50 protein-coding genes (1 of these 50 running past the window's edge) are annotated in these 57,671 nt (G+C 70.5%); 33 read left to right on the top strand and 17 right to left on the bottom strand.

Annotation, left to right across the window (positions count from 1 at the left end):
- From ACGFW6_RS39705 to ACGFW6_RS39680, 6 genes are all read left to right on the top strand, one after another.
- A protein-coding gene (locus tag ACGFW6_RS39705; RefSeq protein WP_393521277.1) for a DUF4190 domain-containing protein crosses the window boundary here: on the top strand, nt 1-330 show its 3' portion. It extends 894 nt beyond the left edge of the window; only the last 330 of its 1,224 coding nucleotides appear in the window; its start codon lies beyond the left edge, outside the window; it ends in the stop codon at nt 328-330.
- Between the two features lie 159 nt (nt 331-489).
- Nucleotides 490-1,242 (top strand): GntR family transcriptional regulator, encoded by a 753-nt coding sequence (locus tag ACGFW6_RS39700; protein ID WP_393521275.1) that lies wholly within the window; start codon nt 490-492, stop codon nt 1,240-1,242.
- Nucleotides 1,243-1,617: 375 nt separating this feature from the next.
- Nucleotides 1,618-1,809, top strand: a complete 192-nt coding sequence (locus tag ACGFW6_RS39695; protein WP_030967771.1) for an SPOR domain-containing protein — start codon at nt 1,618-1,620, stop codon at nt 1,807-1,809.
- 30 nt (nt 1,810-1,839) lie between these two features.
- Nucleotides 1,840-2,238 (top strand): (deoxy)nucleoside triphosphate pyrophosphohydrolase, encoded by a 399-nt coding sequence (locus tag ACGFW6_RS39690; RefSeq protein ID WP_393521273.1) that lies wholly within the window; start codon nt 1,840-1,842, stop codon nt 2,236-2,238.
- Nucleotides 2,239-2,337: 99 nt separating this feature from the next.
- Nucleotides 2,338-2,769, top strand: a complete 432-nt coding sequence (locus ACGFW6_RS39685; protein WP_393521271.1) for an ATP-binding protein — start codon at nt 2,338-2,340, stop codon at nt 2,767-2,769.
- A gap of 307 nt (nt 2,770-3,076) precedes the next feature.
- Nucleotides 3,077-5,857: a SpoIIE family protein phosphatase gene (locus tag ACGFW6_RS39680; RefSeq protein ID WP_393521269.1), complete on the top strand. Its 2,781-nt coding sequence runs from the start codon at nt 3,077-3,079 to the stop codon at nt 5,855-5,857.
- A 251-nt stretch (nt 5,858-6,108) separates the two neighbouring features.
- Here ACGFW6_RS39680 and ACGFW6_RS39675 read toward each other — a convergent pair whose 3' ends face one another.
- Nucleotides 6,109-7,782 carry a hypothetical protein gene (locus ACGFW6_RS39675; protein ID WP_393521267.1) on the bottom strand — a complete coding sequence of 558 codons (1,674 nt, stop codon included), beginning with the start codon at nt 7,780-7,782 and terminating at the stop codon, nt 6,109-6,111.
- A gap of 95 nt (nt 7,783-7,877) precedes the next feature.
- Between ACGFW6_RS39675 and ACGFW6_RS39670 the strand changes: the two genes are divergently transcribed.
- Nucleotides 7,878-9,104 (top strand): hypothetical protein, encoded by a 1,227-nt coding sequence (locus ACGFW6_RS39670; RefSeq protein WP_393521265.1) that lies wholly within the window; start codon nt 7,878-7,880, stop codon nt 9,102-9,104.
- Nucleotides 9,105-9,116: 12 nt separating this feature from the next.
- Here ACGFW6_RS39670 and ACGFW6_RS39665 read toward each other — a convergent pair whose 3' ends face one another.
- Genes ACGFW6_RS39665 through ACGFW6_RS39650 form a run of 4 tightly spaced genes read right to left on the bottom strand, consistent with a single transcriptional unit; the run spans nt 9,117 to nt 12,998 of the window.
- Entirely contained in the window at nt 9,117-9,893 is a 777-nt protein-coding gene (locus tag ACGFW6_RS39665) for a succinate dehydrogenase/fumarate reductase iron-sulfur subunit (protein WP_393521263.1), read from the bottom strand.
- Nucleotides 9,890-11,833: a fumarate reductase/succinate dehydrogenase flavoprotein subunit gene (locus ACGFW6_RS39660; protein WP_393521261.1), complete on the bottom strand. Its 1,944-nt coding sequence runs from the start codon at nt 11,831-11,833 to the stop codon at nt 9,890-9,892. The genes ACGFW6_RS39665 and ACGFW6_RS39660 overlap by 4 nt, the downstream gene beginning before the upstream one ends.
- Before the next feature lie 21 nt (nt 11,834-11,854).
- On the bottom strand, nt 11,855-12,676 hold the full coding sequence (locus tag ACGFW6_RS39655; RefSeq protein WP_393521259.1) for a hypothetical protein: 822 nt from the start codon (nt 12,674-12,676) through the stop codon (nt 11,855-11,857).
- Between the two features lie 31 nt (nt 12,677-12,707).
- Nucleotides 12,708-12,998: a hypothetical protein gene (locus ACGFW6_RS39650; RefSeq protein WP_393521257.1), complete on the bottom strand. Its 291-nt coding sequence runs from the start codon at nt 12,996-12,998 to the stop codon at nt 12,708-12,710.
- 355 nt (nt 12,999-13,353) lie between these two features.
- On the opposite strand from ACGFW6_RS39650, the gene ACGFW6_RS39645 reads away from it, so the two are divergent.
- From ACGFW6_RS39645 to ACGFW6_RS39615, 7 genes are all read left to right on the top strand, one after another.
- A complete protein-coding gene (locus tag ACGFW6_RS39645; RefSeq protein WP_393521255.1) occupies nt 13,354-15,576 on the top strand; it encodes an ABC transporter substrate-binding protein in 2,223 nt (740 codons plus the stop codon).
- A 225-nt stretch (nt 15,577-15,801) separates the two neighbouring features.
- On the top strand, nt 15,802-17,709 hold the full coding sequence (gene typA / locus ACGFW6_RS39640; RefSeq protein WP_030967468.1) for a translational GTPase TypA: 1,908 nt from the start codon (nt 15,802-15,804) through the stop codon (nt 17,707-17,709).
- A 436-nt stretch (nt 17,710-18,145) separates the two neighbouring features.
- Nucleotides 18,146-19,180 carry an ABC transporter permease gene (locus ACGFW6_RS39635; protein WP_393521253.1) on the top strand — a complete coding sequence of 345 codons (1,035 nt, stop codon included), beginning with the start codon at nt 18,146-18,148 and terminating at the stop codon, nt 19,178-19,180.
- A gap of 64 nt (nt 19,181-19,244) precedes the next feature.
- On the top strand, nt 19,245-21,053 hold the full coding sequence (locus ACGFW6_RS39630) for an ABC transporter substrate-binding protein (RefSeq protein WP_393521251.1): 1,809 nt from the start codon (nt 19,245-19,247) through the stop codon (nt 21,051-21,053).
- Nucleotides 21,054-21,152: 99 nt separating this feature from the next.
- A complete protein-coding gene (locus tag ACGFW6_RS39625; RefSeq protein WP_393521249.1) occupies nt 21,153-22,133 on the top strand; it encodes an ABC transporter permease in 981 nt (326 codons plus the stop codon).
- Nucleotides 22,134-22,166: 33 nt separating this feature from the next.
- A complete protein-coding gene (locus tag ACGFW6_RS39620) occupies nt 22,167-23,228 on the top strand; it encodes an ABC transporter ATP-binding protein (protein ID WP_393521247.1) in 1,062 nt (353 codons plus the stop codon).
- A gap of 37 nt (nt 23,229-23,265) precedes the next feature.
- Nucleotides 23,266-24,390 carry an ABC transporter ATP-binding protein gene (locus ACGFW6_RS39615; RefSeq protein WP_393521245.1) on the top strand — a complete coding sequence of 375 codons (1,125 nt, stop codon included), beginning with the start codon at nt 23,266-23,268 and terminating at the stop codon, nt 24,388-24,390.
- On the opposite strand, the gene ACGFW6_RS39610 is transcribed toward ACGFW6_RS39615, so the two are convergent.
- On the bottom strand, nt 24,387-25,127 hold the full coding sequence (locus tag ACGFW6_RS39610; RefSeq protein WP_393521243.1) for a class I SAM-dependent methyltransferase: 741 nt from the start codon (nt 25,125-25,127) through the stop codon (nt 24,387-24,389). The genes ACGFW6_RS39615 and ACGFW6_RS39610 overlap by 4 nt on opposite strands.
- Nucleotides 25,128-25,150: 23 nt before the next feature.
- Between ACGFW6_RS39610 and ACGFW6_RS39605 the strand changes: the two genes are divergently transcribed.
- On the top strand, nt 25,151-25,567 hold the full coding sequence (locus ACGFW6_RS39605; RefSeq protein WP_393521241.1) for a VOC family protein: 417 nt from the start codon (nt 25,151-25,153) through the stop codon (nt 25,565-25,567).
- Nucleotides 25,568-25,591: 24 nt separating this feature from the next.
- On the top strand, nt 25,592-26,149 hold the full coding sequence (locus ACGFW6_RS39600) for a GNAT family protein (RefSeq protein WP_359092079.1): 558 nt from the start codon (nt 25,592-25,594) through the stop codon (nt 26,147-26,149).
- Nucleotides 26,150-26,168: 19 nt separating this feature from the next.
- Here the strand turns inward: ACGFW6_RS39600 and ACGFW6_RS39595 are convergent, their stop codons facing one another.
- The 6 genes from ACGFW6_RS39595 to ACGFW6_RS39570 all read right to left on the bottom strand — a co-directional run bounded on the left by ACGFW6_RS39595 (nt 26,169) and on the right by ACGFW6_RS39570 (nt 33,531).
- Nucleotides 26,169-27,212, bottom strand: a complete 1,044-nt coding sequence (locus tag ACGFW6_RS39595; RefSeq protein ID WP_393521239.1) for an amidohydrolase family protein — start codon at nt 27,210-27,212, stop codon at nt 26,169-26,171.
- 168 nt (nt 27,213-27,380) lie between these two features.
- The gene (locus ACGFW6_RS39590; RefSeq protein ID WP_393521237.1) at nt 27,381-28,424 is read right to left on the bottom strand and encodes an ABC transporter ATP-binding protein; all 1,044 of its coding nucleotides are present in this window, start codon (nt 28,422-28,424) and stop codon (nt 27,381-27,383) included.
- A gap of 30 nt (nt 28,425-28,454) precedes the next feature.
- The gene (locus ACGFW6_RS39585) at nt 28,455-29,489 is read right to left on the bottom strand and encodes an ABC transporter ATP-binding protein (protein ID WP_330356065.1); all 1,035 of its coding nucleotides are present in this window, start codon (nt 29,487-29,489) and stop codon (nt 28,455-28,457) included.
- Nucleotides 29,490-29,582: 93 nt separating this feature from the next.
- A complete protein-coding gene (locus tag ACGFW6_RS39580) occupies nt 29,583-30,563 on the bottom strand; it encodes an ABC transporter permease (RefSeq protein WP_393521235.1) in 981 nt (326 codons plus the stop codon).
- Nucleotides 30,564-30,668: 105 nt separating this feature from the next.
- Nucleotides 30,669-32,426 carry an ABC transporter substrate-binding protein gene (locus tag ACGFW6_RS39575; RefSeq protein ID WP_393521233.1) on the bottom strand — a complete coding sequence of 586 codons (1,758 nt, stop codon included), beginning with the start codon at nt 32,424-32,426 and terminating at the stop codon, nt 30,669-30,671.
- Between the two features lie 76 nt (nt 32,427-32,502).
- Nucleotides 32,503-33,531 (bottom strand): ABC transporter permease, encoded by a 1,029-nt coding sequence (locus tag ACGFW6_RS39570; protein WP_126903316.1) that lies wholly within the window; start codon nt 33,529-33,531, stop codon nt 32,503-32,505.
- 495 nt (nt 33,532-34,026) lie between these two features.
- Here ACGFW6_RS39570 and ACGFW6_RS39565 point away from each other — a divergent pair, with 495 nt between their 5' ends.
- From ACGFW6_RS39565 to ACGFW6_RS39545, 5 genes are read left to right on the top strand one after another with little or no spacing between them, the layout of a single operon-like run.
- Complete coding sequence (locus ACGFW6_RS39565) at nt 34,027-35,652, top strand: ABC transporter substrate-binding protein (RefSeq protein WP_393521231.1); 1,626 nt, start codon at nt 34,027-34,029, stop codon at nt 35,650-35,652.
- A 7-nt stretch (nt 35,653-35,659) separates the two neighbouring features.
- Complete coding sequence (locus ACGFW6_RS39560; protein ID WP_393521229.1) at nt 35,660-36,583, top strand: ABC transporter permease; 924 nt, start codon at nt 35,660-35,662, stop codon at nt 36,581-36,583.
- Entirely contained in the window at nt 36,576-37,577 is a 1,002-nt protein-coding gene (locus ACGFW6_RS39555) for an ABC transporter permease (RefSeq protein ID WP_393521227.1), read from the top strand. The genes ACGFW6_RS39560 and ACGFW6_RS39555 overlap by 8 nt, the downstream gene beginning before the upstream one ends.
- A gap of 8 nt (nt 37,578-37,585) precedes the next feature.
- Nucleotides 37,586-38,560, top strand: coding sequence for an ABC transporter ATP-binding protein (locus tag ACGFW6_RS39550; RefSeq protein WP_393521225.1), 975 nt, complete (start codon nt 37,586-37,588; stop codon nt 38,558-38,560).
- The gene (locus ACGFW6_RS39545) at nt 38,553-39,587 is read left to right on the top strand and encodes an ABC transporter ATP-binding protein (RefSeq protein ID WP_393521223.1); all 1,035 of its coding nucleotides are present in this window, start codon (nt 38,553-38,555) and stop codon (nt 39,585-39,587) included. Before ACGFW6_RS39550 ends, ACGFW6_RS39545 begins: the two co-directional genes overlap by 8 nt.
- Nucleotides 39,588-39,750: 163 nt before the next feature.
- Here the strand turns inward: ACGFW6_RS39545 and ACGFW6_RS39540 are convergent, their stop codons facing one another.
- Nucleotides 39,751-41,910 carry a prolyl oligopeptidase family serine peptidase gene (locus ACGFW6_RS39540; RefSeq protein ID WP_393521221.1) on the bottom strand — a complete coding sequence of 720 codons (2,160 nt, stop codon included), beginning with the start codon at nt 41,908-41,910 and terminating at the stop codon, nt 39,751-39,753.
- A gap of 175 nt (nt 41,911-42,085) precedes the next feature.
- Here ACGFW6_RS39540 and ACGFW6_RS39535 point away from each other — a divergent pair, with 175 nt between their 5' ends.
- The 8 genes from ACGFW6_RS39535 to ACGFW6_RS39500 all read left to right on the top strand — a co-directional run bounded on the left by ACGFW6_RS39535 (nt 42,086) and on the right by ACGFW6_RS39500 (nt 49,839).
- Nucleotides 42,086-42,280 (top strand): hypothetical protein, encoded by a 195-nt coding sequence (locus ACGFW6_RS39535; RefSeq protein ID WP_019755516.1) that lies wholly within the window; start codon nt 42,086-42,088, stop codon nt 42,278-42,280.
- A 66-nt stretch (nt 42,281-42,346) separates the two neighbouring features.
- The gene (gene mshB, locus ACGFW6_RS39530; RefSeq protein WP_393521219.1) at nt 42,347-43,210 is read left to right on the top strand and encodes an N-acetyl-1-D-myo-inositol-2-amino-2-deoxy-alpha-D-glucopyranoside deacetylase; all 864 of its coding nucleotides are present in this window, start codon (nt 42,347-42,349) and stop codon (nt 43,208-43,210) included.
- Entirely contained in the window at nt 43,207-43,614 is a 408-nt protein-coding gene (locus tag ACGFW6_RS39525) for a DUF6113 family protein (protein ID WP_393521217.1), read from the top strand. Before mshB ends, ACGFW6_RS39525 begins: the two co-directional genes overlap by 4 nt.
- Nucleotides 43,615-43,774: 160 nt before the next feature.
- Nucleotides 43,775-46,243 carry a hypothetical protein gene (locus tag ACGFW6_RS39520; RefSeq protein ID WP_393521215.1) on the top strand — a complete coding sequence of 823 codons (2,469 nt, stop codon included), beginning with the start codon at nt 43,775-43,777 and terminating at the stop codon, nt 46,241-46,243.
- A 131-nt stretch (nt 46,244-46,374) separates the two neighbouring features.
- Nucleotides 46,375-47,328: an ABC transporter ATP-binding protein gene (locus ACGFW6_RS39515; protein ID WP_393521213.1), complete on the top strand. Its 954-nt coding sequence runs from the start codon at nt 46,375-46,377 to the stop codon at nt 47,326-47,328.
- The gene (locus ACGFW6_RS39510; RefSeq protein WP_393521211.1) at nt 47,325-48,065 is read left to right on the top strand and encodes an ABC transporter permease; all 741 of its coding nucleotides are present in this window, start codon (nt 47,325-47,327) and stop codon (nt 48,063-48,065) included. The genes ACGFW6_RS39515 and ACGFW6_RS39510 overlap by 4 nt, the downstream gene beginning before the upstream one ends.
- On the top strand, nt 48,062-49,228 hold the full coding sequence (locus tag ACGFW6_RS39505; protein WP_393521209.1) for a sensor histidine kinase: 1,167 nt from the start codon (nt 48,062-48,064) through the stop codon (nt 49,226-49,228). The genes ACGFW6_RS39510 and ACGFW6_RS39505 overlap by 4 nt, the downstream gene beginning before the upstream one ends.
- Nucleotides 49,225-49,839, top strand: a complete 615-nt coding sequence (locus ACGFW6_RS39500; RefSeq protein WP_393521207.1) for a response regulator transcription factor — start codon at nt 49,225-49,227, stop codon at nt 49,837-49,839. The genes ACGFW6_RS39505 and ACGFW6_RS39500 overlap by 4 nt, the downstream gene beginning before the upstream one ends.
- A 109-nt stretch (nt 49,840-49,948) precedes the next feature.
- Here ACGFW6_RS39500 and ACGFW6_RS39495 read toward each other — a convergent pair whose 3' ends face one another.
- Both ACGFW6_RS39495 and ACGFW6_RS39490 read right to left on the bottom strand, forming a co-directional pair.
- Nucleotides 49,949-50,800, bottom strand: a complete 852-nt coding sequence (locus ACGFW6_RS39495; RefSeq protein WP_393521205.1) for a tetratricopeptide repeat protein — start codon at nt 50,798-50,800, stop codon at nt 49,949-49,951.
- 39 nt (nt 50,801-50,839) lie between these two features.
- Nucleotides 50,840-51,868 carry a GNAT family N-acetyltransferase gene (locus ACGFW6_RS39490; protein WP_393521203.1) on the bottom strand — a complete coding sequence of 343 codons (1,029 nt, stop codon included), beginning with the start codon at nt 51,866-51,868 and terminating at the stop codon, nt 50,840-50,842.
- Nucleotides 51,869-52,008: 140 nt separating this feature from the next.
- Here ACGFW6_RS39490 and fdxA point away from each other — a divergent pair, with 140 nt between their 5' ends.
- On the top strand, nt 52,009-52,329 hold the full coding sequence (gene fdxA, locus ACGFW6_RS39485; protein WP_030961637.1) for a ferredoxin: 321 nt from the start codon (nt 52,009-52,011) through the stop codon (nt 52,327-52,329).
- A 145-nt stretch (nt 52,330-52,474) separates the two neighbouring features.
- On the top strand, nt 52,475-53,569 hold the full coding sequence (locus tag ACGFW6_RS39480; RefSeq protein ID WP_393521201.1) for a bifunctional succinyldiaminopimelate transaminase/glutamate-prephenate aminotransferase: 1,095 nt from the start codon (nt 52,475-52,477) through the stop codon (nt 53,567-53,569).
- A 78-nt stretch (nt 53,570-53,647) separates the two neighbouring features.
- Here ACGFW6_RS39480 and ACGFW6_RS39475 read toward each other — a convergent pair whose 3' ends face one another.
- Nucleotides 53,648-54,145 (bottom strand): ATP-binding protein, encoded by a 498-nt coding sequence (locus ACGFW6_RS39475; RefSeq protein WP_393521199.1) that lies wholly within the window; start codon nt 54,143-54,145, stop codon nt 53,648-53,650.
- A 375-nt stretch (nt 54,146-54,520) separates the two neighbouring features.
- A complete protein-coding gene (locus tag ACGFW6_RS39470) occupies nt 54,521-55,429 on the bottom strand; it encodes a heavy metal transporter (protein WP_393521197.1) in 909 nt (302 codons plus the stop codon).
- Nucleotides 55,430-55,588: 159 nt separating this feature from the next.
- On the opposite strand from ACGFW6_RS39470, the gene dapE reads away from it, so the two are divergent.
- Together dapE and ACGFW6_RS39460 are read left to right on the top strand one after the other, a co-directional pair.
- Complete coding sequence (gene dapE / locus ACGFW6_RS39465; protein ID WP_393521195.1) at nt 55,589-56,668, top strand: succinyl-diaminopimelate desuccinylase; 1,080 nt, start codon at nt 55,589-55,591, stop codon at nt 56,666-56,668.
- Between the two features lie 149 nt (nt 56,669-56,817).
- Complete coding sequence (locus ACGFW6_RS39460; RefSeq protein WP_107903151.1) at nt 56,818-57,576, top strand: TIGR00730 family Rossman fold protein; 759 nt, start codon at nt 56,818-56,820, stop codon at nt 57,574-57,576.
- Nucleotides 57,577-57,671 lie beyond the last annotated feature (95 nt).

Raw genomic sequence — 57,671 nt, 5'->3', positions numbered from 1 at the left:
GCCAACCGGGCCTGGGCGAAGGACGTCCACGCCGTCCTCGGCGAACAGATCGAGGGGCTGCGCGGGCACAGCTGGGGGCCGGACACCGAGCGGCCGCTCGCCGACCTGATCGACGAGATGGAGGACGCCCGCAAGGAGTGGGCGAAGGCGGCCGCGGCGAAGGACGTGGACACGTACTACGCGCACTACGACAACGGGTACGAATACGTCGACGGCCCCACGACGGTCACCGCGCGCGAGGCTCTGGGCCTGGACACCACCGTACCGACGTACGAGGACGACTCCTCCGGCGGTGGCGAGAGCACCGGTGCCGGCGGTCTCGATGTGTGAACCGAGGTGTGGGCGTGGCTATAGCGGGGAGAAAGTGCCTGCGTAAAGCCCTCGCAGGGCACAAGTCATCACATCGAGTGATTCTCTGGCCTTTGCTTGCGTGAGACAACTCATGGTTGCCAGGCTGTTGCTGTCTGTACAACCTGATGGGAGCGGCCAGTGACTTTCGGTGAGCAGCCGGCGTACCTGCGCGTCGCGGGTGATCTCCGCAAGAAGATCGTCGACGGTTCACTGCCACCGCACACCCGCCTCCCGTCACAGGCCAGGATCCGCGAGGAGTACGGCGTCTCGGACACCGTCGCGCTGGAGGCCCGCAAGGTGCTGATGGCCGAGGGCCTGGTCGAGGGCCGCTCCGGTTCCGGGACGTATGTCCGGGAGCGGCCCGTGCCCCGTAGGGTCGCCCGCTCCGGCTTCCGCCCGCCGAACGGCGCGACGCCCTTCCGCCAGGAGCAGGCCGACGGCGAGACGCGCGGCACCTGGGAGTCCAGGAGCGAGCAGGCCGAGGCCAGCGTCGCCGTCGCCGAGCGGCTCGGCATCCGGCCCGGCGACCGCGTGATGTGCACGCGCTATCTCTTCCGGGACGCCGGCGAGGCGATGATGCTGTCGACCTCCTGGGAGCCCCTGGCCGTCACCGGCCGCACTCCCGTGATGCTGCCGGAGGAGGGCCCGCTCGGCGGCATGGGTGTCGTCGAGCGCATGGCCGCCATCGACGTCGTCGTGGACAACGTGACCGAGGAGGTGGGCGCGCGCCCCGGCCTCGCGGAGGAGTTGCTCGCGCTGGGCGGCGTCCCGGGCCACGTGGTCCTCGTCATCCAGCGCACGTACTACGCGTCGGGCCGTCCGGTGGAGACGGCGGACGTGGTCATCCCCGCCGATCGTTACCGGGTTTCGTACCACCTTCCGGTGAAGTAGCGCGCGTGTTCGTGAGGTAGCGCACACCTTCACCGCAGTTGCCGCCGCCAGAGCCTCAACTCCCGCCCCATCCGAGGCCGTTGGAATCTGGCCGTTCTCGCAGGTCGTCACGGGCGTGCGCGGCATGCCCGCGATCGGAAGCACCGAGGTCCCCGCACGGCGCGTTCGATGCCGTGCGCCCCCTACGACTTGGCTGGTTGCGTACCTCTTTGTGAAAAGGCGTATTCGCTGCGTAAAGGTTAGGCGTAGGCTCGGGCATATGCGGATTGCGGTTTCCTTAGCGGGCGGGGCACGGCACACGCCGCGAGCAGCACTCGGGCGGCGGGGGGCGGGAGCGAGCGGCCGGTCGAGGGCGGGAAGGAGCGGTGGGGCGCGATGAACGACAGCACGATCACTCTTCCCTGGCTGGTCGTCCGGCAGGACGACAACGGCAACCGCTATCGCGTGGGCCGATACGCGACCCGGGCCGAGGCCCAGAAGATCGCGGACAGCCTCGACAGCCGGGGCCACAAGCAGCTGTACTGGGTCGAGCGGATCGCGCAGAACGGCGACAGCGCGGACAACTGACTCCCCCTGAGCTCCCGTAGGCTCCGGCGCATGACGGAACGGATCGTGGTCGGTGCCGCCCTGCTGGACGGAGAGCGTCTGCTCGCCGCGCGGCGCAGCGCGCCCGAGGAACTCGCCGGGCGCTGGGAGTTGCCCGGCGGCAAGGTCGAACCCGGCGAGACGCCCGAGGCGGCGCTCGTGCGCGAGTTGCGGGAAGAACTCGGCGTGGACGCCGAGGTGATCGAGCGAGTACCGGGGGCGTGGCCCCTGAAACCCCCCTATGTGCTGCATGTGTGGACGGCCCGGCTGCTCCCCGGAACGGGTGAACCCAAGGCTCTGGAGGACCACGACGAACTGCGCTGGCTGGGTCCGGGGGAACTCTGGGACGTGGACTGGCTGGACCAGGACGTCCCCGCCGTCCGCGAGGTGTCGGCACGGCTCCGGTTCTGAGGAGCTTTACCGGAATCCTGACGTGTCCTCCACGTTTCGCGCGGTACCGCCCCATGAATATCGGGTATGTGGTCATTAACCCTGCGAAACCGGACATGGGTGAATCCGTTGGCCTGGGAAGTGATCGGCGTGATCGACACCGAAGGCGACTGCGCCGAGTGGAGCTTTCCCGCGGAGGCGGGTGCCGTGCGGGCCGCGCGTGTCGCCGTTCGGGACAGGCTGCGCGAGTGGGAGCTGGACAGTCTCGCCGATGTCGCCGCGCTGCTGGTCAGCGAACTCGTGACCAACTCCCTGCGGCATGCCACGGGCCCCATCGGCGTACGCCTGGTACGCCCCGCCCGCCTCGGCGACACCCTGCTGGTCGAGGTCTCCGACCCCCTCCCGGACCCGCCACGCGAACGCGTCGCCCATCTCGAGGACGAGAGCGGCCGCGGACTTCAGCTCGTGGCGCACTCCTCGCGCCGCTGGGGCACCAGACCCGCGCGGGACGCGGGCAAGACGGTCTGGTTCGAGCTCGCGGTGCCGGAGTGACGCGGCGCGTTCCGCGAGGTGTTCCCGGGCTCTGTACAACCCGTCAGTAGACGTCCATGACGGTGTACGCCGCCCCTCACCCTGTCGAACGAATGGTTCAGGCCAGTGGCAGTTGGAGAACCGGGTGGTTCGACTGCGTGTCCGCTGGTTAGAAGTCTGGAAGTGTTTCTGCGGCCGGGACCGAAAACCATCGGGACCGTGCTGTGATCGTGAACACCGTGTTGTGCGGGGCCGTAGTGCTGGATACTGCGGGCAGCCGCCGCCGGTGACCGGTGCCGGACGCGGTGAGCTGGAGGGGACGGTTCGCGTGAGCGAGATACCAGCGAAGGCCACGAGGTCCGAGGACCCGTCGGAGGGCGCGAGGACGAGGGCCGCGGGGCAGCGGTCCGACGGCACACGAGCCTCGCAAGCCCCTCAGGACACACGGGCCCCTCAGGACTCACGAGTCGCGGGTGACGGACAGGACTCCGGCGACGGGGCGAACTCCCGTGACGCGCAAGCCTCCAGCGACGAGCAGGCTTCCGGCGACGCCGGCGACTCCGACCCGGTGTTCCCGTTCGACGAGCCCCGGCCCGGCGACCCGGTCTGGCAGAGCAGCCCGCCCGGCTCGATCTACGACTACATCAAGGTCGCGTCCTTCTCCATCGGCCCCGACGGCCTGGTCGACCAGTGGAGTCTGCGGGCCGAGCAGATCTTCGGCATCCCCGCCGAGCGCGCCGTCGGCATGGACCCCATCGAGGCGTTCGTCGACGCCGACCTGCGCGAGCAGGGCCAGCGCAAGATGGCGGAGATCCTGGACGGGCGGGAGTGGACCGGCGTGGTCCCCTTCCGGATGCCCGACGAGGCCGACGGCCGGCCCGGCCCGGACGGCCTCGCCGAGGTGTACGTCATGCCGACGCGGACCGAGGACGGCGAGAAGGCCGCCGTGTGCATCGTCGTGGACGTGCGCACCCTGCGCCGGATGGAGACCGACCTCGCCGCCTCGCAGGCGATTTTCGGTCAATCTCCTTTCGGCTTCCTGCTGATCGACCCCGATCTACGGGTGCGCCGCGCCAACCAGAGGTTCGCCTCGCTGTTCGGCGGCACCCCCGACGAACACCGGGGCCGGGGCGTCCACGACTACCTGTCGCGGCCCGAGGCCGAGCGCGTCTCGGCCACCCTGCGCCGCGTCCTGGAGAGCGGCGACTCCATCACCGACATGCACGTCACCGGGTTCGTGCCGGGCTCCGACGAGCGTCGCCACTGGTCCATCAACCTGTACCGGGTGCACAGCGGCAGCGGCCGCCCCATCGGCATCGCCTGGCTCGGAATCGACATCACCGCCCGCCGTGCCGCCGCCCGCGAGGCCGCCGCCGCCCGGCGCAATCTCGCCCTGCTGAACGAGGCCGGCGCCCGCATAGGCAACTCCCTCGACCTGGAGACCACGGCCCGCGAACTCCTCGACGTCGTCGTCCCCGGCTTCTGCGACCTGGCCACCGTCGACCTCTACCAAGGGCTGCTGGCGGGCGACGAGGCGCCGCCCGGCCTCGCCGACGGCAGCGCGGAGCTGCGCCGGGTCGCCTTCGCCAGCGCCGTCTCCGACGCGCCCTTCGTCGGCGGCGGCGTGCCCGTAGCGGTCGGCGCCGTCCACCACTACCCCTTCAACTCGCCCTGCGCGGACGCCCTGCGCACCGCCCGGCCGCAGTACGTGCCCGGCGAGGAAGGGGGGCTCGTCCAGTCCACGCTCGCCGTGCCGATGGTCGCCCACGACACGGTCGTAGGACTGGCGCAGTTCGCGCGCACCAAGGGCAGCGAGCCGTTCGGCGACCGCGACCGGGACCTGGCGGTCGAACTCGCCGCGCGTGCCGCGGTCTGCATCGACAACGCGCGGCTGTACCGGCGCGAGCACGAGCGGGCGCTGATACTGCAGCGGTCGCTGCTGCCGCCGGGGGACCCGGTCGCCTCGGGCCTGGACATCGCGTGCCGCTATCTGCCCGGCGACTCCTCGTCGGACCGGCCCAGCGAGGTGGGCGGCGACTGGTTCGACGTCATCGAACTGCCGGGCCACCGCACGGCGTTGGTCGTCGGTGACGTGATGGGACGCGGGCTGCGCGCGGCCGTCGCGATGGGCGAACTGCGCTCCGCCGTCCGCACGCTGGCCCTGCTGGACCTCGAACCCGCCGAGGTCCTCTCCGCCCTGGACGAGATCGCCCGCGGCCTCGGCGCACCCGGCGGTGTCCAGCAGGCCACCCGCGCCGCCCGCCGGCCCCGCGAGGCGGACCTGTCCGAGGTGTACCTCGCGACCTGTGTGTACGCCGTCTACGACTCCGTCACGCGTCGCTGCACCTTCGCCAACGCCGGCCATCTGCCGCCGGTCCTCGTCGAGCCCGGCGAGGCGGCGCTGATGCTCGACGTGCCGCCGGGGATGCCGCTCGGCGTCGGCGGGGAGCCGTTCGAGGAGGTCGAGGTCGAACTGCCGGAGGGCGCGCTGCTGGCGCTCTACACGGATGGACTCGTGGAGTCCCGCGACCATCCCCTGGACGAGGGCCTCCAGGCGTTCGTCGGCGCGCTGACCGACCCCTCCCGCCCGTTGGAGGACGTCTGCGACCACGTCCTCAACACCCTGGACACCCACCACGGCGAGGACGACATCGCGTTGCTGATGGCACGTGTCCAGGGCCTGCCCGCCGGGTCGGTCGGCGACTGGACCCTGCCGCGCGAGCCGCGCAGCGTGGGGCGGGCCCGCGAGTACGCCCGCGGCCAGCTGCTGTCCTGGGACCTCGAACCCCTCGTCGACACCACGGAACTCCTCGTCAGCGAACTGGTCACCAACGCGCTGCGCTACGGCGAGGGCGAGATCAGACTGCGGCTCCTGCTGGACCGCACCCTGGTCTGCGAGGTCTGGGACTCCGGCCTGGTCCAGCCCCGCCGCCGCCGCGCCCGCGACACGGACGAGGGCGGCCGGGGCCTGCAGCTGGTCGGCCTCCTCAGCGCGGCCTGGGGCTCCCGCCGCACCCCGCGCGGCAAGACGGTCTGGTTCGAACTCCCCCTGCCGGACGGCGAGAACGGCCTCACGGACCCGGCGGAGGCACTGCTGAGCCTGTTCTGAGGCGGCGCCCGCGCGGGGTGCGTGCGGCGGTCGTGGACGCCGGGAGGGCCCCGGGCGGGGCGTGGCCTGTTCGGCCGCCAGGAGGGCCGGCCGGGCGCTGCGGCCGAGGGGGCCGGCAGGGCCGGCCGGGCTGTCGGGTGATCCTGTCCGGTCGCCGCCCGACCCGGGCGTCGACGGCGTCTTCCGTGGCAGGCGGTGGCGCAGCCAGCCGGCGTCGTCGGCGGCGACGTCCACGGTGGCCGCGTGGTGGCTCAGGCGGCCGGGGGCGGGCGGCGGGTCCGGGTGTGGGGGCCGCCGAAGCTGGGGGGCGGGCCGCCGGGGGATTCGGTCGACAGCAGGAGGCCGCCCAGGACCGCTCCGGTGAGGCCGCTGATGTCATGGCCGGTGCCGCCGACGGGATGGCCGAAGAGACGGATGTCCTGTTCGGCCACTTCGCGTGCCTGCCGGGCCAGGGTGTCGGCCGAGACGAGGTCGGCGAGTTCCTCACGCGGCCCCCGCCCGGCCGGCGCCGGCACCGGGGGAACGAGCAGTCGCCGTGCCTCGGCCAGCAGGGTGCGGGCCTCGCCGCCCACCGCGGCCCGATGCGTCGCGACGACGTCGTCCGCGCCGCTCACCGCACTGCGCGCGCAGACCACCGCGGCCGCCGGTATCACCCCGGCCCGCCCCGCGGCGAGGGGCGCGACGCCCCGCACGATCCGCCGCAACAGGTCGAGCGGGTCGTACGGGCGCCCGGAGGCCAGCTGCTCACGCACGCCCGCCAGGGTGGCGTCCGCGTGGGCGACCCGGGAGCGCAGCTCGCCGGGCGGGACATCGGCGTACGGGTCGCCCACCCCCGCCGGCACCGGCTCGCGCGCCCCCGCGATCTCCACCTCGCCGCCGGTCAGCGCGGCCGGAACCATCGCCGCGGCCGTCGAGAGCTCCCCGGCGAGCCGTTCGACACCGTCGACGAAGACGCCCGCCTGCGCGATGGCGCCCTCGGCGGCACGCAGCCGGCCCCCGGCACGCTCGTTGTCGCCCGAGTCGGCCGACTGACGGGCGTGGTTGAGCTGGGTCGTGGCGAACACCAGCCGGTCCTTGGCCTGTTCGACATGGCCCGCGACGGCGGCGGACACGGAGGGGGCGTACCGCGCGCCGAGCTCGCCCAGCACCGTGCCGGCGCCCCCGGTCCGCCAGGTCAGCTCACGGAACCGGCCCTCGGCGACGACCAGGGCCTGCCCCAGCCCCCCGCCCAGGCCCTCCTCCAGCCCCCGCGACTGATCGAACGCGGCGGCCTGCCCGTCCAGCAGCCGCCCCACCTCCTCGCACCGCCCGACGATCCCCGCCAGCGCGTGCCGACGGGCCGCGGCCTCCTCCGGCACCCCGCTCTCGTACTGCCACCGCATCCGGAACGCCACCGCCAACTCGCCCCGCGCGTCCCGCAGAACCCGCACGAAGGGCTCCACATGCTCGGCGTCCCGCGCCCCGAACCGCCCCTCGACGAACCCCAGCTCCTCCTCGCTGACCCGCACCGAGTCGTCGGCCTCGACCAGCGCGGCCCGCGCCCGCTCGTCGAGCTCGCCGGCGGGCGGCTCAGCGGCCCGGACCGGTGCCCCGCCGGGAGTCGTACGGTCCCGCGCCCGCCGCCGACGCCGCAGGAACCCGTATCCCGCGAGGATCCCGGCCGCGACCACGGCGACCACGGGCAGTACGAAGTCGGCGGCGGAGGTGTCCTCGGCCTGCGCGTCGCCCGCGCTCTCCCGCTGCTCCGGCGCACCGGCGACGGGCCGGTGCGACCCGCCCGCAACCGCACCCCCACCACTGATCGTCATGCCGGGCAACACCAGCCACACCACCCCGACCAGACCGCCCACCACGGCGTGCGCCACCCGCACCGATATGTGCGAGCGCCCGCGTCGCGGCCGGCCCCGGATCAAGGATGACGTCACATTTCGGAGCGTATGAGCAGCAATGCCCCCGCGCGACCGGGATGCGGCCAGGGTGGTGTGGAGGGACACAGGGCGACGGATGAGGGGACCCGGCGATGGACCGACAGGGCAGTGAGCACCCACCCACCCACACCGACACCGACACCGACACCGACACCGACACCGACACCGACTCCGACTCCGCCCCCGACGCCGAGACCGAGGAGCAGGAGCGCTCGGCCGAGGACGAGGGCGGGGGACAGGGCGAGGGCGTGGGCCGGGGCGAGAGGGACGGCGGAGGTGAAGCCGGAGCCCGGGAGGACACCGGACGCCGTATCCGCCGCCGTCGCCTCCTGCGCCGCACCGCCCTCGCCCTCGTGCTGCTCCTCGTCCTGCCCGTCCTCGGCGCGGCCCTCGCCCTGCGCCTCAACTACACCGGCGACCCGGCGGACGGCACCCGCACCAGGAACCGGGACGCCATCTGGCTCGGCCACGCCTGGGTCGACGGCCGCAAGAAGGACGCCGACGTCGAAGCCCTGGCCCGCCGCCTGCACGGCACCGGCATCCGTGACCTCTACGTCCACGCCGGCCCCCTCGAACACGACGGGACCCTTCCCGCCTCGGCGTACCCCAGGGCCCGGTGGCTCATAGCGGCGGTGCACCGTGAGATCCCCGCCGTCCGGGTCCAGGCATGGCTCGGCGACAAACTCGCGACCGAGGACGACGACGGCCTGCGCCTGAGCCGCCCGGCGACCCGCGCGGCGGTCGTCGAGTCCACCCGCCGGATCCTCACCACGGGCTTCGACGGAGCCCACTTCGACCTCGAACCCCTCCACTCCGGGGACCGGGACTACCTCACCCTCCTCGACGCCCTGCACGAGCTCACCCGCGCCCACGACGCCCCGCTCTCCGTCGCCGCCCACCAGATCGACCCGCTGCCGGCCCTGCACTCCGTCGCCGGCGCGCTGACCGGGCACCCCAAGTGGTGGTCGCAGGAGTTCTTCGGCGAGGTGGCCCGACGCGTCGACCAGATCGCCGTGATGTCGTACGACACCGCCATGCCGCTGGAGAGCCTGTACGGCGGTTATGTCGCCCAGCAGACCTCACTCGCCCTGGAGGTCACGCCGCCCGGCACCGACCTGCTCATGGGCCTGCCGTTCTTCCACGACAACACGGTCGGTCACCGGGCGGCGGCCGAGACCGTCCCCGCCGCCGTCCGCGGCGTCCGCCTGGGCCTCTCCCGCACGGACGCGGGCCGGACGCGCTTCGGCGTCGCCCTCTACGTCGACTTCGCGGCGACAGAGAGCGACTGGACGGCGTACGAGGAGGGCTGGGTCCGCTGAGGGAGCAGGCGCTCACTCCGCCGAGGAGCGCCTCCTGATCTTCGAGCCCAGCCACACGAGCGGGTCGTACTTGCGGTCCACGGCCCGTTCCTTCAGCGGGATCAGCGCGTTGTCGGTGATCTTGATGCCCTCGGGGCAGACCTCCGTGCAGCACTTGGTGATGTTGCAGTAGCCGAGGCCGTGCTCGTCCTGGGCGGTCTTCTTGCGGTCCAGGCCGCTCTCGCCCGCCGCGTCCAGCGGATGCATGTCCAGTTCGGCGACCCGCATCAGGAAGCGCGGGCCCGCGAACGCCGGTTTGTTCTCCTCGTGGTCACGCACCACATGGCAGGTGTCCTGGCACAGGAAGCACTCGATGCACTTGCGGAACTCCTGCGAGCGGTCGACGTCCTCCTGCATCATCCGGTACTCGCCGGGGCCGAGGTCCTCCGGCGGCACGAAGGCCGGGACCTGACGTGCCTTCTCGTAGTTGAAGCCGACGTTCGTGACCAGGTCCCGGACGACGGGGAAGGCACGCAGCGGGGTGACGGTGATCGTCTCCTCGCGGGTGAACACCGACATCCGGGTCATGCACAGCAGCCGCGGCCGCCCGTTGATCTCGGCGGAACACGAACCGCACTTGCCCGCCTTGCAGTTCCAGCGGACGGCGAGATCGGGCGCCTGGGTGGCCTGGAGGCGGTGGATGATGTCGAGGACCACCTCGCCGTCGTTCACCTCGACCTCGAAGTCCTCCAGGCCGCCGCCCTGCACATCGCCCCGCCACACCTTGAAGCGGGCCTCGTAGCTGCTCACTGGTAGAGCTCCTCCTCGGCGAGGTACTTGACCAGCTCCTCCTTGTCGAAGAGAGCCAGCAGGTCCTGGCGGACGGGTTCGGTGGTCTCACGGACGAGATCGATCTGGCCGCGCTCGGGGTCGGTGGCCGCGAGGCCGCCCGTCGGGTCGGCCAGGTGGCACAGCAGGTTGATGTTGCGCCACTTGCGGTCCATCGTCGGATGGTCCTCGCGGGTGTGGCCGCCGCGCGACTCCGTGCGCTCCAGCGCGGCCCGCGCCACGCACTCGCTGACCAGCAGCATGTTGCGCAGGTCGAGCGCGAGGTGCCAGCCCGGGTTGAACTGCCGGTGCCCCTCGACGCCGGCCCTGCGGGCCCGTACGCGCAGCTCGGCGAGCTTCTCCAGCGCCCGCTCCATCTCGCCCTCGCGGCGGATGATGCCGACGAGGTCGTTCATCGTCTGCTGGAGTTCCTGGTGCAGGGTGTACGGGTTCTCCGGCGGGCGGCCGTCGTCCTCGGACCCGGGCGGACCCTCCGCCGAGAACGGGCGCAGCGCCTCCGCGGCCGAGGTGTCGATCTCCAGGTCGCTGATCGCGGGGCGCTCGAAGGCCCGTGCCGCCGCGTGCTCGGCGGCGTGCCAGCCCGCCCGGCGGCCGAACACCAGCAGATCGGACAGGGAGTTCCCGCCGAGCCGGTTCGAGCCGTGCATGCCGCCGGCCACCTCGCCGGCCGCGAACAGCCCCGGCACCCCACGTGCCGCCGCCGTGTCCGAGTCGACGGCGATGCCGCCCATGACGTAGTGGCAGGTCGGCCCGACCTCCATCGCCTCGGCCGTGATGTCCACGTCCGCCAGCTCCTTGAACTGGTGGTACATGGACGGCAGCCGGCGCCGGATGACGTCCGCCGGCATACGGGTCGACACGTCCAGGAAGACCCCGCCGTGCGGGGAGCCGCGGCCCGCCTTCACCTCGGCGTTGATGGCCCGTGCCACCTCGTCACGGGGGAGCAGTTCGGGGGGCCGGCGGTTGTTGTCCGGGTCCTCGTACCAGCGGTCGCCCTCCTCCTCCGACTCGGCGTACTTCTCCTTGAAGACGTCGGGGATGTAGTCGAACATGAACCGCTTGCCCTCGGAGTTGCGCAGCACCCCTCCGTCGCCACGCACCGACTCCGTGACCAGGATCCCCTTCACCGACGGCGGCCAGACCATGCCCGTCGGGTGGAACTGCACGAACTCCATGTTCAGCAGCGGAGCCCCGGCGAGCAGCGCCAGCGCGTGGCCGTCGCCCGTGTACTCCCAGGAGTTCGACGTCACCTTGAAGGACTTGCCGATCCCGCCGGTCGCGATGACCACGGACGGGGCCTCCAGGACGAAGAAGCGGCCCGTCTCGCGCTCGTAGGCGAAGACCCCGGAGACCCGGCTGCCGTCCTTCAGGATCCTCGTGACCGTGCACTCCTGGTAGACCTTCAGCCGGGACTCGTAGTCCCCGGTCTCCTGCTTGTCCTCCTGCTGCAACGCCACGATCTTCTGCTGCAGCGTGCGGATCAGCTCCAGGCCGGTGCGGTCACCGACGTGCGCCAGACGCGGGTACTCGTGCCCGCCGAAGTTGCGCTGCGAGATCCGGCCGTCCTTCGTCCGGTCGAAGAGCGCGCCCCAGGTCTCCAGCTCCCAGACCCGGTCCGGCGCCTCCTGCGCGTGCAGCTCGGCCATCCGCCACTGGTTGAGGAACTTGCCGCCGCGCATGGTGTCGCGGAAGTGGACCTGCCAGTTGTCGTGCTCGTTGGCGTTGGCCATGGCCGCCGCGATGCCGCCCTCGGCCATCACGGTGTGCGCCTTGCCGAACAGCGACTTGCAGATCACGGCCGTACGGGCGCCTCGCTCCCGTGCCTCGATCGCCGCCCGGAGGCCCGCGCCCCCCGCGCCGATCACGACGACGTCCCACTCCTGCCGTTCGACCACGGACATCTGTTCAGTCCCCACTCACGATTAGAAGAAGCGCGGATCGTCGAAGACCCCGGACGCGACGAGATAGACGTAGAAGTCGGCGAGCGCCACGCTCAGCAGCGACGCCCACGCCAGCTGCATGTGGCGGGCGTTGAGCTTCCCGATCCACTGCCACATGCGGTAGCGCACGGGGTGCTTGGAGAAGTGCTTGAGCTTGCCGCCGACGATGTGCCGGCAGGAGTGACAGGACAGGGTGTAGGCCCAGATCAGCGCGATGTTGGCGAGGAAGACGAGGGTGCCGAGGCCCATGTGGCCCCACTCGTAGTTCTCGTCGCGGAAGGCGAGCACCGTGTCGTACGACAGGATCCCGGCGACCAGGAGCGCGGCGTAGAAGAAGTACCGGTGGATGTTCTGCAGGATCAGCGGGAAGCGGGTCTCACCGGAGTACTTCTTGTGCGGCTCCGCCACCGCGCAGGCCGGGGGCGACATCCAGAAGCCGCGGTAGTAGGCCTTGCGGTAGTAGTAGCAGGTCAGGCGGAAGCCGAGCGGGAAGATCAGGATGATGATCGCGGGGGAGATGCCCCACCAGCTCCCGAAGAGGTCCCAGTTCGGCCCGGCGTGCATGGGCTCGCAGTTCTCCGCCAGACAGGGCGAGTAGAACGGGGAGACGTACGGCGCCGCGTAGTAGTCCGCGTTGGCGAAGGCCCGCCAGGTCGAGTACACGATGAACGCCAGCAGACCGGCCGCGGTGGCGGCCGGGGCCAGCCACCAGCGGTCGGTCCGCAGGTGCGGGGCGGTGATCGCGGCGCGCGTTCCGGTTCGAACGCCGCCGCTGTTCAGATGGGGTTCCGTACCAGTGGCCAATGCATGACTCCGGTCGGGTCAGGGGGTGGGATCAGGGGGCGCGGCGGTCCCGGGCGCCGAGACCCTCGTCATCCGTGTCGATCCACAGAGAGTCGTCGTACGGCGTGTCGGGGATGGAGACCAGCTCCGGCCTGCGCTGCGCGGCCGGGGACGCGGCGGATTCCCGCAGCAGCGCCACGCTCTCGCGCAGGTGGTCGGCGTCGGCGCGCACACGGCGCATCTCCAGCCCGCCGGTGCCCAGCTGCTGCTCGAGGCGGCCCACGGACCGGGCCAGGTCGTCGAGGCAGCGCTGGACAGTTGTCAGGTCGTCTTGCACGGACATGACGTGACCTCACTTCCGTGGGCCCTTCGGCCCTGGGTGGCAACGTTCATGCGCCTGCGAGTGTTGCGCGTCACACCTGTCGCTGTGAAGGCATGTGCAGCGATTGGCGGATTGCACGCCTCCGACGCGCGCTCGCACGCGCTCTGTGTACGCCGGTGAGCCGAAGGGGCGAGAAGGGGGTGCCTTACTCCGGACGGGTGGGCTTACCCGCCCCCGTCGCCGTGTCGTCTCCGCCTGGCGAACCCTTTCCTCTTCAGTGGGGGGCCGTAGATCTGATCAACTCCAAAATACCGCCAAACGTGATCAGAACGCACTAATTGTCACCGGCGGGAGCTGCTCCACGGAGGTACCAGAGATGTCCCACGACGGCATCGCCACCCGCTCGGTCATGCGCTCGGTCGCCTTCCTCGGCGTGAGCGCGCTCGCGGTCTCCGTACTCGCCGGGTGCAGCGACCCCGACCCGGCCGGCAAGCCGCTCGCCGGTCAGGACATCGCCCCGGCCGCCCGGGCCGAGGTCGCCGACGGCGGCACGCTGCGCTGGGCCGTGGACGCCGTACCGGAGACGCTGAACACCTTCCAGTCGGACGCCGACGCCACCACGACCCGGATCGCGCAGGCCACGCTGCCGTCGATGTTCCGGTTCGACGCCGCCGGGCGCCCGGAGCGCAATCCGGCCTATCTGGAGTCGGCCAAGGTCGTCGAGACCGAGCCCAAGCAGGTCGTCCTGTACAAGCTCAACCAGCAGGCCGTCTGGAGCGACGGACGGGAGATCGGCGCCGCCGACTTCGCCGCCCAGTGGCGGGCCCTGTCCGGCAAGGACAGCGCCTACTGGACCGCCCGCAACGCGGGCTACGACCGCATCGAGAAGATCCAGCGCGGCGACAACGACCTGGAGGTCCGGGTCACCTTCGGGCAGCCCTACGCGGACTGGCGGTCGCTGTTCTCGCCGCTGTACCCGAAGGAGGTCATGGGCACGCCGGACGCCTTCAACGACGGGGCGCGGCGCAAGCTCAAGGTCAGCGCCGGACCGTTCACCGTGAAGAAGATCGACCGCAAGGGCGACCAGGTCCGGCTCACCCGCAATCCGCGCTGGTGGGGCGAGCCCGCCAAGCTGAACGAGATCGTGCTGCGGGCCGTGCCGCGCGACCAGCGGGCGGCCGAGCTCGCCGCCGGGGAGCTGGACCTGGCCGAGGTCGACCCGGCCGCGGCCAAGCGCATCGCCCTCGCCGCCCCGCCGCGCCCGCAGTCACCGTCGGCCGGCGCCTCCGGCACCCCGCTGATGGGCCCGGAACGGGGCCCGCTGACCCCCACGCAGAAGCGCGACAAGGCGCGGTTCCGGGGCTTCGAGGTACGCAAGTCGCTGGAGCCGGCGTACACCCAGCTCGCCCTCAACGGCGGCGAGGGTCCGCTCACGGACGAGCGGGTGCGGCGCGGAGTGGCCCGCGCGCTGGACCGCGAGGAGCTCGCGAAGCTCGTCCTCTCCCCGCTCGGGCTGCCCGCCGAGCCGGTCGGCAGCCATCTCGCGCTGTCCGGCCAGGCCGCCTACGCCGACAACAGCGGGGCGATCGGCGGCCAGGACACGGCCGAGGCCCAGGCGCTGCTCGCGGACGCGGGCTGGGTGCAGGGCGGTCCGGTCAAGGAGGAGAAGAAGGGGGAGAAGGCCGCGGGGAGCGAGGCGGACAAGCCCGCGAAGGGCTCCGAGGCCGGGAAGACCGAGAAGGGCTCCGAGGCCGAGAAGACCGAGAAGGCCGAGAAGTCGGAGAAGGACTCCAGGAAGGACTCCGAGAAGGAGTCCGGCAAGAAGGACTCCGGCAAGGACTCCGACGGCGAGGACGACGGGACGTACATCGTCGGGGAGGACAACAAGGGGGACGGCGACGAGGGCCGCAAGGGCGAGCACCTCGCCCAGGACGGCAAGCAGTACGGCAGCAAGCAGCTCCAGCAGGGCGGGGTGCCCGGCGCCTACGCCCCGCAGGGCACCGCGGCCCCGGCGGGCGCGGCGGTGCGGCCGCTGGCGAAGGACGGCAAGGCGCTGACGCTGCGGTTCGTGGTCCCGGCCGGTGAGGGCTCGCAGTCGCTGCGCACGGTCGCCGACCGGATCTCGGTCATGCTGGAGCGCGTCGGCATCCGTACCGTGATCAGCAAGGTCTCGGACGAGAGCTACTTCAAGGACCACATCGCCTCCGGCCAGTACGACCTCGCCCTCTACTCCTGGCCGACCTCCGCCTACCCGGCGACCGACGCCCGCCCGATCTACGCCAAGCCGGTCCCGGCCGCCGACGGCTCCCTGAACGTCGAGCAGAACTACACCCGCGTCGGCACCGACCAGGTGGACCAGCTCTTCGACCAGGCCATCGCCACGCTGGACGAGTCCGAGTCCCGCTCCCTGATCCGCAAGGCCGACTCCCGCATCTGGGCGGCGGCCGGCTCGATCCCCCTCTACCAGCGCCCCCAGCTCACCGCGGCCAGGACGAACATCGCCAACGCGGGCGCCTTCGGCTTCGGAACGCCGGTGTACGAGGACATGGGCTTCCTGAAGAAGGGATCGGGTGCCCCGGCGCCCGGCATCAACAGGTGACGGACAGCTCCCTCGCGACCGGGTGCGGACGGATCGTCGCTGGTCGCACCCCTGGTGGCACCGCACATCGGCACCGCGGCCGACCCCTTGGGGGTCGGCCCGGCGAGCCCCGGTGGCGGAGGGCACGTACCATGGGGTGAGGCCGTGGCGTGTCAAGCCCGGCAGGCCCGCGTCACACGGACGTACGCAGCAGGGCCTTCTCACCACTTGGGAGTACGCCGCACTATGGCCACGCGCCACGACATCCGCAACGTCGCTATCGTCGCCCACGTCGACCACGGCAAGACGACTCTTGTCGACGCCATGCTGAAGCAGGCCGGTGCCTTCGCAGCGCACGCCGCCGAGTCGCTCGACGACCGCATGATGGACTCGAACGACCTGGAGCGTGAGAAGGGCATCACGATCCTGGCCAAGAACACGGCCGTGAAGTACCACCCGAAGGATGGCGGCGACGTCATCACCATCAACATCATCGACACCCCGGGCCACGCCGACTTCGGTGGCGAGGTCGAGCGTGGTCTGTCGATGGTGGACGCGGTGGTGCTGCTGGTCGACGCCTCCGAGGGCCCGCTGCCGCAGACCCGCTTCGTGCTGCGCAAGGCGCTCCAGGCCCGCCTGCCCGTCATCCTGTGCATCAACAAGACGGACCGCCCCGACTCGCGCATCGACGAGGTCGTGAACGAGGCGTACGACCTCTTCCTCGACCTCGACGCCGACGAGGACCAGATCGAGTTCCCGATCGTCTACGCCTGTGCGCGTGACGGTGTGGCCTCGCTGACCAAGCCCGAGGACGGCACGGTCCCGCAGGACAGCGACAGCCTGGAGCCGTTCTTCTCCACGATCCTGTCCCACGTCCCGGCTCCGGAGTACGACGAGGAGGCGCCGCTCCAGGCGCACGTCACCAACCTGGACGCCGACAACTTCCTCGGCCGTATCGCGCTGCTCCGCGTCGAGCAGGGCGAGCTGCGCAAGGGCCAGACCGTCACGTGGATCAAGCGCGACGGCTCCATGTCCAACGTGCGCATCACCGAGCTGCTGATGACCGAGGCCCTCACCCGCAAGCCCGCCGAGGTGGCCGGCCCGGGTGACATCTGCGCCGTCGCCGGTATCTCGGACATCATGATCGGCGAGACCCTCGCCGACACCGAGAACCCGATCCCGCTGCCGCTGATCACGGTCGACGAGCCGGCGATCTCGATGACCATCGGCACGAACACCTCGCCGCTGGTCGGCCGGGGCGGTACCGGCAAGGGCGCCGACAACAAGGCCGCGGTCAAGGACCGCAAGGTCACGGCCCGTCAGGTCAAGGACCGCCTGGACCGCGAGCTGATCGGTAACGTCTCCCTGCGCGTGCTCGACACCGAGCGTCCGGACGCCTGGGAGGTCCAGGGCCGTGGTGAGCTGGCGCTCGCCATCCTGGTCGAGCAGATGCGCCGCGAGGGCTTCGAGCTGACCATCGGCAAGCCGCAGGTCGTCACCAAGGACGTCGACGGCAAGGTCTACGAGCCGGTCGAGCGCATGACGATCGACGTGCCCGAGGAGCACATGGGTGCGGTCACGCAGCTCATGGGCGTCCGCAAGGGCCGCATGGACAACATGTCGAACCACGGTTCCGGCTGGGTCCGCATGGAGTTCGTGGTGCCGTCGCGCGGACTCATCGGCTTCCGTACCGAGTTCCTGACGCAGACCCGCGGCACGGGCATCGGCCACTCCATCCACGAGGGCCACGAGCCCTGGTTCGGGGCCCTGCAGACCCGTAACAACGGCTCCCTGGTCGCCGACCGCGCCGGTGCCGTCACCGCCTTCGCGATGACGAACCTCCAGGAGCGCGGTGTGCTGTTCACCGACCCGGGCACCGAGGTGTACGAGGGCATGATCGTCGGCGAGAACTCGCGCTCCGACGACATGGACGTCAACATCACCAAGGAGAAGAAGCTCACGAACATGCGGTCGTCCTCGGCCGACTCGTTCGAGGCGATCGTCCCGCCGCGCAAGCTCTCCCTGGAGCAGTCCCTGGAGTTCTGCCGCGATGACGAGTGCGTCGAGGTGACCCCGGAGGCCGTCCGCATCCGCAAGGTGAACCTGGACGCCCGCGAGCGCGCCCGCGCCGCGAGCCGCGCCAAGCACGGCTGATTCACGGACACTTGAGCCCGGGCTCCCCCTAATAGGGGGAGCCCGGGCTTTTTTGCAAGCCGTTTTTTCCTGGCCGAGAGTCGCCCCCATGTCCGAAATGCGGAGATCCTCGCACGATACCCATGTAACACGTCCGTTTCGCGGCCTTCTCCCCGCAAACAGTTTGTCCGGATTTTGGAAGATCTAGGCGTGAGCTGTGACTGAATTGAGATTTAAAGACGGTGGTCGGTAGTTGGCTCATGGCAGATAGTTAGCCGCAGCGCTCGGGTCAATGGGTCTCGCACTGTGGGGACGGTGCCGACTCACGAGCACAGGCGGTTGCCTGATCCTCCGTCAGGGGTGTCGGAGGGTGGGGCGAGCACCTCCTACGCGCGTCCGGCTGCGGACTTCCGTACGCCTCGCTTTGGCATACCCATACCAGCGAAACGGGCGAAACGTGACAAGTCGTATCGGTATTGAGGGTGGCGGGACCTCGGTCGTCGCGGACGGTGAACCACCGGCCGTGGTGAAGGCCGAGGACGAGGAGCTCGTGGGCCGGTCTCCCGGCCAGCTGATGTGGATCCGCTTCAGGCGCGACCGCACCGGCGTGATCTCGGCCTATGTCGTCCTCTTCTTCTTTCTGATCGGCCTGCTCGCCCCGGTCATCTCCTGGCTGTACGGCAAGAATCCGTACACGGTGTACGCCGACGAACGCCCCGAACTGTTCGACAGCGCGGGCGTGCCCGTGCAGCCCAACGGCGGCATCAGCGGCGAGTTCTGGTTCGGCCTCGAACCGGGCAACGGATACGACGTCTTCACCAAGTTGCTCTACGGCATCCGCACGTCGCTCGGCATCTCGGTCGCCGTCACCCTCGCGACCGTCCTCACCGGCATCGTCCTCGGCGTCACCGCCGGCTACCTCGGCGGCAAGACGGACTACTGGCTCAGCCGGATCATCGACTTCCTGCTCGCCTTCCCGGCCCAGCTGTTCTTCATCGCCAGCATGCCGGTGGTGGTCTCCCTGTTCGTCAGCCCGCGCGACGAGACCCCCGTCTACGTCCGGGTGGTCGCCCTGATCCTCGTGCAGTGGTTCCTGGGCTGGATGAGCCTCGGACGGATCCTCAGAGGCACCACACTCGCCCTGCGAGAACGGGAGTTCATCGACGCGGCCAAGGTCAGCGGGGCCCCGCCGTGGCGCATCATCCGCAAGGAGATCCTGCCGAACGTGGTCACGCCGATCCTCGTGCAGGGCACCTACATGCTCCCCAACTTCGTGACCGCCGAGGCGGGTCTGTCCTTCCTCGGCGTGGGCATCGTCGAACCGACGCCGGACTGGGGGCAGATGTTCTCCAAGGCGTCCACCGAACTCGTGATGCAGAACGACATCACCTACATGTTCTTCCCCGGCATCTCGATGATCATCTTCATCGTCGCGTTCAACCTGCTCGGGGATTCCGTCAGAGACGCCTTCGACCCCAAGACGGCGCGCTGACGCACTGGTTGGCACTTGGCACTTCCTTGGCACTGGTGACACACAGATGGGTGGGAACTGAGTGATGAGCAAGGGCGGACGCCGCGTATACGCGGCAATCTCGGTGCTCGCGGCCGGCGCACTGGTGCTGACCGGGTGCAGCGAGGGCGGCAGCAAGGGCGGCGGCAACGACAAGGAACAGAAGCAGAACGCCGAACGGCAGCAGGCTGCCATCAAGTTCGGGGACGAGGCGGCCTCCAAGGGACCCGCCGCGGAGGTGCCCGGAGCCAAGCCCGGCGGCACCATCTCGGTGCCCGCCCGCGACAGCTACGCCCACCTCGACCCCGCGCAGATCTATGTGCAGAACGAGATGGCCGTCGCGCAGCTGCTGCACAGAGGTCTCACCGGCTACAAGTCCACCAGCAACGACGGCAGCAAGCACGAGATCGTCGGCGACCTGGCCACGGACTCCGGTACCACCACCGACGGCGGCAAGACCTGGAAGTACACGCTCAAGGACGGCATCAAGTTCGAGGACGGTTCCCCGATCACCTCCGCGGACGTCCGGCACACCTTCGAGCGGCAGTTCGCGTCCTTCATCAACCAGGGTCCGCCGTACGTCCAGCAGTGGCTGGCCGACACCCCGGGCGCCGACTACCGCAAGCTGCTCCCGGACGGCCCGTACAAGGGCAAGCACTTCCCGGACAGCCTTCTCGAGACGCCGGACGAGAAGACCGTCGTCTTCAAGTTCAAGACCGCGCACCCCGAGCTGCCGTACGCGCTGGCCATGACGGGCTACGCGGTGGTGTCCGAGAAGGGCGACACCAAGGAGAAGTACGACAAGGCCCCGGTGGTCACCGGGCCGTACAAGATCGAGTCGTTCAAGTCCGGCAAGTCGATGGTGCTGGTGAAGAACACCAACTGGGACCCCGCGACCGACCCGATCCGCAATCAGTACGTCGACCGGTTCAACATCACCTTCAACCAGCAGTACGAGGACTCCACCAAGGCACTCGTCGCCGACAGCGGCGCCGATCAGACCTCCGTCAGCTGGCAGAACTCGGTCGACGCGGGCAACCTGTCCAAGGTCCTGCGCGACCCGAAGATGAAGTCCCGCACGGTGATCGGCTTCCAGCCCTACGTCGGCCAGGTCAACATCAACATGAGCCACCCGGCCATGAAGGACCTCAAGATCCGTCAGGCCATCGCGTACGCCCTGCCGGTCACACCGTTCGTGCGGGCCTACGGCGGCACCGACGCGATGGAGGTCGCGGGCGGCATCATCAGCCCGACCGTCACCGGTTACGACCCCGCCTTCGACCCGTTCGGCAAGAAGAAGAAGCCCGCCGGTGACCCGGCGAAGGCCAAGAAGCTCCTGGAGGAGGCCGGCAAGGTCGGCATGAAGCTGACCTTCGGCTACATCAACTCCCAGGAGGGCCAGCAGTACTCCACCGCCATGGCGGCCGGTCTGGAGAAGGCCGGCTTCGACGTCCAGCGCCAGGAGATCCCGGCCGAGACCTACTACGACCAGGTCAGCAAGCTGGACAACAACTACGACATCTTCCACACCGCGTGGGGCGCCGACTGGCCCTCCGCCTCGACCGTGATCCCGCCGCTGTACGACGGGCGCGTGATCGCCGAGGGCGCGCAGAACTACTCGCAGATCAACGACCCCAAGGTGAACAGCGAGATCGACCGCATCAACAAGATCACCGACCCCGCGAAGGCCGCGGCCGAGTGGGAGAAGCTCAACCAGTACCTGCTCACCGAGGTCGTCAACGTCGTACCGACCGCCTACTACAAGCAGATCCAGATCGCCGGATCCAAGATCGGCGGCCTCGTCTACGACGACGTCATCGCCGGCGTCGACCCGCGTCGCCTGTACGTCAAGTAACCCCGCCCGCCCGGCACCCGGCGCGTCCGTCCCGTGACGGCCGCGCCGGGTGCCGCCGGAGGGGCTCCAGAGCCCGCCGACGTCTGAGAGCTGCCTGCCATGCTGCGCTTTTTGGTCCGCCGGTCCCTCGGCGCCGTGATCATCCTCTTCCTGCTGAGCATCGTCGCGTTCCTGCTGTTCTTCGGGATGCCGCGCGACCCGGCGCTGCTGATGTGCGGCAAGACGTGCACCCCGGCGAACCTGGAGAACCTGCACCGGGTGCTCGGCCTCGACAAACCGATCCCCGAGCAGTACTGGATCTTCCTGACCAACCTCGTCATGGGCAGCGACGACTTCGCCCAGGGCCCCTGCCCCGCCCCCTGCTTCGGCTACTCGTACCACTCCAACGAGCAGGTCTGGGGCACCCTCATGGACCGGCTGCCCACCACCGTCTCCCTCACCCTCGGCGGGGCCGTCTGCTTCCTGATCGTCGGCCTCGGCACCGGCCTGATCGCCGCCTGGAAGCGCGGCACGCTCGTCGACAAGACCTTCACGGCGGGCGCGATGGTGATCAGCTCGATGCAGATCTACTTCCTCGGCCCGCTCGCCCTCGCGATCCTCGTCTACCAGACCCAGGTCTTCGACAAACCGGCCTACAACCCGCTGACCGAGAACCCGGCGGCCTGGTTCACGGGCCTGATCATCCCCTGGGTCGTCCTGTCCACGATCTTCGCCTCGCAGTACACCCGTATGTCCCGCTCGTCGATGATCGAGCAGCTCCAGGAGGAACACGTACGCACCGCCCGCGCCAAGGGCATGTCCCGGCGGTACGTCTTCTTCCGCTACGCCTGGCGAGGCTCGCTGATCCCCATCATCACCATCTTCGGCATCGACCTCGGCTCGCTGCTCGGCGGCGCCATCATCACCGAGTACACCTTCGGACTTCCCGGTCTCGGCCGGCTGGCGGTGGAGTCGGTGTTCTTCAGCGATCTGCCGCTCCTCTTGGGCGTGATGCTGTTCTCCGCCACCATGATTCTGCTGTGCAACATCGTCGTCGACGCCACGTACGCCTTCATCGACCCGCGTGTGCGGCTGGCCTAGGCCGCGCCGAGGAACTGGCTGAGGAGCACTGACGTGACCACTCTGACCAAGGAGGCCGGCGCCCCGGTCCCGTCCGGCGAGGGCGCGTTCCTCTCGGTGCGGGACCTGCACGTCAGCTTCCGGACCGAGGACGGCGTCGTACGGGCCGTGGACGGGCTCTCCTTCGACCTGCGGCGCGGCCGGACGCTGGGCATCGTGGGCGAGTCGGGCTCGGGGAAGTCGGTGACGAACCTGACCATCCTCGGCCTGCACAACCCGATGTTCACCACCGTCGAGGGCGAGATCCTGCTGGACGGCAAGGAGCTGACGACCGCCCGGGAGTCCGAGCTGGAGAAGCTGCGCGGCAACAAGGCCGCCATGATCTTCCAGGACCCGCTCACCGCGCTGTCGCCGTACTACACGGTGGGCCGGCAGATCGCCGAGCCGTACATGAAGCACATGCGCGTCTCCAAGAAGGCCGCCTGGGAGCGGGCCGTGGACATGTTGGGGAAGGTTGGCATCCCCAACCCGCGGCAGCGGGCGAAGGACTACCCGCACCAGTTCTCCGGCGGTATGCGCCAGCGCGCGATGATCGCCATGGCGCTGGTCTGCGACCCCGACCTGCTGATCGCCGACGAGCCGACCACCGCCCTGGACGTCACCGTGCAGGCGCAGATCCTGGACCTGCTGAAGGACCTCCAGCAGGAGTTCGGCTCGGCGATCATCTTCATCACCCATGACCTCGGGGTGATCGCCGACATGGCCGACGACATCATGGTGATGTACGCGGGCCGGGCGGTGGAGCGGGGCACGGTCGACGAGGTGCTGCGGGCGCCGCAGCACCCGTACACCTGGGGCCTGCTGAACTCCATGCCCCGGCTGGACTCCGACCCGGACACCCCGCTCGCGCCCATCCCGGGCACCCCGCCGTCGCTGCTGCGGCCGCCCTCCGGCTGCCGGTTCCATCCGCGCTGCACCTTCCGGGACCGGGTGGGCGGCACCCGCTGCGTCACCGAGGTCCCGCTGCTCGGCCCGGACCGCGCCTCGGCCTGCCATCTCACGGCGGACCAGAAGCGGACCATCTTCGTCGAGGAGATCAAGCCCCGACTCGGTTAACGCCCCCGATCAGCCACGTCTGAGGAGGACTACGGCTATGACAGAGGACCTCGTCCTCCCGGCTCCCCGCGAAGCCGCCACCGACGCGCCCGGCGAACCGCTGCTGGTGGTGGACAAGCTCGTCAAGCACTTCCCGGTCAAGGGCGGCTTCCCGATCCGCCGCACGGTCGGCCAGGTGCAGGCGGTGGACGGCATCGACCTGACCGTGCACGTCGGCGAGAGCTTCGGTCTGGTGGGGGAGTCGGGCTGCGGCAAGTCGACGACGGGCCGGCTGATCACCAAGCTGGTGGAGCCGACGAGCGGCAGGATCGCCTACCGCGGCCAGGACATCACGCATGCCACGCGCAGACAGCTGGCGCCGATCCGCTCCGAGATCCAGATGATCTTCCAGGACCCGTACTCCTCGCTGAACCCGCGGCAGACGGTCGGCAAGATCATCTCCGGTCCGATGGAGATCAACGGGATCGAGCCCTCGGGAGGCCGCGAGAAACGGGTCCGTGAGCTGCTGGAGATCGTCGGTCTGAACCCCGAGCACTTCAACCGCTTCCCGCACGAGTTCTCCGGCGGCCAGCGCCAGCGCATCGGAGTGGCACGGGCGTTGGCCCTGGAACCGAAGCTGATCGTGGCGGACGAGCCGGTCTCGGCGTTGGACGTCTCCATCCAGGCGCAGGTCGTCAACCTGCTCCAGAAGGTGCAGCAGGAACTCGGCATCGCGTTCCTGTTCATCGCCCACGACCTCGCTGTGGTCCGGCACTTCTCGCAGCGCGTGGCGGTCATGTACCTCGGCAAGGTCATCGAGGTCGGCGACCGCGACTCCATCTACACCCGGCCCCGGCACCCGTACACCCACGCCCTGCTGTCGGCGGTGCCCGAGGTGAACGTGGCCGGCGAGGAAGCGGCCCAGCGGGAGCGCATCCGGCTCGCCGGTGACGTGCCGTCCCCGATCTCCCCGCCCTCCGGCTGCCGCTTCCGCACCCGGTGCTGGAAGGCGCAGGACAAGTGCGCGACGGAGGAGCCTGCGCTGATCCAGATCTCCGGCAACCACAGCGGCCATCTGACGGCCTGCCACTTCCCGGAGGAGCCGACGATCGAGGCGCGCGACGAGGACATCGTCCTGGACCCGGCGCTGGCGGCGCTGGAGGAGGGGACGGACGGCGACTAGGGCCTGGCCTCGGCCACGGTGATGATCTCGGTGGCGGCCGGGGTGAGCGCGCCCCGCTCCCAGTCGCCGTACTGGTCGACGACCGTGAAGCCGGCCGCGTGCAGGAAGCGGTTCAGGCGGTCGGGGCCGAGGAAGCGCAGGGTGGTGCGGCTGACGCGGGGCCGATTCCAGGTGTCGCTGTCGAAGGTCTCCGTGAACGTCACACGGTCCCCGAGGACGGGCCGCTCCACCTCGTGCCAGACCCGTACGGCGCCCACTTCCGGGTCCGTCACCTCCCGGACCTGCTCGGGCGTCCAGCCCTCCCATGCCCGCGCCCTGGGGTTCCGGGTCTCGAACACGAACCGACCGCCCGGACGCAGGGCGCCGCGTACCGCCTCCAGGGCCGCGCGCAGCTCCTCGTCGCAGACCAGCACCTGGAAGACGTGGCCGGTCATCACGACGAGATCGAACTCCGCGGCCCAGTCCCGCGTCCGCAGATCCCCGAGCACCCACTCGACCGCGTCGGCACGCCGCCGGGCCTGTACGAGCATGGCGGCGGCGGGATCGAGCCCGACGAGCCGCCCACGGTGCCCGTCACCGCGGGCCCGCCGCAGCAACTGCCCCGTCCCGCACCCGACATCGAGCACGGCGTCGGCACGCATCACGAACCCGAGGTAGAAGTCGTCACCCGGCCCCCACGGGTTGAGGATGTCGTACAACGCGGCGAGCGAGAGATCCGCGAACGAACGATCGACCACGCGCGGAAGTCTGCCACACGAAAGTGCAACGCGAGGGAGAGGCGGGGGAGTTGCTGCATCACGTCGAGCTGTGGGTGCCGGATCTCGGGCGAGCGGTGCAGTCCTGGGGGTGGCTGCTGGAGCGGCTGGGCCACGAGCCCCACCAGACCTGGCCAACGGGCCGCAGCTGGCGCGCGGGGAAGACGTACGTCGTCGTCGAGCAGTCCCCGGCGATGACGACCGGCCACCACGACCGACTGCGCCCAGGGCTCAACCACCTGGCCTTCCACACCCCCGGTGACCGCGGCGACCTGGACGCGCTGGTCGCGGAGGCGTCCGAGCACGGTTGGCGGTTGCTCTTCCCGGACCGGCACCCGTACGCGGGCGGGCCGGAGCACTGTGCGGCGTATCTGGAGAACACGGACGCTTTCGAGGTGGAGTTGGTGGTGAGTAACGCCTGACGGGGTGTTCCCTATGATCGGTTGATGATTGAAGGCAGGCTTGTTCGGCTTCGGGCTCTGCGGTCCGGGGATCTTGATGATCATGTGCGCTGGCGGAACGATCCCGAGGTGGTGCACTGGGCCACCGGCGGGGATCCGTTGTTCGGGCCGGTCACGCGGGAGGCCGTGGCGGGGTTTCACGAGGCGCGGTTGCGGGACAACCCGCGCGGTGAGACCACGTTCACCGTGGAGGAGGTCGCCGACGGGCGGGCGATCGGGATGGCCGACTACCGGGACCTCGACCCGTTCACGGGACAGGCGACCGTCGGGATCACCATCGGCGAGCGCGACCGCTGGGGCGGCGGCTACGGCTCCGAGGCGCTGGAGCTGCTGGCGGGCCATCTGTTTGGCGCCTGTCGGCTCCGCAGGATCGAGCTGGAGACCTGGAGCGGCAACGAACGCGCGATGCGGGCCTTCCGCAGGGTCGGGTTCGTTGAGGAGGGGCGACGACGGGCCGCCGTCCGGGTGGGGGACCAGTGGTACGACGGCGTGCTGTTCGGGATGCTCCTCGAGGAGTGGACGGCGCGCACCAAGAGGACCTGAGCCGGGCGGGTGTCTCCGGTCAGCGGCGCAGGACCCGGCCCCGCAGCACGATCCGGCGAGGGTGTCGCAGGACCGCCGGTTCGCGTCGGGGGTCCGCGTCGTAGACCGTGACGTCGGCGAGGCCGCCCTCGGTCAGGCCCGGCAGGCCCAGGAAGTCCCGGGCCGTCCAACTCGCCGCGCCGACCGCCACGTCGGCGGGCAGCCCGGCGGCGATGAGGTGCGCCACCTCGGTGGCGACGTTGCCGAAGGGGGCGGAGTCGGTGCCGGCGAGGACGGTGACGCCGGCGTCATGGGCCTCGCGCACCCGGCGGATCATGGTCGCGTGGCCCTCGTGCCAGAGCCTGCCGCGCGGGTTGTCGATGATCTGGGGTGCCCGGCGGGCGAAGGCGGTGAGGGTGGGGACGTAGCTCGTCCCGTGCGCGGCCATCAGCTCCACGCACTCCTCGGGCATCGCCATCCCGTGCTCGATCGAATCGACCCCGGCGCGAGCGGCGTTGAGCACTCCGCGGGCCGACTGGCAGTGCGCGGCGACCCGTCCGCCCGCCGCGTGCACCGCGTCCACGACCGCCCGCAGGAGGTCGTACGGCACCGGGTCCGCCTCGAAGTCCCAGTCGCCCATGAGCTTGCACCAGCCGTCGTGTGCCTTCGCCTCGGCGACCGCGGCGGCGACGAGGTCGTCGGTCACCAGGTGGAAGTCGGCGTTCTTCGACAGCCCGGCCCACGCCAGCCAGCGTCCGGCCGTGATCATGCGGGGCGCGTCCGGGGCCTCGCGCAGGCTCTCGGGGATCTCCCCGAGCAGCCCCGGAAACCTCAGCGCCGTCGTCCCCGCGTCCCGGTGCGCGGCGATCTGCCCGGCGAACGCCTCCGGGTCCCAGCGCGGCTCGTTCTCGGACGGCGACCCCGGATGCGTGTGCACATCGACCAGCCCCGGCAGCAGAAACCCGCCGTCGGCCACCGTCACCGCCTCGACGGAAGGGCGCTCGAAGGTGATCCGGTCGCCGAGGATCCACAGGTCGCGGACGGTGTCGTCGGGCAGGAGGGTGCCGCGCAGATGAAGGGCCACCCGCCTCAACCTAGCCGAACGGCAAGGGAGTTGTCGTAGGGAAACGGGAGAGGGCCCGCGCCGGGGGAGGCGCGGGCCCTCGGCCCCTGGAACCGGACGTTCAAGGGCTCGGGTCAATGGGCCGGAGAATGTCCGTTCCGTGCTCGGCGACCGACGAAAAGGGGTGTGTCAGGCCGCCGGCTGGGGGTCCTTGGCGAGACGCGGCGCGGGCACCGTCTCGTCCGTCTCCGGGTAGTGGCAGGCGGTCAGGTGGCCCGGCTTGTTGCCCTCGACCTGGACCAGCGGCGGAGCCTCGCTCGCGCACTTGTCCGTCGCCTTCCAACAGCGGGTGCGGAAGCGGCAGCCGGAGGGCGGGTTGATGGGGGAGGGGACGTCGCCCTGGAGACGGATGCGCTCGCGAGGCGTGTCCTCGACGGTCGCCTCCGGCACGGCGGACAGCAGCGCCCGCGTGTACGGGTGGCGCGGGTTCTCGTACAGGTCGTCCCGGTCGGCGATCTCGACGATCTTGCCGAGGTACATGACCGCGACACGCTGCGAGAAGTGCCGTACGACGGCGAGGTCGTGGGCGATGAAGACGAACGCGATGCCGAGTTCCTGCTGGACCTTCTGGAGCAGGTTGACGACCTGTGCCTGGATGGAGACGTCCAGGGCGGAGACCGGCTCGTCCGCGACGATGAGCTTCGGCTCCAGGGCGAGCGCGCGGGCGACGCCGATGCGCTGGCGCTGGCCGCCGGAGAACTCGTGCGGGAACCGGTTGAAGTGCTCGGGGTTCAGGCCGACGATCTCCAGCAGCTCACGGACGCGCTTCTCGCGGCCGCCCGCCGGGTTGATGTCGTTGATCTCCATCGGGCCGGAGATGATCTTGCCGACCGTCTGGCGCGGGTTCAGCGACGCGTACGGGTCCTGGAAGATCATCTGGATCTCGGACCGGATCGGCGCCAGCTGCTTGCGGCCCGCGTGGGTGATGTCCTGGCCGCGGTAGGAGACCTTGCCGCCGGTCGGCTCCAGCAGCCGGGTGATCAGCCGGCCCGTCGTCGACTTGCCGCAGCCCGACTCGCCGACCAGACCGAGCGCCTCACCCTCGGCGACCTGGAAGTCGAGGCCGTCCACGGCCTTGACGGCACCGACCGTGCGTTTGATCGGGAAGCCGCCCTTGATGGGGAAGTGCTTGGTCAGACCGCTGACGTCCAGGAGCGGTTGCGCGTTGCTCATGATGGTGAAGTCCCGTCTCGTGTACGTCAGTCAGTGCCGGGATCCGGCGAAGTCGGCGAAGAGGTCCGTGCGCTGCTCCAGCGGCAGGTGGCAGGCGGAACCCCGGCCCTCCACCACGTCCAGCGCGGGCCGCTCAGTGGAGCACAGTCCGCCCGGGACCTTCTCGGCGAAGGTGCACCGCGGGTGGAAACGGCAGCCCGAGGGCGGGTTCAGCAGCGACGGCGGGGAACCCGGGATCGGCGAGAGCGGCACGTCGACCGGGCCGTCCAGGCTCGGCATGGAGCTCAGCAGGCCCAGCGTGTAGGGGTGCTGCGGCGTCGCCAGCACCTCCTTCTTGGTACCCCGCTCCACACAGCGGCCGCCGTACATCACCAGCACGTCGTCCGCGATGTCGGCGATGACACCGAGGTCGTGCGTGATGAAGACGATCGCCGTGCCGAACTCCTGCTGGAGGTCCTTGAGCAGGTCCATGATCTGGGCCTGGACCGTCACGTCGAGGGCCGTCGTCGGCTCGTCGGCGATCAGCAGCTCGGGGTCGCAGACCAGCGCCATCGCGATCATCGCGCGCTGGCGCATACCGCCGGAGAACTGGTGCGGATAGTCGTCCACCCGCATGTCCGGCTGCGGGATCCCGACCCGGCGCAGCATCTCGATCGCCCGCGCCCGGGCCTCCTTGCGGGAGGCACCGGTGTGCTTGCGGTACGTCTCACCGATCTGCGTGCCGATGGTGTGGTACGGCGACAGCGAGGCGAGCGCGTCCTGGAAGATCATGGACATCTTGTTGCCGCGCAGCCGCTCCATCTCCCGCTCGGAGGCGGTGAGCAGCTCCTTGCCGTCGAGCAGGATCTCGCCGTCGATCTTGGTGCGGAACGGGTCGTGCAGACCCAGGATCGTCAGGTTGGTGACGGACTTGCCGGATCCCGACTCACCCACGATGCCGAGCGTCTTGCCCTTGGCCAGGTCGAAGGAGAGCCCGTCGACGGCCTTGACGATGCCGTCCTCGGTGGAGAAGTGGACCTGAAGGTCCCTGACGGAGAGGAAGGGCTGCTGATCGGTGCTCGTCACGGGGACGCTCCTGGAGGGGTGATGCGAGGGGATTGCCCGGTGGGGCGGTGGGAGGGCTGCCGGTGGGTGGTCGGTGGCACGCCGGGGCGGTGGTCAGGCGAGCCGGATCCGCGGGTCGATGAGGGCGTAGACGGCGTCGACGATGATGTTGGCGAAGACGATCGCGCCGGCCGCCAGGAGGGTCACTCCGAGCAGCATCGGCAGGTCGCTCTGGTCGACGGACTTCACCGCGAGCCGGCCGATGCCCGGGAGGCTGAAGGTCGACTCCGTGATGATGGCGCCACCGATCAGTGTGCCCAGGTCGATGCCGAACACCGTGACGATGGGCCCCATCGCGCCGCGCCAGGCGAACCGGAAGAAGACGTTGGACCGGGACAGACCCTTGGCGCGGGCCGTACGGACGTAGTCCTCGCTGAGCTGCTCCACGAGCTGGGAGCGGGTCATACGGGTGTAGTTGGCCGTGAAGATGATCGCGAGGACCAGCCAGGGCAACAACAGTCCGGAGAACCAGGCGGCCGGGTTCTCGGTGAGCGGCGTCCACTGCGGCTGGTCGAGCCACCCCAGCTGCGCGACGAAGAAGAACATCGCGATGTAACCGACGAAGTAGATCTGGAGCGAGGAGCCGAGCAGCGAGGCCGAGCTGGCGAACTTGTCCAGGAACTTGCCCTGCTTGAGGGCCGCGATCATGCCGGCGCCGACACCGAGGATCAGGAAGACGACGGCCGCGCCGAAGGCGAGCGAGAGGGTCGTCGGCAGACGGTCCATGATCGTGCCGAAGACGGGCTCGTTGTTCGAGAAGGAGTACCCGAGGCACGGGGCGTCGCAGTGGCCCCAGGTGGTGTAGTCGCGTCCGACGAAGACGCCGACGAGCCACAGCCAGTACTGCACCGGGATCGGCTTGTCGATGCCCAGGTTCTGCCGGATCTGCGCCAGGTTCTCGGGCGTGCAGTTCTTGCCGCAGGACATCATCGCGGGGTCACGCGGCACGGCGTAGAAGAGCCAGAAGGTGATGGCGCTGATGATCAACAGAATGACCAGCGCGCCGGTGACTCGGCGGACAAGGAAGCGGAACATGAGGCGTGACTTTCCGGACGGGGCGCCGTCGCCGGGAGGAAGTAGAGGGGGGTGGGCCGCAGGGGCGGCCATACGGGATGGCCGCCCCCAAGGGGTCGTGCTCGCTTACTTCTTGGCGTAGAGCTTGGTGAGCGCGACGCAGGTGTTGCCGGCGTCCCAGAGCACGTTGCCGACCTTGGAGCCGTACAGGTAGTTCCGGATCTTGTGGTAGTCCGGGACGACCGCGGCGAGCTCCATGATCATCTTGTCGACGTTGCCCCAGGCCTTGTTGGCCTCCTCCACGTCCGCGATCTTGCCCGCGGCGTCGATGGCCTTGTTGACGCCCGGGTCGTTCAGCTGGGCGTAGTTGCTGCGGCCGTCGCCGATGTTCTTGCCGCTCCAGCAGGGGTAGAACTGCGAGTAGCCACCCGGCCAGTCCGGGCTCCAGCCCGCGGCGAACAGGTCGAAGTCGTTGTCGATCTTGCCGATCTGGGTGTAGAACGTCGACTTGTCGACCTGCTTGTTGACGACCGTGAAGCCGGCCTCTTCCAGCGCGTTCTTGATCGCGACGGCGGTCTTCACCGCGGTGTCCGACTGCTGGTAGGCGATGACCAGCTTCTGGCCGACCTTGCCGGCCTCCTTCAGCAGGGCCTTGGCCTTCTCGGGGTTGCCGCCCGGCTTCTTGTCCACGCCGTACAGGTCGAACTTGGTGTAACCGGGCGTCACCGGGGCGAAGATCGTGGTGGCGATCTCCTGGGACGCGGCACCGCCGCCGATGGTCTGGAGCTGCTGGTGCGGCCAGGCGTAGTTGATGGCCTGGCGGACCTTGACGTCCTTGATGCGGGTCGTGTTGATCGGCCAGTAGTAGGTGACCGTGTCGACCGCGGTGAGGACGCGCTTCTTGAGCTCGGCGTTGGTGAGGACCTGGGCGAGGCGCTCGGGGGCGACCTCGTTGAAGATCGGCACCGCGTACTGGTCGTTGCCCTGGTCCGCGATCCAGCGGTCGGTCGACGCCACCAGCTCGTAGCCGAACTGGAAGAGGAACTTGTCCGGGTAGGCGTTGCGGATCGGGTCCGTCTTCGGGTCCCAGTGCTCGTTGCGCACGAAGGTCATCGACTTGCCGATGCTACGGCTGTCGACCTTGTACGGGCCGCAGGAGAACGGCTTCTTGTCGTACTTCTCCTTGGTGTCCTGCTTCTTCGGCACCAGGGAGTAACCACGCATCGCGAGCGTGTAGTTGAAGTCGACGCGGGCTTCCTTGAGGCGGAAGGTGATGTTCTTGCCGTCGATCTCGATGGAGTCGAGGCTCTTGCCCTCGTAGGGGCCCTTGTACTTGTCGCCGCCCTCGAGGAAGTCCTGGACGTAACGCGGACCCTCAGTGACGAACGAGGCGAAGAGACGCTCGAAGGTGTGGCGGACGTCGTCCATGGAGAGGTCGGAGCCGTCCTCCCACTTGATGCCGTCCTTGATGGTGTACGTCCAGGTCTTGCCGCCGTCCTTCATGGTGCCGGCGTCGGTCGCGGCGTCGCCGACCAGGATCGCGTTGCCCTTGTCGTCCAGCTTGTAGCCGGTCAGACCACGCATGATCGGGACGGTGATGGCGCCCTCGGTCGAGACGTAGATCTGCGCCGGGTCCATGTGGTCCATGTCGAACTGCTGGAGCGAGTAGATCGTCCCGCCCTTGACCGCGCCCTTGACCTCGGGGGCGGGGCCGGTGGAGTCGGCCTTGGTGCCGACGGGGATCTCCGTGGTCTTGGAGCCCGTCACCTTCGGGGCCTTGTCCTGCGAGCCGCCCTCGCTGCCGCTGCTGCACGCGCTCAGCACCGAGGTGGACGCCGCGGCCACGCCGGTGGCGATCAGGAAGTTTCTACGCGAGAAGGACATCGCATCCTGCCTTGTTGGGTTGATGAGAGAGATCCGGCACCCGGCGACTTTGCCGTGGTCCTGAAAAGAGCCGGAGTCAGCGCTTGGACTTCGGGTCGAGTGCGTCACGCACCGAGTCACCGAGGAGGTTGAACGCGAGCACGAAGATCACCATGGACAGGCCCGGGAAGAGCATGAAGGTGAGGTCCTCGGTGTAGAACTGGGCGCCTCGCTGGATCATGACGCCCCAGTCCGGGGTCGGGTCGATCATGCCGACGCCGAGGAAGGCGAGACCCGCCTCCGCGGTCACAAAGGCCGGGAGCATCAGCGTGGACTGGATGATGATCGGCGTCCACAGGTTGGGCAGCAGCTCCTTGAAGACGATACGCCTCGGTGATGCGCCCGTGACCTTGGCGGCCTCGACGAACTCCCGCTCGCGCAGGCCGAGTACCTGGCCGCGCAGCAGTCGGGCGATGGACGCCCAGCCGAAGGCGGAGAGCACGATGATCAGGCCGGCGGCACGCAGCCAGGTCGGGATGTTCTCGTCAGGGGCGACGAAGAGCCCGTACACGACAGGCATGAAGGCGATGAAGAAGAGGGTGGACGGGAACGACAGAAGGATGTCGATGATCCGGCCCACGAGGTAGTCCGTCTTGCCGCCGAGATAGCCCGCGGTGACACCGATGATCACGCCGACGACGACGGTGAGCACGGTGGCTGCGAGGGCGATGCCCAGCGAGGTGCGGATCGCGTAGAGCAGGAAGGTGAAGACGTCGCGGCCGAGCTGCGGCTCGACGCCGAACCAGAAGTCCGAGCTGATGCCGCCGTTCGGACCCGCCGGGTACGCGAAGGCGTTCAGCAGCTCGGGCTGCTTGCTCGCATAGGTCGTGTACGGATCCTTCCCGTACAGCTTGGCTATGAGTGGAGCACCGAGCGCGATCGCGAAGAAGAAGATCACGACGTACGCCGATATGACGCCCGTGCGGTCCCGCTTGAAGCGGTTCCACGCCAGCCGTCCCGGCGAGCGGCTCTCGCTGCCCTTATGGGTGGAGGGCGAAGGCGACTTCTCGATGCTCTCGTCAGTCGCCTCAAGCGGGGCAGCCGCGGATGGAGTTGGGGGGGTCATGGTGCTCCTGGCCCAAGGGAGGGTCTGATGACTCCGCAGGGCACGCTCCCCTACGGGCTACGCCGGACTTTTTCAACGCAATTCATTCAAGGTCAATAAATTCTCGGCCGACTTGGTTGTCTCTTTACGTTCTTTACCCTGCCTTGACCATTCCGTAGCTACGCGGGTAGCGCAACGTGATGGAGTCGTGCCTTGACTCGGACCAACTGGACCATTCGGGCAACGAGTTCGTTATGCGGACGCTCCAGTACCGAAATGTGTACATCCAAGGGTCACAATCCAACGGTTCGGCATCGGATGGCGAAGATCCATTGCGCGGTCTGTCAAAGATCGGCGGAGGGCGTGAAGGGGGTGGGTGGGAGAAGTCCGTTTCGTCGCCCGCGCCGATGCGTGCATCCGGATGGTGTGTCGCCCCTTTGGCCGGAGCCCATGTGCGATATGCGGCTTATGACTCGATATTGGCCTGTACTGGATCAGTATCGGAGGAGGCACTCCATGCGTGGAGCGACGCACGCCCGATGGGCCGCATGCGCGATGGCGGTTGCGCTCGCGACGACCGCCTGCGGGGGCGGGGGTGGCAGCACCGGCGCCGGCGGGGCGGTGCTGAGCTCTTCGTGGACCGATCCGCAGAATCCGCTGGAGCCGGCCAACACCAATGAGGTGCAGGGCGGCAAGGTGCTCAACATGATCTTCCGGGGGCTGAAGCAGTACGACCCGAGGACCGGCGAGGCCGAGGACGTGCTCGCCGAGAAGATCGAGACCACCGACTCGCGGAACTTCACGATCACCGTCAAGGACGGCTGGACCTTCAGCAACGGCGAGAAGGTCACCGCGCGGTCCTTCGTGGACGCCTGGAACTACGGGGCGAGCCTGAGGAACAACCAGAAGAACGCCTACTTCTTCGGGTACATCGCGGGCTACGACCAGGTGCACCCGGAACAGGGCGAGCAGAAGGCCGCCACCATGTCCGGGCTGAAGGTGGTCGACGAGCGCACCTTCACCGTCGCGCTCAGCCAGAAGTTCTCCAGCTTCCCCGACACCCTCGGCTACAACGCCTTCGTGCCGCTGCCCCGGGCGTTCTTCGACGACCACGCCGCCTGGCTGTCCAAGCCCGTCGGCAACGGTCCCTACACCGTGGAGTCGTACACCAAGGGCTCCGAGATGCAGCTGGCGAAGTGGGGCGCCTACCCGGGCGAGGACGCGGCACGCAACGACGGCGTCACCCTGAAGGTCTACACGGACAACAACACGGCCTACACCGACCTCATGGCCGGCAACCTCGACCTCGTCGACGACGTACCGGCCCAGCAGCTGAGGAACGTCCGCGGCGACCTCGGCGACCGCTACCTCAACACCCCGGCCGGGATCATCCAGACCCTGTCCTTCCCCCACTACGACAAGGAGTGGAACAAGGCCGGGTCGGTCAAGGTCCGCCAGGGGCTGTCCCGGGCCATCGACCGCGAGCAGATCACCCGCACGATCTTCCAGGGCACCCGCACCCCCGCCACCGACTGGACCTCACCCGTCCTCGGCGCCGAGGGCGGCTACAAGGCGGGGCTGTGCGGTCAGTGGTGCGAGTACGACGCGGCGGCGGCCAAGAAGCTGATCGCCGAGGGCGGCGGCCTGCCCGGCGGCCAGGTGAAGATCACGTACAACGCGGACACCGGCTCCCACAAGCTGTGGGTGGACGCCGTCTGCAACTCCATCAACAACGCCCTGGACAACGACCGGGCCTGCGTCGGCAACCCGATCGGCACCTTCGCCGACTTCCGCAGCAAGTCGACGACCCAGAAGCTCTCCGGCCCCTTCCGGGCGGGCTGGCAGATGGACTACCCGCTGCCCCAGAACTTCCTCCAGCCGCTCTACTACACCAACGCCTCCTCCAACGACGGCAAGTGGTCCAACGAGGAGTTCGACAAGCTCATCGACCGGGCGAACGCCGAGACCGACGTGGCCAAGGCCGTGCAGACCTTCCAGCGGGCCGAGGAGGTCGTCCGGGACAACATGGCGTCCATCCCGCTCTGGTACCAGAACGGCAGCGCCGGCTGGTCGGAGCGGCTGTCGAACGTGACCCTCAACCCGTTCAGCGTCCCCGTCTACAACGAGATCAAGGTCGGCTGAGCCCGTCATGGGCGGGTACGTCCTCCGGCGCCTGGTGCAGATGGTCCCGGTGTTCATCGGGGCCACCCTGCTGATCTTCCTCATGGTCAACGTGATGGGCGACCCCGTCGCGGGCCTGTGCGGCGACCGGCAGTGCGACCCGGCGACGGCCGCGCAGCTCAGGAAGGAGTTCGGCCTCGACAAGCCCGTGTGGCAGCAATACCTGACCTACATGGGGAACCTCTTCACCGGGGACTTCGGTACGGCCTTCAACGGCCAGGAGGTCACCGAGCTGATGTCGACGGCCTTCCCCGTCACCATCCGGCTGACCATCGTGGCCATCGTCTTCCAGGTCGTCATCGGGATCAGCCTGGGCGTCGTCACCGGCCTGCGCCGCGGCCGCCCCGTCGACTCCGGTGTCCTCCTGCTCACCCTCGTCGTCATCTCCGTCCCCACCTTCGTCACCGGCCTGCTGCTCCAGCTGCTGCTCGGCGTGGAGTGGGGCTGGATCCGCCCGTCCGTCTCCCCGGCCGCCCCCTTCGACGAGCTGCTCGTCCCCGGCCTCGTCCTCGCGTCGGTCTCCCTGGCGTACGTCACCCGTCTGACGCGCACCTCCATCGCGGAGAACCGCGGCTCCGACTACGTCCGCACGGCGATCGCCAAGGGCCTGCCCCGGCACCGGGTCGTCACCCGGCACCTGCTGCGCAACTCCCTCATCCCCGTCGTCACCTTCATCGGCGCCGACATCGGCTTCCTGATGGGCGGGGCGATCGTCACCGAGCGGATCTTCAACATCCACGGCGTCGGCTACCAGCTCTACCAGGGCATCCTGCGCCAGAACACACAGACCGTCGTCGGCTTCGTGACGGTCCTCGTCCTCGTCTTCCTGCTCTGCAACCTGGTCGTCGACCTCCTGTACGCCGTACTCGACCCGAGGATCCGCTATGCCTGAGCCGTCGTTCGAGCCCGAGGGTGCCGCCGCGGGGACGGGCGCGGCGATGGGCGCGGTGACGGGCCTCGCCACGACCGAGACGGAGATCCTGGAGAACGGGCCGCCGGCCACCGCGGGGGCGGCGGGCGGCGGGCCGGAGCCCGGGGGCAGACCCCGGTCCCTGTGGTCCGACGCCTGGCGCGACCTGCGCCGCAACCCGGTCTTCCTGGTCTCGGCCCTGATCATCGTCTTCCTCGTCGTCATCTCCCTGTGGCCCTCGCTGATCGCCTCCGGCAACCCGCTCCAGTGCGACCTCGCCAAGGCCCAGCAGGGCGCCGGACCGGGCCATCCCTTCGGCTTCGACGGACAGGGCTGCGACGTCTACACCCGCACGGTCTACGGCGCCCGTACGTCCGTCTCGGTGGGGGTCTGCGCCACGCTCGGGGTCGCCCTCCTCGGCTCGGTCCTCGGCGCGCTCGCCGGCTTCTTCGGCGGCGTGTGGGACTCGGTCCTGTCCCGGATCACCGACGTCTTCTTCGCGATCCCGGTCGTCCTCGGCGGCCTGGTCCTGCTGTCGGTCGTGACCAGCAACAGCGTCTGGCCCGTCATCGGCTTCATCGTGCTGCTCGGCTGGCCGCAGATCTCCCGCATCGCCCGCGGCGCGGTCATCACCGCCAAGCAGAACGACTACGTGCAGGCGGCCCGCGCCCTGGGCGCCTCGAACTCCCGGATCCTGCTGCGGCACATCGCCCCGAACGCGGTGGCGCCGGTGATCGTGGTCGCGACCATCGCGCTGGGCACGTACATCGCGCTGGAGGCGACCCTGTCCTATCTGGGCGTGGGCCTGAAGCCCCCGAGCGTCTCCTGGGGCATCGACATCTCGGCGGCGTCCCCGTACATCCGCAACGCGCCGCACGCCCTGCTGTGGCCCTCCGGGGCGCTCGCGGTCACCGTCCTGGCGTTCATCATGCTCGGCGACGCCGTGCGCGACGCCCTCGACCCGAAGCTGAGGTGAGCCGCCGCATGCTGCTCGAAGTGCGTGACCTGCAGGTGGAGTTCCGCACCCGGGACGGGGTCGCCCGAGCCGTCAACGGGGTCAGCTACGGCGTGGACGCCGGCGAGACGCTCGCCGTGCTCGGCGAGTCCGGGTCCGGGAAGTCGGTGACCGCGCAGGCCGTGATGGGGATCCTCGACACACCGCCCGGCCGGATCACCGGGGGCGAGATCCTCTTCCAGGGGCGGGACCTGCTGAAGCTGAAGGAGGAGGAGCGGCGCAAGGTCCGCGGCGCCGAGATGGCGATGATCTTCCAGGACGCGCTGTCCTCCCTCAATCCGGTGCTCTCCGTGGGGGAGCAGCTCGGCGAGATGTTCGTCGTGCACCGGGGCATGTCGAGGAAGGACGCGCGGGCGAAGGCCGTCGAGCTGATGGACCGGGTGCGCATCCCGGCCGCCAGGGAGCGCGTCCGCCAGTACCCCCACCAGTTCTCCGGCGGCATGCGCCAGCGCATCATGATCGCGATGGCCCTCGCCCTCGAACCGGCGCTCATCATCGCCGACGAGCCGACGACCGCCCTCGACGTCACCGTCCAGGCCCAGGTCATGGATCTGCTGGCGGAGCTGCAGCGCGAGTACGCCATGGCCCTGATCCTCATCACCCACGACCTCGGCGTGGTCGCGGACGTCGCCGACCGGATCGCGGTGATGTACGCGGGCCGGATCGTGGAGTCGGCGCCGGTCCACGACATCTACAAGGCGCCCGCCCACCCGTACACCCGCGGCCTGCTGGACTCCGTTCCCCGCCTGGACCTCAAGGGACGCGAGCTCCGCGCCATCAGGGGCCTGCCGCCCAACCTCATGGACATCCCGCGGGGCTGCGCCTTCCACCCTCGCTGCCCGATGGCCCAGGACGTGTGCCGCACCGACGTGCCGCCCCCGTACGAGGTCTCCGAGGACCGGCGCAGCGCCTGCCACCTGTGGAGGGAGTGCCTCGATGGCTGAGCCGATTCTGGAGGTCAGCGGGCTCGTCAAGCACTACCCGCTCACCCGGGGCGTCCTGTTCAGGAAGGAGGTCGGCTCGGTCAGGGCGGTCGACGGCGTCGACTTCACCCTCCACCGCGGCGAGACCCTCGGCATCGTCGGCGAGTCCGGCTGCGGCAAGTCGACGGTCGCCAGGATGCTGGTCAACCTGGAACGCCCGACGGCCGGCTCCATCAAGTACAAGGGCGAGGACATCACCCGGCTCTCCGGCCGCGCCCTGAAGGCCGTACGCCGCAACATCCAGATGGTCTTCCAGGACCCGTACACCTCCCTCAACCCCCGGATGACGGTGGGCGACATCATCGGGGAGCCGTACGAGATCCATCCCGAGGTGGCGCCCAGGGGCGACCGGCGCCGGAAGGTCCGGGAGCTGCTGGACGTGGTCGGCCTCAACCCCGAGTACATCAACCGCTATCCGCACCAGTTCTCCGGCGGCCAGCGCCAGCGCATCGGCATCGCGCGGGGGCTGGCCCTGCGCCCGGAGGTCATCGTCGCCGACGAGCCGGTCTCCGCGCTCGACGTGTCGGTCCAGGCCCAGGTCGTCAACCTGATGGACCGCCTCCAGAGCGAGTTCGACCTGTCGTACGTCTTCATCGCCCACGACCTGTCGATCGTCCGGCACATCTCCGACCGGGTCGCGGTGATGTACCTCGGCCGGATCGTGGAGCGGGGCCGGGACACCGAGATCTACGACCATCCCACGCACCCCTACACCCAGGCGCTGCTCTCCGCGGTGCCCGTCCCCGACCCGGAGGCCCGGGAGCGCCGCGAGCGCATCATCCTCACCGGCGACGTCCCGTCCCCGACGAACGTGCCCTCCGGCTGCCGCTTCCGCACCCGCTGCTGGAAGGCGGCCGACCGCTGCGCCGAGGAGGTGCCGCTGCTCGCGGTACCGGCACGGCTGCGGGAGGCGGGCGGGCCCGCGCTGCACGACTCGGCGTGCCATTTCGCGCAGGAGAAGCAGGTGGTCGGGGCCGAGGCGTCGTGACCGGCGCGGCCATACCCGCTCAAAGGTGCCTCAACTGCGTTAACACGCAGGCAACTTGACCGACCCGGCTCCGATATACGGACGCGTCAGGCTGTACGGCGTACGGCCGTGCGGGTGCCGTAAACGGACCGGGGTGCGCCATGTCACCCCGGTCCGTTGCCGTCTAGGCGAGCCCGAGCGAACGCTTGAGGAAGTCGAGCTGGAGCAGCAGCAGGTTCTCCGCGACCTCCTCCTGCGGGGTCATGTGGGTCACCCCGGACAGCGGCAGCACCTCGTGCGGGCGGCCGGCGGCGAGCAGGGCCGAGGACAGCCGCAGGGAGTGGGCGACGACGACGTTGTCGTCCGCCAGCCCGTGCACGATCATCATCGGCCGGTGCGGCTCGGCCGCCTCGACCAGGCCGGCGTCGTCGATCACCGAGTTGCGCCGGTAGACCTCCGGCTGCTTCTCGGGGTGCCCGACGTAGCGCTCCTGGTAGTGCGTGTCGTACAGGCGCAGGTCGGTGACCGGGGCGCCGACGACGGCCGCGTGGAAGACGTCCGGGCGGCGCAGCACCGCGAGCCCCGCCAGATAGCCGCCGAAGGACCAGCCCCGGATCGCCACCCGGGTCAGGTCGAGCGGGAACCGCTCGGCGAGCCCCTGCAGGGCGTCGATCTGGTCCTGCACCACGACCGCCGCGATGTCGTCCTTGACCGCCTTCTCCCAGGCGGGCGAGCGCCCCGGCGTGCCGCGGCCGTCCGCGACGATCACGGCGAAGCCCTGGTCGGCGAACCACTGCGACGTCAGATGCGGGTTGTGGGCGGCGACCACCCGCTGGCCGTGCGGTCCCCCGTAGGGATCCAGCAAAACCGGGAGTGGGGTGTCACCGGCGTAGTCCCGAGGCATAAGCACGGCGCACGGGATGCGGCGTGCGCCCCCTGTGGTGAGGGTCAGGCGCGGGGACAGACCTGGATCTTCGGCATAGGAGCGGACCGAGCCAATCCTCCCCCGGCCTCCGGCCGGGGGTACCCCCATCTCCCTTCGGTCGGCGTCCCGCAGTACCTGTACCTCGGCCCCGGGCCGGTCCGGCGTATGGGACACCAGCACGGTCACGCCCCCGGCGCGCACCGCCGCGTGCACCCCCGGCTCCTGCGAGACGCGCTCCACGCCGAGCTCGTTCACCCGGTACACATGCACTTCGCCGATCTCGGGTTCGGCCGCGGCCTCGCCCGCCGACGCCGAGACCAGTACGTCGTCGGAGGTCACGTCCAGCACCGCGCGAACGTGCAACTGCGGTCCCGTCAGCGGACGTTCCCCCACCGTGAGCACGCGCGCGCCGCCCTCGTCGGCGATGCGCACGAGATGCCCGGCGGGGCTCCAGCAGGGCACGCCAGGGAAAAGTTCCAGCCATTGTGGATCTTCGTCGGCGTGCACCATCCGGGTCGTCCCCGTGGCCGGGTCCACGGCCAGGAACAGCTGGCTGAGCTGGTCGCGCGCCTGTACGAGCAGCAGTGGCGCACCCGCCGCTGACCAGTGCACTCGCGCCAGATACGGGTAGCGCGCCCGGTCCCAGGAGACCTCCGTACGAGCCCCGTCCAGCCCGATCACGAACAGCCGGACGTCCGCGTTGGGCGTCCCCGCCGCCGGGTACGCCACCTGCTGCGGCTCCCGCTCCGGACGCGCCGGATCGGAGATCCACCACCGGCGCACCGGCGTGTCGTCCGCGCGCGCCACCAGGAGCCGGTCCGACTCGGGGCTCCACCAAAAGCCCCGGTAGCGCGCCATCTCCTCGGCCGCGATGAACTCGGCCAGCCCGTAGGTGACGCCGTCCGACTCCGGCTCGGCGAGCGCACGGTCGCCCTCGCCCTCGGCGCCCACCACCCGCAGGGCGCCCCGCGCGACGTACGCGATGTGCCGCCCGTCGGGGGAGGGGCGCGGGTCGATCACCGGCCCCGGGACGGGGAGTTCACGGGCCGTACCGGCTTGCAGCTCGGCCGTGAAAAGCCGCCCTGACAAGGCAAAAGACGCCAACTCGACGGCGCTGTCGGTGGCGTGGCCGACGATGCCGGCACCGCCCTCACGGCTGCGCTCGCGCCGCGCCCGCTCCTCCGGCGAGAGGTCCTCCGAGGCGCCGCCCAGCAGGGCGCGCGGGTCGGCGGCCACGCGCTCCTCGCCGCTCACCGTGTCGAGCACCCACAGCGAACTCGCCGGGTCCGTACCGGAGGTGGAGCGCAGGAACACGACACGGGAACCGTCGGGCGACACCGTGAAGGCGCGCGGCGCGCCGAGCGTGAACCTCTGGGTGCGGGCGTGCCGTCGGGGGAAGGACACAGGGTCGGTCGTCATGCCCCGACCATATTGGCCAGTGCGCCCCCTTGTGCGGCTGTGCGCCGATCGATGCGCACGTACGGATAGTTATGATCACAACCGCATAGTGGGTATGAACCTGCTGGCTGCTTGATGGATTTATCTGCCCCCATAGTCCGACCCCCGCGCCTGGGATTCTTGGAGGTGAGCCGCCGTGGCACTCTCGATTTCGGCGGTGGTGCTGCTGGCGATCATCGTCTTCCTTCTGATCAAGAAATCAGGGTTGAAGGCCGGGCATGCGGTGGTGTGCATGCTGCTGGGCTTCTACCTGGCGTCCTCGACCGTCGCTCCGACCATCAGCGAGCTGACGACGAACATCGCGGGCATGATCGGAAGCATCAAGTTCTGAGCTCCCCCGCCGCTCGGCTTCGCTCGAGTGCGGGGACCCCCACGGCCGCCTCGTAGGGTGGGGTCCATGACGGAACTCCCCGACCGGCGTCTTCTCCTGGTGCACGCGCACCCGGACGACGAGTCGATCAACAACGGCGCGACCATGGCCCGGTACGCGGCCGAGGGTGCCCGGGTCACCCTGGTGACCTGCACCCTCGGCGAGCACGGCGAGGTCATCCCCCCGGAGCTGCGGCACCTGACCGGCGCCGAGCTGGGCGCCCACCGCCTGGGCGAGCTCACCGCGGCGATGCGCGAGCTGGGCGTCGAGGACTTCCGTCTCCTCGGCGGCAGGGGCCGTTACGAGGACTCCGGGATGATGGGCCTGGCCGACAACGACGACCCCGCGAGCCTGTGGCAGGCGGACGTCGACGAGGCCGCCCGCGCCCTGGTCGAGGTCATCCTGGAGGTACGCCCCCAGGTCCTGGTCACCTACGACCCCGACGGCGGCTACGGCCACCCCGACCACATCCAGGCCCACCGCGTGGCCATGCGCGCTGCCGAGCTGGCCGTGGACGCCGGGTGGGAGATCCCCAAGATCTACTGGAACCGGGTCCCGCGCACCGCCGCCGACGAGGCGTTCGCCCGGCTTCGTGCGGATCTGCCCGGACTGCCCTTCGACAAGGCCGCCACCGTCGCCGACGTCCCCGGAGTCGTCGCCGACGAGCGGATCACCACCGTGCTCGACGGCACCGCGCACGCCGCCGCCAAGGCCGCCGCGATGCGGGCGCACGCCACGCAGATCGAGGTGGCCGAGCCGTACTTCGCGCTGTCCAACGAACTCGCGCAGCCCCTGTTCACCACCGAGTACTACGAGTTGGTGCGCGGCAGGCCGGGGGCGGAGCCGGAGTCCGACCTGTTCGCCGGTGTCACGCCCGGGGAGGCGTCATGAGCTCGATGCTCGCCCAGCCGCTGAAGCTGAAGCGGCCCTCCGCCCTGCGGGTCCTCGCCTACCTCGGCCTCTTCGTGCTCGGCGCGGTGGTCGGTGTGGCCGGCGCGCTGATGCAGCCCGCGTGGTTCCCGGGCGGGCTGCTGCTCGCCGTCGCCGGCGAGGCCGGGCTGCTGCTGGGCGCCGGCCGGGCGATGGGCAGCCGCGCCGGGGCCGTGGCGCCCGCCGGCGGCTGGATGATCTCCGTGATCCTGCTGACCGCCAGCCGTCCGGAGGGCGACTTCCTGTTCGGCACAGGAGCCTCCTCCTATCTCTTCCTGCTCGGCGGCATGGCTGTTGCTGTGATCTGCGCCACCCTCGCACCGTTGCGGCAACCGGGTGGCGACGGCGTCCGACTTGGCAATTGACGTACCACTTCTCCACGACGTACTCGTGCGAGTCCCGTGTGGGTTTCCCAGGCGGTCGTGGGATACGCGCCAGAGGTGGCCAGTATGGTGGTGCGCGCCGCCGAGCCGCCCCCAGCAATGAGGTCGAAACGGGCGGTGGAGCCAACCGGGAGAACCTGCCTTGAGTCGTGAAACTGACACTCCGTCCTCCGGGCCCAACGGGCGCGGCGGAGCCGCATACCCCTCGGGCACGCCGCCGTACGGGACCCCCATGGCTTCCGACAGCGGTGCGGACGCGGGCCGTTCGGCCGCCCAGCCGGAGGAACGCAAGACCGAGACGACGCTGACGACCCGGATCCGGATCAACATCCCCGGATCGCGGCCCATTCCGCCGGTCGTCGTGCGCAAGCCCGTCTCCGAAGCCGAGCAGCCCGGCGACAGTGCCGACACCGAGGCACCGCCGCCCGCCGGCGCCACCGCCGCGGCCACGGGCAACGCCGAGCCCCCGGCCGAACCCGCTCCGCAGCCCGGGGAGAAGACGAGCGACTGGTTCGCACCCCGCAAGTCCTCCGGCGGCAAGGGCCCTCAGGGCGGACCGGCCACCAACGGTGCCGGTCTGCCCGGCGGTTCGGGCCCCGCCGCGGGCGGTGCCGCCGGAACCGGCGCGCCTGCCGGACCCGGTCGGCCCGGCGGCGTCGTCGGCTCCATGAGCGCGCCCGGCGGCCCCCGCCCCGGTGGCCCGAACGGCGCACGGCCGGACGGCGGCTCCCGTCCCGGCGGCGCGGGGCTCCCCGGCGCGACCGGTGGCCCCGTGGCACCCGGGCACGGCGGCGGCACCGGCTCCTTCGACGTCACCGAGGCGCTGGCCGCGGGCCCCCTGGGCAACGGCAACGGCGCCCGCCCCGGCGGCGAGCCGCGCCGCGACGACCTGCCGTACTTCGCGGAGAACGGCACCGGCGGCCCGAACGGCCAGAGCGGCCAGAGCGGTCCGAACGGCCCGGGTGTTCCGAACGGCCAGGGCGGCTTCGGCGGCCAGGGCGCGCAGAGCGGCCCGAACGGGCCCGGTGGCTACAGCGCCCAGGGCGGCCCGGCCGGCTTCGACCCCGCCGCCGACTTCAACGCCCCGGGCGACTTCGGTGGCTCCAGCGACTTCAACGGCCCGAACGGCGGTGGCGGCCGAGGCGGCCCGCAGGGCCCCACCGGCCCCACGACCGGCCCGGTCACCGGCGACGGTCCGGCGGTGCCGCCGGTCCCCGGCAACGGACAGGGCGGCCGAAGCCGTCGCGGCCCGGGCGTGCCCGGCGGTCAGGGCGCTCCCGGCGGCCCCGGTGGTGCCGGCATTCCCGGCATCAACGTCGGCCCGGCCGGCCCCGCGGGCCCGGGCGCTCCCGGCAACGGCCCGAACGGACCCGGTCCGAACGGACCCGCCGCCTTCAACGCCCCGGGCCACGGCCCCGGCGCCATGAGCGACGACACCGCGATCCTCACCCCGCAGAAGCCGGCCCCCGAGCCCGGCGGCGGGAACTACGGCGTCGCCGACAACGTCTCCGGCCACACCGTCACCAGCGGCATCCCGGTCGTGCCCGGCGGCGCCCAGAGCGGCCCCTTCGGGCCGGGCGGCACCGATACGCCGTCCGGGCCGCACACGCCCCCGAAGCTCCCCGAGCCGTCCTCGTCGAGCTCCTCGTCCTCCCGGCCGCCGAAGAAGAAGGGCCGCAACAAGCTGGCCCTGGTCGGCGGCGGCGTGGTCGTCCTCGCGGGCGGCCTGTACGGCGCGGGTCTGCTGATGAACCACACCGACGTGCCCAAGGGCAGCACCGTGCTCGGTGTCGACATCGGTGGCGGCACCCGTGACGACGCGGTCCGCAAGCTCAACGACGCCTTCGACGAGCGGGTCAACAAGCCGCTGAAGCTGTCCGTGGGCGGCAGGACCGTGGAACTGCAGCCGGACCAGGCGGGGCTCCAGTTCGACATGCAGCAGACGGTCAGCACGGCCGCGAGCAGCGACTACAACCCGATCTCCGTGATCGGTTCCCTCTTCGGCAACCACCGGGTCGTGGACCCGGTCATGCCCACCGACGAGGAGAAGCTGCACGCCGCCCTGGAGGACGCCTCCGGCGGCTCCGGCTCGGTGACCGAGGGCACGGTCTCCTTCAAGACAGGCAAGGCGGTCGCCGTGTACGGCAAGGCCGGCCAGGGCATCGACGTCGCCGGTTCGACCACGGCGGTCGAGGAGGCGTACCGCACCCAGGTGGAGACGGGCACGTCCGCCCCGGTGAAGGTGGCGACCACCGCCCAGCAGCCGACGGTCTCGAAGGCCGAGGTCGACCGGTTCATGAAGGAGTTCGCCGAGCCGGCGATGGCCGACAAGGTCACGGTCCAGACGGACGCCGCGCACAGCATCCCGTTCGGCTCCCTGTCCCTGCCGAAGATCCTCGGCGTCAAGGCGGTCGGCGGCAAGCTCGTGGACACGTACGACCTGAAGGCGCTCCAGCAGGCGTACGGCGCCACCTTCGACGGCGTGCAGATCAACGGCGCGAGCGGCAAGCGCGACGTCCTCCCGCAGGATGTCGCCTCCGCCCTGCGCAAGGCGCTGCGCGGCAAGACGGCGGCGGAGCGCACCGTCACCATCGACACCGACCCGAGCTAGCAGGCACCCGCTCGGACGAGGGGGCACCGGCACGCGCCGGTGCCCCCTCATCGGCGTATGACATCTGTCATCCGGCAGTCAGGACCGCCGACACTGCCGGGCTCCCGGCCTTCACGGCCACCCTTGAGCACATGACGACGACAGCGTTGAACACGACCGCCGCGGCGGTCGGATTCGACCGGGTGAGCAAGAGCTACGGGAGCGTACGGGCCGTCGACGGTCTGACGCTCACGCTGCATCCGGGGGAGACCGTGGCCCTGCTGGGCCCGAACGGGGCGGGCAAGTCGACCACGCTCGACCTGCTGCTCGGCCTCAAGCAGCCCGACAGCGGCACGGTGAACATCTTCGGCACCGGACCGCGCGAGGCCATCGTCGCCGGGCGGGTGGGCGCCATGCTCCAGAGCGGCGGGCTGATGGACGAGGTCACCGTCGCCGAACTGGTGCGGCTGGCCTGCGATCTGCACCCGAGGCCCTACAAGGTCTCCGACGTGCTGGCCCGCGCGGGCGTCTCGAAGATCGCCGACCGCAAGGTCGACAAGCTCTCCGGCGGCCAGGCCCAGCGCGTGCGCTTCGCCCTCGCGACCGCCGGCGACAGCGACCTGATCGTCCTGGACGAGCCGACGACTGGCATGGACGTCACCACCCGCCAGGCGTTCTGGGCCACCATGCGCGAGCAGGCCGACCAGGGCCGGACCGTGCTGTTCGCCACGCACTACCTGGAAGAGGCCGACGCGATAGCCGACCGTGTCCTGGTGCTGCACCGGGGACGGCTGCTGGCCGACGGCACGGCGGCCGAGATCAAGGCGAAGGCCGGGGCGCGGCGCGTCTCCTTCGACCTGCCCGACACCGACGTCGACGAGCGCGCGCTGCGGGCGCTGCCCTTCCTGACGCACCTCACGGTGTCCAACAGCGGCTCCGCCGCGGGCTCGGCCCGGACGGTCCGCATCCAGTCCTCCGACGCCGACGCCACCGTCCACGCCCTCTACGGCCTCGGCCTGTACCCCCGCAATCTCGAAGTCGCCGGGCTCGGCCTGGAGCAGGCGTTCGTCGCCATCACGGAGGCCGAGGAGGCCCGCACGCCATGACCGGCCTGATCAAGCTCGAACTCACCCGCGCCCTGCGCAACCGGAAGTTCCTGTTCTTCTCCGTGCTCTACCCGTCGCTGTTGTTCCTGCTCATCGCGGGCAGCGCCGACAGCACCACGAAGATCGACGGGACGGGCCTGACGCTGCCGACCTACATGATGGTGTCCATGGCCTCCTTCGGCGCCCTGACCGCCGTCCTGATGGGCAACAGCGAGCGCATCGCCAAGGAGCGGGAGGGCGGCTGGGTACGGCAGCTGCGGCTGACGACACTGCCCGGACACGGCTACGTCCTCGCCAAGACGGCCGGCTCCGCCGTGGTCAGCCTGCCGTCGATCGTGATCGTCTTCGTCGTCGCGGCGGCCGTGAAGGACGTACGCCTGGACGGCTGGCAGTGGCTCGCCCTCACCGGCGCGATCTGGGCCGGCAGCCTCGTCTTCGCCGCGCTCGGCGTCGCCCTCGGCTACCTCGCGAGCGGGGACGCGGTCCGCCCGATCACGATGATCACCTACTTCGGGCTGTCCATCCTCGGCGGCCTGTGGATGCCGACCACCTCCTTCCCGGGCTGGCTGCAGGACATCGCCGAGTGGGTGCCCACGCGCGCGTACGCTGCCCTCGGGCAGGCGATCGAACAGAGCCAGGCACCGCACGCGAAGGACCTCGCCGTCCTCGTCGTCTCCTTCGCCCTGTTCACGGGCGGCGCGGCCTGGCTGTACCGGAAGGACACGTTGAAGGCGTGAGCGGCACAGGCGTCGGCATCGGGCAGCGCCCGGAGAACCGCAAGCAACGCTTCGTCAAGATCCTTTGGACCGGCATCTGGCTGGTGTACCTGAGCGCACCGGCCAACGACCTGCTGCACGGCGGGCACAGCACGGGCGTGCGGATCCTCGGCTGGATCGGCCTCGCGGCGTTCGTCACCTGGTACATGCTGCTGCTCTTCCGCACGGGCCGGGGCGAACGCAACAGCGTCGTCCTCGCCTCGCTCGGCGTCCTCGCCGCCCAGTCCACGATCCTCGCCCTCACCCTGGGCCGCGAGTGGCTGGTGCTGTTCGTGTACGTATCGATCGCGTCCGGCGCGGCCCTGCCGCTGCGCATGGCCCGCTGGACGATCCCGGGCGCGTCCGTGCTGATGACCGTGATCGCGTTCGCGACGCCGGGCGGCAAGGCGTTCCTGGCCGGGCTGCTGATCCCGGCCCTGCTGGGCGGCTTCGCCATGACCGGCGTACGCGAACTCGTCCGCACCACGATCGCGCTGCGCGAGGCCCGCGCCACGGTCGCCCAGCTGGCCGCCAACGAGGAGCGCCTGCGCCTGGCCCGCGACCTGCACGACCTGCTCGGCCACTCGCTGTCCCTGATCACCATCAAGAGCGAGCTGGCGGGGCGCATGCTCCCCGGTCAGCCCGACAAGGCGGCCCAGCAGGTCGCCGACATCGAGCAGGTCAGCCGGCAGGCCCTGGTCGACGTCCGCGAAGCCGTCTCGGGCTACCGCCGTCCCCGCCTGGCCGCCGAACTGGCCGGCGCGAGAGTCGCCCTGACGGCCGCCGAGGTGAGGGCCGAGCTCCCCGCCGAGCCGGACCTCACCGGTGTCCCCGAGGAGAGCGAGACGGCCCTGGCCTGGGCACTGCGCGAAGCGGTCACCAACGTCGTACGGCACAGCGGCGCCCGGCGCTGCACGGTCGAGCTGCTGCGCCGCCAGACCCTCGACGGACCCGTCCTGGAACTCTCCGTCGAGGACGACGGCTCCGGCGACCGGGGCGGCGGCCCCGGCCACGGCCTGACGGGCCTGACGGAACGCCTGACGAAAGCCGGCGGTGCCCTGGAGGCGGGCGGGACCCGGCACGGCTTCCGCCTCACCGCCCGCGTCCCGGTGGACGCTTCGGCCCCCGTAGGATCCGCGACATGAGCCCCACGATCAAGGTCCTCCTCGCCGAGGACCAGTCGATGGTCCGCGAGGCCCTGGCCGCCCTGCTCGGGCTGGAGGACGACATCGAGGTCGTCGCCCAGGTCGCCCGCGGCGACGAGGTCCTGCAGGCGGCGCGCGAGCACGCCGTGGACGTGGCGCTCCTGGACATCGAGATGCCCGGCGCGACGGGCATAGAGGCGGCGGCCCTCCTGCACGAGGAGCTGCCGTCCGTGAAGCTGGTCGTCCTGACGACCTTCGGCCGCCCCGGCTACCTGCGCAGCGCGATGGAGTCCGGCGCCGACGCCTTCCTGGTCAAGGACGCCCCCGCGGCCCAACTCGCGGAAGCGGTACGCAAGGTGCTGGCGGGGGAGCGGGTCATCGACCCCACCCTGGCGGCAGCGGCCCTCGCGGAGGGCGCCAACCCCCTCACCGACCGCGAACGAGAGGTCCTGCGGGCGGCGGAGGACGGCTCCACCAACGCCGAACTCGCAGCAACCCTGCACCTCTCCCAGGGCACGGTCCGCAACTACCTCTCCACAGCCATCCAGAAGCTGGCGGTACGCAACAGGGCGGAGGCGGTACGGATCGCGAGGGAGAAGGGCTGGCTGTAGAACGCGGCTCATCGGAAGCGCCCTTCAGGGGCGCGGGGAACTGCGCGACAAGCCACGACGTCACCCGCAGTCGCCAACCGGCAGCACCCCCACGGCGACCCGGCGAACCTCAGTTCAACATCGCCCGAGCGGCCCGAGCCTGCCCCCGCACCCGCTCCGCCGCCCCCTCGTCCACCGAACTGATCAGCTCCGCGTACTCCTCCAACTCCACGGCCCCCGCGACGAAGTCGCCCCGCTGGACGAGCAACTCCGCCCGCTCGAACCGCAACCGCGCCGGATGCGAGGGCAGCGACAGCGACAGCTCCACGGCCCACAGGGCGACATCCGTCCGTTCGGGCCGCGCCGACGCCCACGCCCGGATGTTGTTCAGGATCCGCAGCACCACCTCCAGCGGATCGGCCGGCGTCAGCATCGACGGCTGCAACGGCGCCCCCGTGGCCCCCGCCACCAGCAGATCCGCGTCGCCGCCCGTCAGCACCCGGCCGCCGTCGAAGGGATCGGCGAGCACCTGATCGTCGGCGGGCCCGAACCCCACCACGAAGTGGCCGGGCAGAGCGACCCCGTACACGGGTGCCCCCGCCCGCCGGGCCACCTCCAGCCACACCACCGACAGCAGGATCGGCAGCCCACGCCGCCGCCGCAGCACCTCGTGCAGCAGCGACGACTCCAGCCGCTGGTAGTCCGCCGCGCAGCCGCGGAACCCGTACCGCTCCCCGAGCAGCTCCCGCAGCGCGACGGCCCACGCCCGCGGTCCGCCGGGCCGGTACGGCAGCTGTCCGGCCAGGTCGTCCAGTGTCACCTGCGCGGCGTCCATCCCCGCCTCGTCCAGCGCGCCGTCGGCCTCCGCGCCCACCAGCAGACACAGCGTGGACAGGTCGGGCCGCTCGGAGCGTGCCTCCTCGGCGAACCGCCGCCTCAGCTCGGCGGAACGCTCCGGGGTCGGGGGGTACAGGGGACGCATAGCTGGCTCGTGCCCTTTCACGGCGATCGGTACCGCTGCTCAGACTGATCGATAGTGGTGGTACGCGTGGTGCGCGGCGAACCCCATCCCGGCGTACAGCCCGCGCGCGGCCGCGTTGTCCGCCTCGACCTGGAGCCACGCCGCCGACGCGCCCTCGTCCAGGGCCCGCCGGGCCAGCGCGGCCATCACCCGGGTGGCCAGACCCTGCCGCCGCAGCGCCGGATCCACCTCCACGGCGGCGAAACCGGCCCACCGCCCGTCCACGACACACCGCCCGATGGCGGCGGGCGCACCACCGCCCTCGGCCGGGACCGTCGCGAACCACACCGACGGACCTCCCCCGCTCCCGGCTTCGCCCGCGCGGGGGGACCCCCCTCCCAGCACCTTCAGGGCCACCTCGCTCACCCCCTTGCGCTGATACCGCGTAAGCCAAGCGTCGTCCGCCTCCCGGGAGAGCACCACTCCGGCGCCCTCGTCCCGGTCCGCGACCGGCGCCAGCGCCCCGATCCACAGCTCGGCGGAGACCTCCCGGGTCCAGCCCAGCCGCTCCAGCTCCGCGCAGAGCAGCTCCTGCGTGCCCTCGGCGCCGGTCGCGGTCTGGACGTACGCGGGGAGCCCACGGTCGGCGTACCAGCGGCGTACGGCGTCCAGCGCGGCCGGCAGCGGGAGGCCGGGGTCGCCGAGCGGCAGCACCGAGTTGGCCCGGCGGGTGAACCCGGAGGCGGCACGCAGCTCCCACTCGCCGAGCCGCTCGCTCTCCACCGGACGCCACGCGCGCGCGGAGACGTGCGCGAGTTCCTCGTAGGAGGCGGCGGGCCCGCGACGGCGGGCCGGAGCGGGGGGCACGACCTTGCCCGCGACCAGTGACGCTTCCGGAATGTGGACGGTCTCACCACTCTTCCGTGTGATCAGCAGCACACCGTCGTCCCATGATGCGAGAACACCCACCGTGTCGGTGAACTTCTCACCCTCGGTCGCAGGATCGTCCAGGCGGCGTACGGAGACTCGTTTGCCCACGTCAGCAGCGGTGATACGGACCTCAAGGCGCCCGGTCGCAGATATTTCCACAGGTCAGTTCACCCCTCCTGTTCGGATCATGCCCAAGAACGGAGATACTAGGGGCGGGCATCGACGACGCCGCGCTCCCGCGCGCCAGGCGGCGGAGCCTGAGGAGGCCCGCCAGCGCCCTATCGAGGAGGAACGACAGCGTGACCTACGTCATCGCGCAGCCTTGTGTCGACGTCAAGGACAAGGCGTGCATCGAGGAGTGCCCGGTCGACTGCATCTATGAGGGCTCCCGGTCCTTGTACATCCACCCGGACGAATGCGTCGACTGCGGAGCCTGTGAGCCGGTGTGCCCGGTCGAGGCGATCTTCTACGAGGACGACACTCCGGAGGAGTGGAAGGACTACTACAAGGCGAACGTCGAGTTCTTCGACGAGCTCGGCTCCCCGGGCGGCGCCAGCAAGCTGGGCCTGATCGAGCGGGACCACCCCTTCATCGCCGCCCTGCCGCCGCAGGCCGAGTAGTCCCCACGGCGACCCGCACAGCGTGCCGCCTCGGTCCCGTACGGCCTGATCGCCTTGATCACCGTACGGGACCGAGGCGTTGCCGTATCCGGCAGTACCCGTGACACCGGCAGTACCGGCAGTACCAGAAAGTGAGCCAGATCCCGTGTCCGCAGTCTCCGATCGCCTTCCGACCTTTCCCTGGGACAAGCTGGAGCCGTACAAGAAGACGGCCGCCGCGCATCCGGACGGGATCGTCGACCTCTCCGTCGGCACGCCGGTCGACCCGGTGCCCGAGCTGATCCAGAAGGCACTGATCGACGCGGCGGACTCCCCGGGCTATCCGACGGTCTGGGGCACCCCGGCGCTGCGCGACGCGCTCACCGGCTGGGTGGAGCGCCGCCTGGGCGCCCGTGAGGTCACCCACCGGCACGTCCTGCCGATCGTCGGCTCCAAGGAACTGGTCGCCTGGCTCCCCACCCAGCTGGGCCTGGGCCCCGGCGACCGGGTGGCCTACCCGCGGCTGGCGTACCCGACCTACGAGGTGGGCGCCCGTCTCGCCCGCGCCGAGTACGAGGTGTACGACGACCCGACCGAGCTGGATCCGCGCGGTCTGAAGCTGCTCTGGCTGAACTCGCCGTCCAACCCCACCGGCAAGGTCCTGTCGCAGCGCGAGCTGACCCGGATCGTCGCCTGGGCCCGTGAGCACGGCGTCCTGCTCTTCTCCGACGAGTGCTACCTGGAGCTGGGCTGGGAGGCCGACCCGGTCTCGGTCCTGCACCCGGACGTCAACGGCGGCTCCTACGACGGCATCGTCGCGGTGCACTCCCTGTCGAAGCGCTCGAACCTGGCCGGCTACCGGGCGGCGTTCCTGGCCGGCGACCCGGCGGTGCTCGGCCCGCTCCTGGAGATCCGCAAGCACGGCGGCATGATGACGTCGGCCCCGACCCAGGCGGCCGTCGTCGCGGCCCTCGGCGACGACGAGCACGTCCGCGTCCAGCGCGACCGCTACGCCGCCCGCCGCTCGGCCCTGCGCGATGCCCTGCGGGCCCACGGCTTCCGCATCGAGCACAGCGAGGCGAGCCTCTACCTCTGGGCCACCCGCGACGAGTCCTGCTGGGCCACCGTCGCCCACCTGGCCGACCGCGGCATCCTGGTCGCCCCCGGCGACTTCTACGGCGAGGCCGGCGCCCGGTACGTACGGGTGGCGTTCACGGCGACCGACGAGCGGGTGGAGGCGGCGGTGCGCCGCCTGGCGTGATCCCGTAGGAACGCAGAAGCCGACGGGGCCCAGGGAACTCCCTGAACCCCGTCGGCACGAGCCGGGCGCGGCCGCGCGTCAGCCGATCGGAAGGCCCTGCACCGGCAGCGAGCCGGTGCCCGGCAGGCCGCCCTGCGTGGCGGAGCCCGCCGCGTCACCGAGGACGGCACCGACCGAACCGGCCATGCCGCCCGCGGTCTGCTGCGCGGAGGCGGCACGCTCCTTGGCGACCTTGCCGCCGGTCTTCGTGACCTTGCCGCCGGCCTTCGTCGCGGTCGGCACGGCCTTCTTCGCGGCCTTGCCGCCGGTCTTGGTCACCTTGTCGCCGGCCTTGGCGGCGGTCGGCAGCGCCTTGTCGACGGCCGTGTCGACGGCGCCGCTCGCGAGCCCGGCGGCGTTCTGGGTCGCGCCGTCGACGACGCTCGTGTTGTCCAGGGCCGTCAGGCCGCCGACCTGGGGGGTGTTGGTCAGATCGGGGGCCGCGCTGGCGGAGCCGGCCGCACCGACCCCGGCAGCCGCCCCCGCAGCGACGAGCAGCGCGGCACGGGCGATCCGGCGGGTCAGGGGGAGGGACATGATGCTCCTTCGACGGGTCTGTCGGATGAGAACGATGAAGTGTCCGACCGCGCCCGGCAGTTGGGCCGACTGGCTGCGGCGACTGACGGTGGACCGACTGGCTGTTGATCTCCGGGCTCGGACGCAGTGACTACCGCTCGAAGGCCGCGAAGGTTGCGGCGCGCCAATGTAAAGAGTTGGCAATGCGTCGCATTATCGCCTGCGGATAAAAACGGGCAAAGCGCGTCCCGTCCGAAAGCCCGCGGAATCCTTACAGCCCTTTGTTCTCAAGGCTTTTGACGGATTCCGAAGGAGCCGCGCGAAAACCTTCCCACACCGGTGCCTTCCGACACTTCGACCAACCCGTGGGAGTGATCCGTCGAACTGCCGCGCGTACTACCCGGACGTGACGATCCGGACCGCGTCCGCACCGCTCCCGGCCGCCGGGGCACCCGGGCCGGTGATCGCGCGCCACTGGCTGTCGGTGTTCCCGGCGGTCCACTGCCGACCGGCGTACGACACCCGCTTGATGTGCAGATCGGAGGCGTTGGCCACGGCCCAGTGGGCCAGCTGCCAGCCGCGCTCCCTCGCCCCGCGCCCGGCTCCCTCACCGTCGGCCACCGGCAGCAGCACGGTCCGCTCGTCCTCCTTGATCACGGACGGGGTGGGCGAGGGCGTCGCCTTCTCGCCGCTCACCTCGGCGGCGGCCGGCTGGAGCGCGTCGCGCCCGAAGTCCCGCAGCAGTGCGTCCCGTACCGAGTCCGCCCCCGCCGCCCGAGTGGCTCCGGGGCGGCCCTCGCAGGTCAGCGTGGCCGCCGAACGGCCCGTGAGGGCGGCGGCGAGCAGCTTCGCGTCCGGCTCGTGCTTGGCGTACGCCTCCGGGAAGCCGCTGCGCTGGACGCGCTGGGCGGCGACGGTGAGCGGCAGCCGCGTGTAACCGGGGACCTTCACCAGGTGCTCGTAGAACTCGCCGGCCGAGTAGATCGGGTCGAGGATCTCCTCCTCGGTGCCCCACCCCATCGAGGGCCGCTGCTGGAACAGGCCCAGGGAGTCGCGGTCGCCGTGCCCGATGTTGCGCAGCCCCGACTCCTGCAGTGCGGTGGCCAGCGCGATCGTCACGGCCCGCTCGGGCAGCCCGCGGCCGGTGCCGACGGCGGCGATCGTCGCCGCGTTCACCGCCTGCTCGGGCGTGAACTCGTACCCGGCTCCGTCGCCGTTGCCCGACACGACGTCGCAGCCCGGTGTTCCCGTGCCCCCGGTGACGTACTGCACCGCGAGGTAGCCCGCGACGGCGAGCAGGACCATGAGGGCCGCTCCGCGACGGAGAAGGCGGCCACGGCGTTGGGGAGTGGGTGACGGCTCTGGCACGTCGTACAAGGTAGCTGAGGTTACTGAGGGGTACCGGCGCAGTGGAAAATCGGTGGGAAAAGTGAGGTGACGGCCCGGCGCGTTAGGGTCGGCACCATGGCCGACACCTCCCTTGACCTCACGCTGGACGCCGCGAAGCTCACCGCGCAGCTCGTCGACTTCCCCTCCGTCAGCGGCACGGAGAAGCCCCTGGCGGACGCCATCGAGACCGCCCTGCGGGCCCTGCCGCACCTGACGGTCGAGCGGTACGGCAACAACGTCGTGGCGCGCACGCACCTGGGCCGGCCGGAGCGCGTGATCCTCGCCGGCCACATCGACACCGTTCCGATCGCGGACAACGTCCCCTCGCGCCTCGACGACGACGGCGTCCTGTGGGGCTGCGGCACCTGCGACATGAAGTCCGGCGTCGCCGTCCAGCTGCGCATCGCCGAGACGGTCGTGGCCCCCAACCGCGACCTGACCTTCGTCTTCTACGACAACGAAGAGGTGACCGCCGAGCTCAACGGCCTCAAGCACATCGCCGAGAACCGCCCCGAGTGGCTGGAGGGCGACTTCGCGGTGCTGCTGGAGCCGTCGGACGGCGAGGTCGAGGGCGGCTGCCAGGGCACGCTCAGGGTCCTGCTCAGGACCAAGGGCGAGCGCGCCCACTCCGCGCGCGGCTGGATGGGCTCGAACGCGATCCACGCGGCGTCGCCGATCCTGGCGCGCCTGGCGTCCTACGAGCCGCGGTACCCGGTGATCGACGGCCTGGAGTACCGCGAGGGCCTGAACGCGGTCGGCATCTCGGGCGGCGTCGCCGGCAACGTCATCCCCGACGAGTGCGTCGTGACCGTCAACTTCCGCTACGCCCCCGACCGCACGGAGGAGGAGGCCGTCGCGCACGTCCGCGAGGTCTTCGCCGACTGCGGGGTCGAGGAGTTCGTGGTGGACGACCACAGCGGCGGCGCGCTGCCGGGGCTGTCCCACCCGGCGGCAGCGGCGTTCATGGAGGCGGTCGGCGGCACCGCGCGGCCCAAGTACGGCTGGACGGACGTCTCCCGTTTCTCCTCCCTCGGCATCCCGGCGGTCAATTACGGTCCCGGCAACCCGCACTTGGCGCACAAGCGGGACGAACGGGTGGAAACGGCGAAGATCCTGGCGGGCGAGGAGCGGCTGCGGGCGTGGCTCACGGCGTAGCCGTCGCGGGGCACGCGCGCGTGCGACGGGGCGTGGGCCTCGGGATCGCCGGGACGGCGCTTCATGGCGGACATGCTCACGTCCCCCGTCCGTAACCCGCGTGGATCTACGCTGAGGTGGAAAGACCTGGCAAGCGGAGGGAGCGCTACATGGCTACCGGCAACCCCGAGGGCAAGAAGCAGCCACCGGAGGAGCAGCGCCTGGGACCCGTTCTGAGGCGGCGCGACCAGGTGACCGCGAGCACCACGGACCAGCGGCTGCTGGACGCGGGCGGCCCGTCGGACTGGGTCCACACCGACCCCTGGCGCGTCCTGCGCATCCAGTCGGAGTTCATCGAGGGCTTCGGCACCCTCGCCGAACTCCCGCCCGCCATCAGCGTCTTCGGCTCGGCGCGCACGCCCGTGGACTCGCCCGAGTACGACGCCGGCGTCCGCCTCGGCCGTGGCCTGGTCGAGGCCGGCTGGGCCGTGATCACGGGCGGCGGACCCGGCGCCATGGAGGCGGCGAACAAGGGCGCGCTGGAGGCGAAGGGCATCTCGGTCGGCCTCGGCATCGAGCTCCCCTTCGAGCAGGGCCTCAACCCCTACGTCGACATCGGCCTGAACTTCCGGTACTTCTTCGTCCGCAAGATGATGTTCGTCAAGTACGCCCAGGGCTTCGTGGTCCTGCCCGGCGGCCTCGGCACCCTCGACGAACTCTTCGAGGCCCTCACCCTCGTCCAGACCCAGAAGGTCACCCGCTTCCCGATCGTCCTGTTCGGCAGCGCCTACTGGGGCGGCCTGGTCGACTGGCTGAAGAACACCCTGATCGCCCAGGGCAAGGCGTCGGAGAAGGACCTGCTCCTGTTCCACGTCACGGACGACGTGGACGAGGCGGTCGCCCTGGTGTCGAAGGAGGCCGCGCGCTAGCCGCACTCAGCCCGCCGGGCGGGTGTGTTCTTCCAGCCCGTCCGGCGTGTGTTCTTCCAGCCCGTCCGGCGTGTGTTCTTCCAGCCCGTCCGGCG

The organism is Streptomyces sp. Y7 (assembly GCF_043195415.1).
Classification (GTDB): domain Bacteria; phylum Actinomycetota; class Actinomycetes; order Streptomycetales; family Streptomycetaceae; genus Streptomyces.
This window is presented reverse-complemented; position numbering and strand designations above follow the sequence as displayed.

Bases quoted from the DNA above. Each gene is read 5' to 3' on its own strand.
- ACGFW6_RS39695 (WP_030967771.1), top strand. From the start codon at position 1,618: ATGAACGACAGCACGATCACTCTTCCCTGGCTGGTCGTCCGGCAGGAC.
- ACGFW6_RS39690 (WP_393521273.1), top strand. From the start codon at position 1,840: ATGACGGAACGGATCGTGGTCGGTGCCGCCCTGCTGGACGGAGAGCGT.
- ACGFW6_RS39670 (WP_393521265.1), top strand. From the start codon at position 7,878: ATGGACCGACAGGGCAGTGAGCACCCACCCACCCACACCGACACCGAC.
- ACGFW6_RS39660 (WP_393521261.1), bottom strand. From the start codon at position 11,833: ATGTCCGTGGTCGAACGGCAGGAGTGGGACGTCGTCGTGATCGGCGCG.
- ACGFW6_RS39650 (WP_393521257.1), bottom strand. From the start codon at position 12,998: ATGTCCGTGCAAGACGACCTGACAACTGTCCAGCGCTGCCTCGACGAC.
- ACGFW6_RS39645 (WP_393521255.1), top strand. From the start codon at position 13,354: ATGTCCCACGACGGCATCGCCACCCGCTCGGTCATGCGCTCGGTCGCC.
- typA (WP_030967468.1), top strand. From the start codon at position 15,802: ATGGCCACGCGCCACGACATCCGCAACGTCGCTATCGTCGCCCACGTC.
- ACGFW6_RS39630 (WP_393521251.1), top strand. From the start codon at position 19,245: ATGAGCAAGGGCGGACGCCGCGTATACGCGGCAATCTCGGTGCTCGCG.
- ACGFW6_RS39625 (WP_393521249.1), top strand. From the start codon at position 21,153: ATGCTGCGCTTTTTGGTCCGCCGGTCCCTCGGCGCCGTGATCATCCTC.
- ACGFW6_RS39615 (WP_393521245.1), top strand. From the start codon at position 23,266: ATGACAGAGGACCTCGTCCTCCCGGCTCCCCGCGAAGCCGCCACCGAC.
- ACGFW6_RS39600 (WP_359092079.1), top strand. From the start codon at position 25,592: ATGATTGAAGGCAGGCTTGTTCGGCTTCGGGCTCTGCGGTCCGGGGAT.
- ACGFW6_RS39590 (WP_393521237.1), bottom strand. From the start codon at position 28,424: ATGAGCAACGCGCAACCGCTCCTGGACGTCAGCGGTCTGACCAAGCAC.
- ACGFW6_RS39580 (WP_393521235.1), bottom strand. From the start codon at position 30,563: ATGTTCCGCTTCCTTGTCCGCCGAGTCACCGGCGCGCTGGTCATTCTG.
- ACGFW6_RS39575 (WP_393521233.1), bottom strand. From the start codon at position 32,426: ATGTCCTTCTCGCGTAGAAACTTCCTGATCGCCACCGGCGTGGCCGCG.
- ACGFW6_RS39570 (WP_126903316.1), bottom strand. From the start codon at position 33,531: ATGACCCCCCCAACTCCATCCGCGGCTGCCCCGCTTGAGGCGACTGAC.
- ACGFW6_RS39565 (WP_393521231.1), top strand. From the start codon at position 34,027: ATGCGTGGAGCGACGCACGCCCGATGGGCCGCATGCGCGATGGCGGTT.
- ACGFW6_RS39560 (WP_393521229.1), top strand. From the start codon at position 35,660: ATGGGCGGGTACGTCCTCCGGCGCCTGGTGCAGATGGTCCCGGTGTTC.
- ACGFW6_RS39555 (WP_393521227.1), top strand. From the start codon at position 36,576: ATGCCTGAGCCGTCGTTCGAGCCCGAGGGTGCCGCCGCGGGGACGGGC.
- ACGFW6_RS39550 (WP_393521225.1), top strand. From the start codon at position 37,586: ATGCTGCTCGAAGTGCGTGACCTGCAGGTGGAGTTCCGCACCCGGGAC.
- ACGFW6_RS39545 (WP_393521223.1), top strand. From the start codon at position 38,553: ATGGCTGAGCCGATTCTGGAGGTCAGCGGGCTCGTCAAGCACTACCCG.
- ACGFW6_RS39540 (WP_393521221.1), bottom strand. From the start codon at position 41,910: ATGACGACCGACCCTGTGTCCTTCCCCCGACGGCACGCCCGCACCCAG.
- mshB (WP_393521219.1), top strand. From the start codon at position 42,347: ATGACGGAACTCCCCGACCGGCGTCTTCTCCTGGTGCACGCGCACCCG.
- ACGFW6_RS39525 (WP_393521217.1), top strand. From the start codon at position 43,207: ATGAGCTCGATGCTCGCCCAGCCGCTGAAGCTGAAGCGGCCCTCCGCC.
- ACGFW6_RS39515 (WP_393521213.1), top strand. From the start codon at position 46,375: ATGACGACGACAGCGTTGAACACGACCGCCGCGGCGGTCGGATTCGAC.
- ACGFW6_RS39510 (WP_393521211.1), top strand. From the start codon at position 47,325: ATGACCGGCCTGATCAAGCTCGAACTCACCCGCGCCCTGCGCAACCGG.
- ACGFW6_RS39500 (WP_393521207.1), top strand. From the start codon at position 49,225: ATGAGCCCCACGATCAAGGTCCTCCTCGCCGAGGACCAGTCGATGGTC.
- ACGFW6_RS39495 (WP_393521205.1), bottom strand. From the start codon at position 50,800: ATGCGTCCCCTGTACCCCCCGACCCCGGAGCGTTCCGCCGAGCTGAGG.
- ACGFW6_RS39475 (WP_393521199.1), bottom strand. From the start codon at position 54,145: ATGTCCCTCCCCCTGACCCGCCGGATCGCCCGTGCCGCGCTGCTCGTC.
- ACGFW6_RS39470 (WP_393521197.1), bottom strand. From the start codon at position 55,429: ATGGTCCTGCTCGCCGTCGCGGGCTACCTCGCGGTGCAGTACGTCACC.
- dapE (WP_393521195.1), top strand. From the start codon at position 55,589: ATGGCCGACACCTCCCTTGACCTCACGCTGGACGCCGCGAAGCTCACC.
- ACGFW6_RS39460 (WP_107903151.1), top strand. From the start codon at position 56,818: ATGGCTACCGGCAACCCCGAGGGCAAGAAGCAGCCACCGGAGGAGCAG.